Raw genomic sequence first — 57,498 nt, 5'->3', positions numbered from 1 at the left:
GGCCGACCGCGCTGACCGCCTCATGGGCATCCATGACCTCCTGGGGGCTCCAAGAGGCGGATGGCACGGCTCCGGCATCGGCAGAGGCGATGTCGAGGATCTCCTCGATGTCGTGGCTGGAGACACCGGAGACGCAGTGGAGCATGACGCGTTCGCAGGCGATGACGCCCAGACGCCCTCCGGGACCCGAGGCGATCTCTCGGACCCGCTCGAGCGGATCCTCGCCGACGATGGCGCAGTGGCAGGCGGGAGTCCGCGAGGAGGACAGGACGAGGGCACGGTCCTCGCCATTGACCCAGGTCAGGTTGCCCAGCAGGTGGGCCGTGGCCGCCGTGATACGAACACCGGGCTCGGCGGCGTCAAGAGTGACGTCGAGCCGGACATCGACGGCGACGTCGTCGGGAGCGATGGCCAGCGGAGTACCTTCCGACGGGCAGGCCGCCACGAGGATCCGGCCGTCGGCCCGCATAGCGTGAGCGACGAAGGCGGCGGGCGCGGAGGGGTCGATGCGGTAGGCCGTCACCGCGGCGCTTCCGCTGCCGGTCAGGAGACGCCTGGCCATGCGCCTGGCGCGCTGCATGATGTCGGGAACCTGAACAGACGTCACACGATTACCTTCCTGCAATGCTGCTGCACGTGGGAGCGGGGTGCCCCCCGACAACATCTGAAGGTGAGGCTACCCTCAGACTCCCCGAGGAGCCAGTTCCTCGGGGAAACCCACACGTGGAGCGCGTCTCAGCGAGCCAGCCCGGGAAAGAGATGCTGGATCCCGACGACGATCATCTGAACCGCGATCGAGGCCAGGATCATCCCCATGAGACGGGTCATGATGGTGCGCATCGTCATGGACAGACGTGCGCCGATGCTGGCGGAGAAGTAGAGAACGATCCCGAGCGTCACGAGGACGGCTGCCAGCGCAGCCGCAACAGCCGCATGCCCGCCCAGCCCCCGAGCCTGGGACTGGATGACGATGATGGTCGCGATCGTTCCCGGCCCCACGAGGATGGGAAAGGTCATGGGGTAGAAGGCGACGTCGTTCCCGTTACCGGCAACGGCGTCGTGCTGCTCCTTCTCCTGCGTACTTCCCTCGTGGGCGCTGGATCCACTGCCGTTGAGCATGGACAGGGAGATAATGAGCAGGACGATTCCGCCTGCGATCCGGAAGTCGTCGACGCCGATGTCGAAGAATCTCAGGATTGTCGCACCGAGGAGCAGGACAACGGCACACATGACGGTGGAGGAGATCGTTGTGCGAACTGCCGTGCGCCGCTGGGTCGCGGCATCCTGATCCTGGGTGAGACTCAGGAACAGGGGCAGGTTGACGAAGGGGTTCATGATCGCGAAGAAGGCCCCTAGGGCCTTGACCAGCACAGCGATAGCCATATCCGCATTGTGCCGCACACGCCGGCAGCGAGCAGAGAAACAAAACGGCCCTCGCCTAACGGCAGGGCCTGTTGCTGAAGAATTGTGGAGCTAGGGGGATTCGAACCCCCGACCTCTTCCATGCCATGGAAGCGCGCTACCAACTGCGCCATAGCCCCGGTGTGGGTGCCCCACTCGGAGAAGAATCCGAGCGGTTCGTGGAGCTAGGGGGATTCGAACCCCCGACCTCTTCCATGCCATGGAAGCGCGCTACCAACTGCGCCATAGCCCCGGTCGGACGTCGCTCGCGTGCGGCGACGCGGACAACTGTATGGATACCGGCACCGCCAGGGCAAATCCGTGGCGCGTGTACTACCTCACCCGATTACCCGAGAATCTTGCCCAATGGGCTCGGGTCCACCGGGGGACCGGCATTCCAAGACACCACGGACCAGCCCGGAGGCCGTCTGTTGGTGCGCATGAGCGCATAGCAGCAGTTGCTCATGCCGCGCAGGCCGAACCACTGTTGAGGGTCCATGCCCAGCAGATAGGTCGCCCCCAAATTGGTGGCTGCTCCGTGGGAGACTGCTACGACGACGTCATCCTCGCCGGCCCCTGCGACGAGGGCCTTGAGTGCCTCGCCCACTCGCTCGGCGGTCTCGCGACGCCCCTCGATCCGGAACTGGGGAAGATCGCCACCGGCGCGCCAGGTGGCGTAGTGCTCAGGCCACTGCGCCTTGATGTCGTCCGCTTTGAGTCCCTCCCAGTCGCCGAAGGACTTCTCCGCCAAGGCAGAATCGACCTCAACACTCTGCCCGATCAGCGACGCCAGCGTCTCGGCGGTGGCCCGTGCCCGCACCAGTGGCGAGGAGACGATCCGCGTGGGCTTAAGCACCGCGATGCTGTCGGCTGCGCGCCGGGCCTGCTCACGGCCGGTGCCGTTGAGGGGGATATCGACCCGCCCCTGGATGCGTCCTTGAAGGTTGTAGTCGGTCTGACCGTGTCGCCACAGGATGAGGTCGGTCATAAGACGGTGCCCTTCTCGCTGCCTTCCTCGTCGTCGACCCGACGATCCGGTGCTGTCAGGTCCTCCGGCAGCTCGATGACGGGGCAGTCCTTCCACAGGCGCTCCAGCGAGTAGAACTCCCGGTCCTCGTTCTGCAGAATATGGACGACGACATCACCGTAGTCCACGAGTACCCAGTGGGCGTCGGCGAAACCCTCCCGAGTCCGACGCTTGGCCCCGGCGCGTTGCATGGCCTCGTCGACCGCGTCGACGATGGCGTGGACGTGACGGTCGTTCGAGCCGGAGGCCAGCAGGAAGACATCGGTCAGGCCGAGTCGCTCGGAGACGTCGATGGCCGTGAGGTGCGCAGCCTTCTTATCGGCCGCAGCGCGAGCAGCGGCTAGAGTCAGGTCGGCGGCGTGTTCGGTAGCGGGCACGGATCTCCTTCGGGGCGGTCAGTCAAGCATCATGCGGCAGCGGAGACTGTACCTCGCGCGCCGCCCTCATACGAGCTGCCGAATCCACTCCCCCGCCCCGATGGCGGCGCTCATGGCACTGGAACTGGCGCCGAGCCTGCCGCTGACGAACAGCCAGACGATGACCAGGATGATGAGCAGCACGACAACGACGATGAGCGCGGCCATGAGTATCTTGCCGGTGCGGGAGGAGGAGCCGGGCCGCTCCACCGGCAGGACGTGGTCCGGGGTAGGCACCCGACCGGTCACCTCGTTGACGGGAGCAAGGTACGGCTCCTCGGGACCCTCGGCAACAGGCGCCGCCACCGAGTCCCACTCCGAGCCACCGATCGGGCCGTTGCTGTTCTCGGCCTCGTCGGAGTAGAAGGCATAGGGGCTGACCGCTTCCGAAGACGCGACATCGGAGGTTGCAGCCACCCCGGTCACGATCGTCTCCTGGAAGCTGTCCGCCTGAGAGGACTGGTGCAGCGACTTCCACTGCGGAGTACCGACCGTACCGAACTCGGCATCCTGCTGCGGCTGCGCTGGGGGCATCGTGGTCTGCGCATCGACGTCGACCGCGACGCTCTCCTGCGCCATCGGCTCCTCGATGGGCGCGATGCCGTAGGTCTCCTGAGCATCCGCCGCGTCCTGGGCGGACGAGGAACTGTCCACGGGCTGGATCGAGCTGAGCTCGCCCGTGGAGACGTTGACGGTACGCACTCCTTGCGCAGCAGCGGGAATGCGCACAATCGGACGTCGCACTGAGCCGGTCGAGGAAGCCGACCCTGCGCTCAGGCCGCTGCGGGCAGACTCGGTGGACTGCGTGCCTCCGGCCTGTCCGAAGGCAGCGAAGTCGGCGGCGCCGGAAGCCGAGGTGGAGACGGCAGGGACGGCCTCCGCCGACTGCGAGGAGGGCTGGGAGGAAGCCGCCCCATCGTCCTGAGTCGTCGGAGCGAAGCCCTCCCGGTAGTCGTAGGGGCCGGTCGCGAGCTCCTCGGCGTCGGCCTCTTCGACGGGGGCCTGGGGCTCAAGGGCCTCCTGTTGGCCGGTCTCAGAGACGGGACCGCCCTCAAGGCGCTCCTTGAGCGAGAAGCGAGTGGGTACCGGCGCCGGCTCGGAGTCGGCGTCCGCGGCCCATTGGGCGTCGTAGTCCAGGGTCGCTACCGGCAGATCGACCGCCTCCATGAGACCCGTCTCGATCTCGGAGATCGCCACGGCCTCCGCCGCAGATAGCGAGCGCCAGCTCGGAGCGGACGCGGACGGGCCCTCGGGAACGGACAGGTTGAGAGGCGGGTTCTGCCCTCCCTGGTCGAGGTAGGCGGCCCCGTCATCGTCCACGGCGGGGAACTCGGCCGACTCTTCCAGCCCGGTCTCGGCGTCGGCACCCGACTGGGCGGAGGAACGGGGGGCGACCGATGCAGGATCGGCAAGAGGATCCTGGAGAGCCTGGGCCTGCTCTGGGGTGATCTCGCCGGCCTCGACTGCCGCCCTGAGGGCCTTGGCCTCCTCGCGCAGGCGTCTCATCTCGCGTCGGGTCAGGAGCGGCTGCTGCCCGGTCAGAATGGCCTCCCGCTCGGCGGCGCGCTCCGCCTGCCGGATCGCACGACGACTGCCGCGCGGAGCGTGCTCATCCTGCGTCGGCTCCTCGGACGTGGGGGCATTGACGCCGGTCTGCTCAGTGCTCACCGTCGTTCTCCTTCCTCAGGGACTGCTCGCGGGCCACTCTCGCCGTCATCGACGTCGCCGACGCCGACCGCAAGGCCATACGATAAAGCCCGTACTTGCGTATGTACTGCACGACACCATCGGGAACGAGGTACCACACCGGAGCTCCTTGCCCGACTCGCTGGCGGCAATCCGTCGATGAAATCGCCATGGCCGGCACCTCCACCAGTGAGATCCGGTCACGGGGCACCCCCGAGTCATTCAGAACGTGTCCGGGGCGCGTGACCCCTACCAGATGAGCTAGGTCGAAGATCTCCTCACTGTCCTTCCATGTGAGGATCTGCGCCAAGGCGTCCGCACCGGTGATGAAGTACAGCTCCGCGCCCGGATACTCGGCCGCGATGTCATGAAGGGTGTCGATCGTGTACGTCGTACCTCCCCGGTCGATGTCGACCCGGGAGACCGTGAACCTCGGATTGGAGGCCGTTGCGATAACCGTCATGAGGTAACGATGCTCTGCCGGAGAGACCCTGCGCTCCTTCTTGAAGGGTTGCGCCCAAGTGGGCACGAAGATGACCTCGTCGAGGGCGAAGACGTCCTGAACTTCACTGGCCGCAACGAGGTGCCCGTGGTGAATCGGATCAAAGGTCCCACCCATGATGCCGATGCGAAGCGGACGAGCAGACTGGGTCACGCGCTGCGCCTCGCTTCTCTCCTGGGGGACACGCTGGTTCTCCTCAACCGGTACGGACGACTGCAGTTGGCGAACATACTGCCACGGCCTGCACCCATTGTGGGTCTCCGCAACGCCATAAGCGAGTTGTCAGCCAACGGCGCAGAGACTCAAGGTAACACCCAGAATATTATCAGGTTACTGCCAGTCCTCCAGAGCTCGCCCGGAAGCGCCCAATGCCGAGCCCGTCTTTCCAAGCCGAGCCGATAGAAGACTCGGCGCCGGCAGGCCGGCCATGAGGTCGGCCACCCGCCCGCGCAATGGCTCCAGGAAGACGGCCTCCCCCGCCCGAGTCAGTTCTGAGCTGACGACGACGTCGAGCGGACCGAGCAGACCGGCACCACGGGCGATGAGATCGGCCAAGGCGTCCAGGCCCGTATCCCAGACGCGGCGCGCCTCCCGGTCCCCGGACCGCATCGCGCTGAGAAGCGACTCGAGCCCCGAGGCGGAGAAGCCTGCGCCCCCGGTAGAGAATCCATCGGAGCTGTTCAAAGAGGCCGCAGAGTCATCGACGATGCCCGCCGTGTAACGCCCCACCATCGCGTCAACCGAGGCGACATCCTCCAATCGGGCCCTCTCGCCGCTCCAGTCGGGATCGGAGACCAGGACCTGACCAACCTGGCCGGCCCGGTCCCCACCCGGCGCCGGGACGCCGTCGAGCAGAACGGCGGAGGCGATGCTCTTTCCGATGGACAGGTAAAGGCAGCTCGCTCCGCCTGCCCCCCACCGGCTCTCGGCCCAGGCACCGCAACGAGCATCCTGATAGAGCAACACCTCGGCGGACTCAGCCGGCACCGGCAGGAACCGACTGACATGGCTCGCCAGTGGGACGTCCTGCAGCCCCAGGACGGCACTGCGGCAAATCTGTCCCCTGTCCTCATCGACGACACCCGGCACGCAGACCCCGACGATCAACACGGGCGCCTGCGCGGTCCGGTCCTTCCCCTCGTCCGCGAGCTCGTCAACGGCACTGGCGCATAAGGAGGCGACGGCCCCGCCGATCTCCTCGGCCAGCCGGCGACCGTCCGAGCGGCAGTCCTCCGGTACAGGTCGTTCCAGGGAGCGGACGACGCGCCCCCGGCCATCGGATACGACAGCGGTCATGCCATCGGCACCGACGTCGACCCCCAGCGCAACGGCTCGCCCCTTGGGGCGGGAGCACTCGGATAAGTCAGCGGGATGTCCCATGTGTTCTCTGTTCTCAGGGGAGGAGCGGCAGTGCACGGACCGTGACGCCTGCGGTGACCGGACGAGGGACCACCGCAATGCCGCCACGGGGCCACCGCCCCACACGTTGGCGTGATTGATATCGACGACAGTAGCAAGGTTCGCATCGCCATGTGTCGCTCTCAGCGAGCGACTAAGACCATTCCTGATCTATGCTGGCTCCAGCACACCGAGCTACCTGCCGCACGGTCACCAGGATAAGGCAAGTAGTTGATCCACAAATCACGTGTCGTGCTCCAGCGCCGCCCGGCCCACTCCCCGGCCCCGGACCGCCCCTCGAGCTCCAGGAGGATCGAGATGTCTCGGCATGATCGCCATTCGGCCATCCTCGATATCGTCATGGACGAGGGCAGTGTCCATATCGACGACATCATCGCGCGTCTGGGCGTCTCGGCGGCAACCGCACGACGCGATCTCGACCACCTGGCGGACCAGCAGCTGGTCACCCGCACCCGCGGCGGCGCGATCGCCAACCCCACATCCACCGAACCGCCGCTGCGCTACCGCACCTCGAGGATGGCCGATGAGAAGACCCGGATCGCCAGGGCAGCGGCCGCCATGGTGCAGCCGGGCGATTCCATCGGCCTCAACGGCGGAACCACGACCACCGAAGTGGCCCGTGAGGTCGTGCTCCTGCCGGACCTGACCGATCCGGACATTCCGGTCACTCTGGTCACCAACGCCGTCAACATCGCCAGCGAGATGACCGTGCGCCAGTGCGTGCGCGTCGTCGTCACCGGCGGGATCGCACGGCCCCGGTCCTTCGAGCTCACCGGCCCGCTGGCCGAACTCATCCTGCCCTCGATCAGCGTGGGCACGCTCTTCCTGGGTGTCGAGGGCATCGATGAGCGGGGGGCCTACGCTCAGCACGACGGCGAGGCCGCCGTCAATGCCGCCCTGGTCGACGCGGCCCATCGCGTCGTCGTCGTGTGCGACAGCTCCAAGCTCGGTACCACCGCCTTCGCACTCATCTGCCCCATCTCCAAGATCGACCTGGTCATCACCGATGACGGTGCCTCCGCCGACCAGGCCGCAGCCCTGCGGCAGGCGGGCACCGAGGTACAGCTGGTCTAATCTCCGAGAAACCTGAGAGCTTTCTCATCCGCCCCTAATCGTCGTCTTCTCCTGGCCGGTCAGGATCGTCTCAGAACGACCCTGAACTGACACCAAGGGAAGAGACGATCCATGACAACCGTTCCCCTACGGGTGGCGCTCTACAGTCACGACGCCAAGGGGCTGGGGCACCTTCGCCGCAACCTTGCTCTGGCCCATCACCTGGCCCGGGCATTGCCGGGGCTCACCGGCTGCGACGTCACCGGCCTGGTCATCACCGGGCTGGCTCCGGGACAGGAACACCGGCTTCCCGACGGCTTCGACTGGCTGGTGCTGCCGGGAGTCAAGAAGGCCGAGGACACCTACCTGCCCCAGCGCCTGCGTATCACCCGTGAGGACCTGAGCCTGGTCCGCAGCGCCCTGCTGTCCGGTGTCCTAACGACCTTCATCCCGGACCTGCTCATCATCGACCGTCACCCCTACGGGGTGCACCAGGAGCTGCGCGAGCCCCTGGCACGTCTGCGCCAGGCGAACCCCGGCGCGCGCGTGGTGCTCGGCCTGCGCGAGGTCCTGGACACGCCTGCGACCGTTCAGCGCGAGTGGGAGGAGCTCGGCCAGGCCGACACACTGCGCCGACTCATCGACGAGGTCTGGGTCTACGGGGACTCCTCGGTCCATGACCTGAACGCTACTGGCGAGGCTCCGACGGCACTTCAGGAGCGGATGCGCTACACCGGCTACCTCGCCCATGGCCGCGATGCCGCGGAAACCACTCACGGCTCCGAGGCGTCAGAAGCCCTGGCCGGTAACGCCGAGGCTGCCGGCGCCTTCATCCTGACCACCGCCGGTGGCGGCTCCGACGGCGTCCACCTGCTGCGCGCCGCAGCCGCAGCACGTGTCCCCGACGGGTACCGGCACGTCGTGGTCACCGGCCCCCAGCTCGATGCCGCCCAGTTCCACCAGGTCGCTCAGGCGGCCGGCCCCCACACCATCGTGCGCCGGTCCTGGCCGGGGATGAGCCACCACATCCGGCAGGCCGCAGCGGTCATCTCGATGGGCGGCTACAACACGGTCAGCGAGATCCTCGCTTCCGAAACCCCGGCTCTCCTCGTCCCCCGTGAGACGCCTCGCCTCGAGCAGTTCATCCGGGCCACCGCTCTGAAGGATGCGGGCGCCATCGACCTCCTAAGAGTCGCGAACCTGAGTGCCGCAGCACTCGAGGACTGGCTCACCGAGCTGCTGAGTGACCAAGACGCCGGCGCTCGCAGTCAGCTGGCGGGGCGACGTCGTCTGCGCCTGGACGGTCTGGAAACCGTCCCCCTGCTCGCCGCCGAGCTCGTCGGCGACCGGGGCGACATCCTCGACACCCGCCTCAGCCATCTCAACAGCCGCACCACCAGCCTCACCAGGATGGAGATCCCCGCATGAATCCCGCAGTCGACAACCACCAGGACATTCATCAGAACGGCGCCCGCATCGGATACGTCCTCAAGGTCTACCCGCGCTTCTCGGAGACCTTCATCGTCACCGAGATCCTGGCCCGCGAGGCCCAGGGCGAGGACCTGAGTATCTACGCGCTGCGCCCCACCACGGACTCGCGCTTCCACCCCGAGATCGCCCGGGTGGCCGCCCGGGTCAACTGGGTGGGCCGGCCGGTACGGGCCATCGACCTGTGGAGCCGGCTCACCGACGGTCTGACCCGCCAGGACGACCGCGAGCGCTTCGCCGCCATCATGCCGGTGCTGGCCGACCTTCCCGGTGACGAGGTGGCCCAAGGCGTGGAGCTGGCACGTCAGGCGCGCAGGGACTCCATTACGCATCTGCACGCGCATTTCGCATCTCTGGCGGGCCGGGTGGCATGGATCGCCTCGGCCCTGACCGGTATCCCCTACACCGTGACCACCCACGCCAAGGACATCTTCCACGAGTCCGTGGATCCCGTGTGGCTGCGCCGGATCTGCGCCGACGCGCAGCGGGTTATCGCCATCAGCCGGTACAACAAGGAGCACCTGAGGACGGTACTGGCGGGCACGGGGGCCACGGTGTCGCTGCGCTACAACGCCATCGAGCTCGACCGCTTCTCCTATCGCGCTCCGCTGCCCGTGCCGGCCGGGAACTCACGGCCACTACGGGTGTGCGCCGTCGGGCGCCTGGTTCCCAAGAAAGGCTTCGCGGACCTGATCGAGGCGGTGCGGATCCTGGTGAGCTCCGGTGTCGACGTCGAGGTCGAGCTGGCCGGTGACGGTGAGGAGCGCGAGCGCCTGGCCGCGCAGATCGACCGCCTGGGCCTGGCGGACCGGATCCGCCTCCTGGGTCCGCTCACGCAGGCGGAGGTGCGTGATCTGTTGGCGCGCTCGGACGTCTTCGCAGCGCCCTGCATCGAGGCGGCCGATGGCAATATCGACGGTCTTCCCACGGTGATCCTGGAGGCGATGGCCTGCGGGACGCCGGTGGTGGCCACGGCGGTCTCGGGGCTGCCGGAGGTGGTTCGCGACGGTATCACCGGGCTCCTGCTGCCGCCGGGAGACCCAACCGAACTGGCAGTTGCCCTGCGCAGGATCGCGCTGGGCGAGGTCGACACCGTCTCCCTGTCCCGTGGGGCGCGGTCACTGATCGAGGAGCACTTCGACTCCCGCGCCCAGGCCGAGGTCCTGGCCGCTTGGCAGACGAGTCCCCGTCCCGCTCCCACCGCTCCCACCGTGTACCTGGCCGATCGGGAAGGAGCCGCCTGATGCGGATCGCCTACATCTGCTGCGACCCGGGTATCCCGGTGTTCGGGACCAAGGGCGCCTCGGTGCACATCCAGGAGGTGGTCCGCGAACTGCGGTCCATCGGCCATGAGGTGGCCCTGTACGCCGTGCGCTCCGGCAAGCACATTCCCGACGACCTCACCGACCTCGAGCTGCACCTGGAGGCCGTCGCCGACGTCGAGCCCGCTGAGCGGGAGCAGGCGCAGGCGCACGCCGCGGAGCGGATCGTCTCCCGGGTGATCGCCGACGGCGTCGACCTGGTCTACGAGCGCTACTCCCTGTTCTCCACGGCGCTTACCGACATCACGGCCGCCACCGGGGTTCCCGGAATCCTGGAGGTCAATGCTCCGCTGATCGATGAGCAGCGTCGTCACCGCTCGCTGGTGGACGCCTCCGGTGCGGCGCAGGTGCTGCGCCGCCAGGTGGCGGCCGCCCGGGCCACGGTGTGCGTCTCGGATCCGGTGGCCGACTGGGTGCGTCGTCGCACCGCCGACCTGTCCGATACCGGTGCGGGCGATGTCGCAGGCAGGATCCATACGGTTCCCAACGGCGTGAGCGTGCGCCGTATTCAGCCCCAGCCGGAGGACCCAGAACGGGTGGTCGTCACCTTCGTGGGGACCCTCAAGCCCTGGCACGGGGTGGCCGACCTCATCACGGCGGCGGCCCTGGCGCGTCAGAGCTGGAGCCTGCGGATCATCGGGGACGGCCCCGAGATGGACTCGCTGCGCGCTCAGGCCGGGCGCCTCGGGGTGGAGGCGGACTTCCGCGGGGCGGTCGCTCCGCAGGACATTCCCATCCACCTGGCGGGCTCGGCGATCGGAGTGGCCCCTTACCCGGACCTGGGTGGGGGTGAGCAGCAGTACTTCTCCCCCATGAAGGTTCTGGAGTACCTGGCCGCGGGGCTCGCGGTCGTGGCCTCCGACGTCGGGCAGATTCCCCAGCTGCTTGAGGACGGCTCTGGCCGGCACGGTGTGCTCGTGGCCCCCTCGGACCCCACGGCTCTGGCCGCGGCCCTGGATGATCTGGCGGCATGCCCGAATCGGCGCGCCCGCATGGGCCGCAGCGGGCGCCTTCTGGCCGAGGAGCGCCACTCCTGGCATCGGACCGTCGCCCGGATCCTGGAGCTGGCAGGCCTCGCTCAGGGTGGTGAGCGGTGATGGGTGCGCCTGTGCTTCGGCGCGCACCCCGGGAGCACCGCTCCCCCATGCGCCAGACCCTGCGTCTGGTAGGGCCCGATGCTGCTCCGCAGTGGCGCCTCATGGCCGGGGGCACGGTGGTGCTTCTGGCAGAGGTGGCCTTCCGGGTGATGGAGCCCTGGCCCCTGAAGGTCGTCATCGACTCGTTGGTGGCCTCGATGGGCAGGCACACGGGCAGCGCACCCGCCACGACCTCCTCCTTGGTGGGGCTGGGCGTGGCCCTTCTGGTGATCGTGGCCGGTCGGGCGGGGTGCAACTACCTGGCCACCGTGGCCTTCGCACTGGTGGGCTCACGTACGGCAGCCTCCCTGCGCAGCCGGGCCTTCCACCACGTCCAGGGGCTCTCCCAACAGTTCCACGCCCGCAACCGCAGCGCGGATACGGTTCAGCGCCTCATCGCCGACGTCAACCGCATGCAGGAGGTGGCCGTCACCGCCGGCCTGCCAATGGCCGCCAACACCTTGACCCTGCTGGTCATGGTCGTGGTCATGGTGTTCCTGGACCCGCTGCTGGCCACGATCGTGGTCATGGCAGTGGCGGCTTTCGCAATCGCTTCCTCCGGCAACTCTCGGCGGATCTCCGCGGCCTCCCTGCGCAGCCGCAAGTCGGAGGGGAACCTGGCCAACACGGCCCAGGAGGCGCTCGGCGCCATCAAGGTGGTCCAGGCCTACGGTCTGGAGCCCCTGCTGCACGAGCGCTTCACGGGTGCCAACACGGTCTCCCTGAGCGAGGGAGTGCGTTCACGCCGCATCGCCGCGCGCCTGGAGCGTTCCACGGACGTCATCGTCGGCGTGGCCACGGCCGTGGTCATGGTCGGTGGAGGCATCCGGGTCCTGAACGGCGCCATGTCTCCGGGAGACCTCGTGCTCTTCACGACCTACCTGCGCACCACCATGAAGCCGCTTCGGGACATGGCCAAGTACACCGGCCGCATCGCCCGGGCGGCGGCATCGGGCGAGCGGGTGGCCGACCTCATGGCGGTCGAGCCCGAGATCGTCTCGCCTCGCGACGCCACCGTGCTGGACCCGGTTCGCGGCATGGTCCACTTCGACCACGTCCGCGCCGCCTACGAGGGCCGGCAGGTGCTTCACGGTGTGAGCCTGACGGTGGTTCCCGGTGAGCACGTGGCGCTCGTGGGGCCGTCGGGCTCAGGCAAGTCCACTCTGGTGTCCCTGGTGGTGCGGGCCCTGGATCCGACGTCGGGCACGGTCAGTCTCGACGGGCACAGCCTGGACGAGCTGGACCTGAAGTTCCTGCGCTCGCAGGTCTCGGTCCTGCACCAGGAGGCGGTGCTGCTGACCGGCACGATCCGCGAGAACATCCGCCTGGGGCGGCCCGACGCCTCCGACGGTGAGGTAGAGGCGGCCGCGCGCGCGGCCCACGCCCACGATTTCATCACCCAGATGCCCGACGGCTACGACACGGCCGTGGGCGAGCGGGGCGGCACCCTCTCCGGGGGCCAGCGTCAGCGCATCGCCATCGCCCGGGCACTGCTGCGCGACTCGCCGATCGTCATCCTGGACGAGGCGACCACCGGGTTGGACCCGGCCTCGACGTTGGCGGTGCTCGAGGCGATCGACGGGCTGGTGGCCGGACGCACGACCCTGACCGTCACCCACGATCCGCAAGCTGCTATGCGCGTCGACCGGGTGGTGTGGATCCAGGACGGGCGGATCCGGCTGGAGGGGAGTCCTCAGCACCTCATGGACACCTCGGACGAGTTCCGCCGGTGGGCGAACAGCCACCTGTCGGACTTCTTCGCCCTGGAGGGGAGCGGATCGTGAACCCACCCGCGATCTCCGCAGCGACCACAACAGTGACTACAGCCGACGCCGTCTGCGCGGTTCTCGATGCCGACCGGCTCAGTGAGCTCCTCGGCCAACCAGTGCGGGCAGGCCGGCTGCGTATCAAGCCGAACGTCTCGGTCCTGATGTCCTTGACGGAGCGCTCCACCGGGCTCACGTCCGGGTGGGCGCGGCTGCTCTGGCCGGTCTCGCACTCCAAGGCCGCCCAGGCCGAGCGCCTGGCCACCTCTCTGGGGCTCGACCAGGCTCCGATCACCCGGGCCGCAGGCGGCGACCTGCTGCTGCAGAGCGGTCCGGTTCACACCGACCCCAAGCTGGCCGGGCCGATGGCGGACGCCGCCCGCCAGGGGGTGCTGAGATCTTGGGAGGCCGGGGACGTCCTACGCTACAACCCCTCACGGCGTCTCGTGCTGCGGGACGGCTCCACGGTGCTGCGGATGCGTGCTCAGGCCGGCAACCCGGCCGACGACGTCCATCGCGCCCTGTCCGAGTTCCTCCCGGTCCCGCGTCTGCTCGACTCCGAGGCCGTGGCCCGGTGCGAGGGGCATGTCAGTCTCCAGCAGTGGTGCGGCGATACGAACGTGGCCGAGCTCTCCGAGGAGAGTGCCGCTGAACACGCCATATCCGAGGTCGCAACCGAATCCGCAGCCGATGCCACGCGGCGCGTGGGGGCGCTGCTGGCCGAGCTGCACTCCTGCGCAGAAGCGCTGAAGCCGGACCTCGTCAACCGGCTGCCCCATCGGCATCCCGATCCTCAGGACCTGGCCGAGGTTCACGCCCGTCAGTTCGATGTCCTGGACCCCGAGCTGGCCCGCCGCGTGCGGGCGGTGGGCGACATACTGCCCAGTCAGCTGTCGGGCGAGCCGACCCTCACCCATGGCGACGCCTCCCCCGACCAGGTGCTGTACGAGCGCTCCTCCGGGCGGATCTGGCTGACCGACTTCGACCGGGTGCGCCTAGCGCCGGCAGTCACCGATCTGGGCTCCTACCTCGCGGTGGCTCCGGCCTCCCAGGGGCGCGCCCTGTTGGAGGGCTACGCCGAGCACCGACCGGCACCCGGCGCCGAGCAGCTGGGGGTGGCGATCGCCTACTCGCGCCTGGCACGGCTGGCCGATCCTCTGCGCCGGGCCGATCCGTCCTGGCGTGAACGCATCGGGGTGGAACTGGCCGCCATTGAGAGCATCGCCCGGTCACCTGAGAAGAAGACCGCCGGGGCATGACAGAAGTCTCGACTACGACACAGATGACTGAGATGACACAGAAACCAGAGATGAACGGCGTGCTGAGCACGCTGCACGCGATTCCAGGGCTGCGCCGCGCCTGGCCCGAGCACCGGGACTCGGGCTCCACGAGCGTGAGCATCGAGTGCGTCGACGGCGAGGGCCGTCTGCGCGCCGGGCACGTCACCGCCGGAGCGGCTCCCGACCTACTGCCCTATGCCACTGACCCGGCCCTGCCGGCCCTATCCGCGCGCCTGACCGGAACGCTCGTCGTCCACCGCGCTGGCCGCCGTGCCGTGGTGATGGAGGAGACGCGGGTCCGCAAAATCGTGCGGCCGCACCGGGCCGCAGCCCTGGTGCGAGCGCACGCGACGGCCGCCTCGGTCCTGAGGGTCACCGGCCTGCGCACCCCCCGGATCCTGAATAGCGGCAACAGCATTGACGACGTCGTCGATTTCGAGCTGCTGCCCGGCCGCAGCCTGGGCGCGCTCGGCGACGCCGGTCTGCCCGCGTGGAGGCACTTGGCGGGCTCCTGGGCCCACCTGGCCCACGGCGAGGCGGACCTGCCCGTCCACGGGCCGCGTCAGGAGGCCGAGGTGCTGCGCCGATGGTTCGCTTCCGCCCAACGCTACGGCGTCATCGACCAACCGACTCTCCTGCACGAGCAGGTGGTGGACACCTGCCTGAGCCTGCGGGAGGAGGACGGGGTGCACGTCATCGCCCACCGCGACCTCCACGACGGCCAGCTCCTGTGGGACGGAATCAGCCTGTCCCTGCTGGACCTGGACACCGCGGCCATGGCCGAGGCGGCCCTCGACCTGGGCAATCTCTGGGCCCACGCGGACCTCATGGCACTTCGGAGCCGGCTCGGTCCCGAGGCCCACGCACAGGTCCGCGGGCTGCTCGACAACATGGCCCGCACGCTGCCCACGACGGCGGAGCGTCTGGAGACCTACTACCGCTCTTCGGCGCTGCGACTCGTCTTCGTCCACGCCTTCCGACCCGCTGCCCACCAGTGGCTGCCCGCCTGGGTACGTCACTGCCTGGGGCACGCCTCGCCTTTCGCCCCCCTCAACCTCAGCGACGATTGGAACAACTCATGACCCCGCTCAAGCTCACTGTCATCGGCTGCGGATATCTCGGCGCCGTCCACGCCGCCGCCATGGCCCACCTGGGACACCACGTCCTGGGAATCGACACCCGGACCGAGCAGGTCGAGGCCCTCTCCCAGGGCCGCGCCCCCTTCTACGAACCGGGCCTGCCCGAGCTGCTGGTCACCGGCGCCCAGCAGGGCGACCTGCGCTTCACCTCTGCGCCGACGGCGGCGGAGCTGGCCGAGGCCGATGTCCACTTCATCGCTGTGGGCACCCCGCAGTCCGCCACCGGCAGTGAGGCGGATCTGAGCCAGTTGTGGAGCGTGGTCGACATGCTCCATGACGCCCTGCCCAAGGGCGGGCGCAGCCTCGTGGTGGGCAAGTCGACCGTCCCGGTCGGCACCGCCCAGCAGGTGTCCGAGCGCCTGGCCGACCGCGCCCTAGTGCTGTGGAACCCCGAGTTCCTGCGCGAGGGCTTCGCCGTAGCCGATACCCTCCACCCCGACCGCATCGTCTACGGGATGCCCGCCGACTCCCGCGACGCCCAGGAGGCCCAGGCCGCTCTCGACGCCGTCTACCAGCCCTTACTGGAGGAGGGGATCCCTCTAATCGTCACCGACTACCCCACCGCCGAACTGGTCAAGACCGCAGCGAACTCCTTCCTGGCCACCAAAATCAGTTTCATCAACGCCATGGCCCACCTATGCGACACGGCCGGCGCCGACGTGACCGTCCTGGCCGATGCCATCGGTCACGACCCGCGCATCGGCAGGCGCTTCCTCCAGGCCGGAGTCGGGTTCGGCGGAGGCTGCCTGCCCAAGGACATCCGGGCGCTGCGCGCCAGCGCCGACCTGCACGGGGCCGCGCACCTGGCGGATCTGCTGGGACGGGTCGACTCCATCAACCGCGAGCAGCGCGACCGGATTGTCGAGCAGGCCCGCGCCCACGTGGGGGACGACCTTTCCGGCAAGGCGATCACCGTCCTCGGAGCCGCCTTCAAGCCCCTGAGCGACGACGTGCGCGACTCCCCCGCCCTGGACGTCGCTTCGCGCCTGGCCGGCCTCGGGGCGGAGGTCACCGTCTGCGACCCGCAGGCCCTGCCCGTCGTCACCCGGTCCCACCCCCATCTCACAGTGGAGGAGGACCCCCGTGCCGCGCTCAAGGGAGCCGAGCTCGTACTGCTGCTGACAGAGTGGAACCAGTTCGTGACTCTCGACCCCGCCGACGCCGCCACCGGGGTCGCCGACTGCGTCATCATCGACGGACGCAACGCCCTGGACCCGGCGGCCTGGCGCCAGGCCGGGTGGACCTACGCAGGAGTGGGACGCTGAGCACTACCGCTGGTGGCTCCGCCCGAGCCCGGACTCGCCGGACGGAGACCGGTGAGTCCGGGCACAATGACGGCGTGACCTCTCTCATGCCCACCCGTACCATCACCATCGGTACCCGCGTCATGTGGGCGATCGTGCTGGTGGCGAGTATCGCGCTCATCACCTGCGGAGCGATTGTGTGGGCGCTGGGGCACACCAGCGTGTCGGCCGACGCCACGAATCGACTCGAGCACAGTCGAGACCGGATCCGCGAGCTGGCTGCGGACGGAACGGATCCCTCCAGCGGCCAACCCTTGGAGGACGTCTCGGCGGTGCTCCGCGTCCACATCCAGCGCACCGCGGAGGGGCCCGGTGAGGCCGAGCTCGGATTCGTAGGGACCAGCTCCGACACGGAGCTGACCTGGGTCTCCTCCGACAACGTCTCCTTCCGCCCGGAGGAGGACACCGACCTGCTCAAGCGGGTAACCTCCCAGGCCGCCGCCTCGGAGTCGGTCATCGAGACGGTACGCACCCCCTCATCGAACTACCGGGTTCTCATCGTCCCGGTCCAGGGCGGCCCCCAACACGGAGCGCTCGTGCATGTCATCGACCTCAAGGTCGCCGAGTCCCAGCTTCAGCGCACTATGGCCTTCTACACCGCGGCGGCCGTCTTCACCGTCGCCCTGGTGACCGGCCTGGCCTGGTTCGGCGTCGAGCGGCTCCTGCGTCCCATCGAGCAGCTGCGGCGCGCCACCGAATCCATCGGCGAGGAGGACCTGACCACCCGGGTTCCGGTCAAGGGCCGAGACGACCTGACCGCCCTGGCCGCAGCCGTCAACCGGATGCTGGACCGGGTCCAGACCGCGGTGGAAGCTCAGCGCAACCTGCTCGACGACGTCGGCCACGAGCTGCGTACGCCCATCGCCGTGGTCCGCGGGCACCTTGAGCTCACCGACCCCGCCGATCCCGGAGACGTGCGCCAGACCCAGCTGCTGGCCATTGACGAGCTCGACCGGATGGGAGTGCTCATCGATGATCTGATCCTGCTGGCCAAGAGCTCCCAGACCGACTTCATCGCCCCGGTGGACACCGACGTCGCCGAGCTCACCGAGCTGGTCTTCGACAAGTCCCTCGCCCTGGGCGAGCGCCGCTGGCAGCTGGAATCGGTGGCCTTTACCCGGGCCATGATCGACCCCACCCGAATCACCCAGGCCTGGCTCCAGCTGGTGGCCAATGCCGTGAAGTACTCCGAGCACTGCAGTACCGTCCGCCTGGGCTCGGCAGTGCGGGACGGACACCTGCGGATGTGGGCGGGCGACGAGGGCATCGGGATCGCCGCCGAGGAGATCGAAGTGGTGCGCCAACGGTTCAAACGCACCACCAACGCCCAGGAGATGGCCTCGGGAACAGGACTGGGACTGAGTATCGTGGAGACGATCGTCGCAGCGCACGGAGGACGATTGGACATACGCTCCCAGGTGGGCCAGGGATCGGTGTTCACCATGGCGATCCCTCTGGAGGCCTCCCCTGCACCGTCCTCTTCCGAGACATCGGCCTCGGAGAACGCCGGTGCCTCATCCCCTGAACAATCCCCGACAGCGTCCAAGGAGTGACTCACCATGAGTAGTATCCTCATCGTTGAGGACGAGCCCCGGATCGTCGCATTCCTCACCAAGGGCCTCAAAGCGGCCGGTTTCGCCCCGCACACCACCTCCACCGGCCTGGAGGCCGTGGAGCTCGCGCTCCAGACGAACTTCGACCTCATCATCCTGGACGTGGGCCTACCCGACATCGACGGTTTCGAGGTGCTCCAGCGGCTGCGCGGTCAGGGGGTGACGGCACCGGTCATTATGCTCACAGCCCGGTCCTCGGTGGCCGACCGCGTCGCCGGACTCGAGGGTGGCGCCGACGACTACATGCCCAAGCCCTTCTCCTTCGAGGAACTCCTGGCCCGTATCCGGGTGCGGCTGCGTCCGGAAGCTGCCGGGGCCGACCAGATGCGTTTGACCCACCGCGACATGGTCCTGGACTTGCGCACCCGCGCCCTGACGCTGGAGGGCCGGACGGTGGAGCTCTCGGCGCGGGAGTTCGCCCTCGCCGAGACCTTCATGCGCCACCCCGGCCAGGTCCTCAGCCGCGAGCAGCTCCTGAGCGCCGTGTGGGGACTGGACTTTGATCCCGGCTCCAACGTGGTGGAGGTCTACGTCTCTTACCTGCGCAACAAGCTGGGCAGGGACAGGGTGGAGACGGTACGCGGTATGGGTTACCGGCTCACCTGACGTGCAGCAGACCTTCCGGCCAGGCGCACCGACCCAGTACCGGTGACGTCGGTCGTCTATTCAGTCGTCAATGTCGCGATCGTCGTCGTCACGCTCCGTCGCCCCGATCTTTGCGGGACTCTTGTCGTCATCATCATCGATCTCGGTGCGAGAGTCATCGGACTTTCCGGCCGCGGCCGGTGCGCTAGGAGCGGCGGGCGCCGACTGCCGACTGCCGTGGTCGACGGCGACAGGCGGATCGGGCTCAACCGCCTGGGGCGAGTGGCCCTGCGTCGATGGGATCGAAGAGCCTGCCTCAGCGCCGCCCTGATCATGTGAGACGTTGCTGGCGCTGTCGGAGATCTGGTCCGGTGCCGATGTGGAGGACTGCGGTGAGGTGGCCGGGGTTCCGGTCATAACAATGCCCGGCTCGCTCACGGATTCGGCGGGGTGGAAGAACACCATACGGGTGACCCCGAGCAGAAGGCCCGATGTCACCACCACGACCACGGTGGCGACAACGCGGCCGCGACCGAAACGATGCAGCAGGTTTCCCATCCAGAGTCCCCTTCCCTAGGTTTTCCGGTCTCCGGCCCCGGAGCCACAACACGGCCACCAGGACAATAAGACCTTTGTCGACCGTAACACGAACGACAGGTCAGTACATTGGTGCAGAGCACAAGAAGCACCCGAAAACGCCTCAGAATCCACAGGAGAGCGGACAAGCCGGCGCTCGCGGGTCAGGGCCGGGTGTGCCCGTCGCCCTCAACGATCCAGGTCGTCGTCGTCAGCTCGGTCAGGCCCATGGGGCCGCGGGCGTGGAGCTTCTGGGTGGAGATGCCCAGCTCAGCCCCCAGCCCCAGTTGGCCGCCGTCAGTGAAACGGGTCGAGGCGTTGACCATGATGGCCGCCGAATCCATACCCGCGATGAAGTCCTTGATGACGCCCACGTCCTGGGCCAGGACGGCCTCGGTGTGCCCGGTGGTGTGGGCCCGGATGTGGTCGACAGCCTCTTCCAGGTCCTCCACGACGCGCACGGCCAGGTCCAGCGACCCGTACTCGGTGTCCCAATCGTCCTCGGTGGCCTCGACCAGGAGCTCCAGGCGCTCACCACCGGCGACCTCGGTCAGGATCCGGTGGGCGGCGGGATCGGCGTGCAGGACCGTGTCCTTATCCCACAGGGCGGCGGCTGCCTCCGGCAGGTAGTCGGCGGCGACGTCGATGTGAACCAGGAGCGTCTCGGCGGCGTTGCACACGCCGACGCGCTGGGTCTTGGCATTGACGATGATGTCGACCGCGGCCTGGAGGTCGGCGCTGGCGTCGACGTAGACGTGGCAGTTCCCCGAGCCGGTCTCGATGACCGGAACGGTGGACTGCTCGACGACGGCGCGAATGAGACCGGCCCCGCCGCGCGGCACCAGGGCGTCGACCAGGCCGTGGGCCCGCATGAGGGCGCGGGCCCCGTCCCGGCCGGCGGCGTCTACGCTGGTGACGAGGTCTGCGGGCAGTCCCTGGGCGTCCAGGGCGCTGCGCAGGGCCGCCACGATGGCGGCGTTGGAGTCCTGGGCTGCGCTGCCGCCGCGCAGGATGATGGCGTTGCCGGACTTGACGGCCAGGGCGGCGGTATCGACCGTAACATTGGGGCGGGCCTCGTAGATCATGCCGACGACACCCAGGGGCACCCGCACCCGGCGCACCCGCAGCCCGTTTGGCATGACCGAGCCGTCAATGATCTCGCCGACGGGGTCGGGCAGAGCGGCGACCTCCCGCAGGGCTCCGGCGATGTCGGACAGACGACCGGCGTCCAGGGCGAGGCGGTCCAGGAGCCCGGACTTCATCCCGGACTCGCGTCCACGCTCTAGGTCGGCGGCATTGGCGGCGAGGATCGCCTCGGTATGCTCGGTGAGGCTGTGGGCCATGGCCTCCAGGGCGGCGTCCTTGACGGCGCGCGGGGCTCTGGCCAGGCTTCGTTGTGCGGTGCGGGCCGCGCGGGCGGCTGCGGTGACGAGCTCGTGGGCGTCGACGTCGTTCATGGGGCCACCATAGAAGACGAGGCCGATGGTGTCCTCAGACTCCGGCAGTGCGAGGCAGCTCGGCGAGGTCGTCGCGGTGGACGACGGGAGCCACATGGTCGGGTGCCGGCGCGCCTGCGGCCCGGGCGGCTAGGACCTCGCGCAGCTCGGCGGCCGCGTAGCGGCAGATCCCGCGGGCCAGGGTGCGCTCGGGGCCGACGACGTCGACCACGGTCCCGGACTCGAAGTCGCCGTCGACGCCCGTGAGACCGGGCAGCAGGAGCGACTTCTTGCCCACGGTCAGGGCCCGGGCCGCGCCGGAATCGATGAGGAGGCGTCCCTCGGGCTGGGAGGCGTGGGCCATCCACAACCGGCGACTGGAGCGGTGTGGTCCGGTGGGATCGAACCAGCTGCCCAGGTCGGCCGGGACCCGGACCTCGCCCAGAAGGCGGGCGGCGTCGTCGGCCCGGGCGATGAGGGTGGTGGTGCCCGAGGCGCAGGCGATGGTGGCGGCTTGGAGCTTGGTGGTCATGCCGCCGGTGCCCACGAAGGAACCGCGCCCGGAGACGCTGACGCCCTCGAGGTCGCCGGATGAGCGCACGTGGCGGATGGGCTGGGCGCCGGGGGTTCCGGGCCGTGCGGTCCACAGCCCGTCGACGTCGGTGAGTAGCACGAGGACGTCGGCGGTCACCAGGTGGGCGACGAGGGCGGCCAGGCGGTCGTTGTCGCCGAGGCTGAACTCGCTGGTGGCCACCGCGTCGTTCTCGTTGATGATGGGCACGGCTCCCAGAGAGAGCAGGGAGTCGAAGGTGGCCCGCACCGTGCGGTAGTGACTGCGGATGGCGACGTCGTGAGCAGTTAGGAGAACCTGGGCGGTCACCAGGCCGTAGGCGCTCATAGCGGTCTCCCAGCGGGCGGCGAGCCGGCCCTGTCCGACCGAGGCGGCCGCCTGCAGGAGGCGCAGCTCGTCGGGGCGCCGGTCCAACCCCAGTGGCGCGAGGCCCGAGGCGACGGCCCCGGAGGAGACCAGGACGACGTCGTGACCGCGCCGCCGCATTCCGGCGATGAGGCCGGCAAGGATGTCGATGCGGTTGAGGTCGAGCCCGCCGTCGGTGCGCGTCAGCGAGGAGGAGCCGACCTTGACCACGACGCGGGCGCCCTCGGGCAGGCGATCAGGCCGCCCGCCCGAGTGGAAGCCGTCGCGATGGGCGTTGTCGCCATCAGCCGCTGGTGGTTTCATGCTGTCCCCGCCCGTCAATCCTCGTCGCCCTCGTGCCAGGTGGCGGCATCGGTCCACAGGCCCTCGGCGGCCTCCTCGCGCAGCTGCTGGCGCGCGGCCTCCTTGGCGTCCATCATCTCGTGGTATTGACTGCGCCGCTCGACGTTGGTCCGACGCCGGCTGCCCTCCAGGCGTAGGTCGGTGCCGCGGGCTCCCAAGAGCTCGGGGCCGGTGGTCATCGAGGGTTCCCAGGTGAACAGCACTCCCCCGTCTACCTCGCCGATGAGGACGGTGTCGCCTGCGTGGGCTCCGGCTTTGACGAGCTCGTCCTCAACGCCTGCCGCGGCCAGACGGTCGGCGAGGTAGCCGACGGCCTCGTCGTTGGAGAAGTCGGTCTGGCGCACCCAGCGCTCGGGGCGCTGGCCGCGGACCTGGTAGACCTGTCCCTCGCTGGGGTGGACCAGCAGGCGCACCTGGGCGACGCTCTCCTTCTCGCGGCGCCCGACCGCTTCGGGGCGGATGACCGGACGAGTTCCGTCGGCCTCGCCATCACGCCGAACGTCCCGCGGGGCCATCTCGCGGGCCCGCTCAACCTCGCCGGCCAAGGCGAAGGACAGGGGCCGCAGCCCTGTGTGGGCGACCGCCGAGACGATGTGCACAGGCAGGCCCCGGGCTTCGATATCGGCGCGCACGAACTCGGCGAGCTCGGCGGCGTCGGGGACGTCGACCTTGTTGAGCACCACGATGCGGGGCCGCTCCATGAGCGGGATCCGGCCGGTGAGGAGGGGATCGTCCTCCTGGTCCCCGAGGCGCTCGGAGTAGGCGGCGAGCTCGGCCTCGATGGTGTCCAGGTCGGACAGGGGGTCACGGCCCGGCTCGAGGGTGGCGCAGTCCAGGACATGGACGATGACGGCGCAGCGCTCGATGTGCCGCAGGAAGTCCAGGCCCAGCCCCTTGCCCTGGGAGGCGCCGGGGATGAGGCCGGGGACGTCTGCGATCGTGTAGCGCACGTCGCCGGCCTCGACGACTCCGAGGTTGGGCACGAGGGTCGTGAAGGGGTAGTCGGCGATCTTGGGGCGGGCGGCGCTCATGGCGGCGATGAGGGAGGATTTGCCGGCGCTGGGGTAGCCCACGAGGGCAACGTCGGCGATGGTCTTGAGCTCTAAGGTGACGTCCCCGGCCTGGCCGGGTTCGCCCAGGAGGTGAAAGCCGGGGGCCTTGCGCTTGGAGGAGGCCAGGGAGAAGTTGCCGCGCCCGCCGGTGCCGCCCTCGGCGACCACGATGCTGGCACCCTCGCCCACGAGGTCGGCGATGATCTGGCCGTCGGCATCCTTGACGACGGTGCCCTCGGGCACGGGCAGGAGGAGATCCTTGCCATCGGTGCCACGACGCCAGTCGCCCATGCCGGGGGTGCCGTTGCCGGCCCGCTGGTGCGGGGAGCGGTGGTAGCTCAGCAGAGTCGTCACCCGGGGATCGACGACCAGGACGACGTCGCCGCCGTGACCGCCGTCGCCGCCGTCGGGGCCGGCCAGGGGCTTGAACTTCTCACGGTGCACGGACGTGCAGCCGTTGCCGCCGTCGCCGCCGGCCACGTGGAGAACCACTCGATCGATGAAGCTGGGCATGGGGTCTCCTGTGAGTCCGGAGATAGGGCGAGGGCGGACGGCAGGTGCCGTCCGCCCTCGCGATGACGTGGGGTGTGCCCGGGGCTCAGGCCTCGGGGAGCACGACGTTGACGACCCGGCGGCCGCGGAAAGTGCCGAACTCAACGTTACCGGCGGCGGTGGCGAACAGGGTGTCGTCGTTGCCGCGGCCGACATTGCGGCCCGGGTGGAAGTGGGTGCCGCGCTGGCGGACGAGGATTTCGCCGGCCTTGACGAGCTGGCCGCCGAAGCGCTTGACGCCGAGGCGCTGCGCGTTGGAGTCGCGGCCGTTACGGGAGGAACCAAGACCCTTCTTGTGTGCCATGGTTGAGGCTTCTTTCTTCTCGAGCGTGTGCGTTCAGGATGTCCGTGTACTGGCTGACGCCGGGGCGGTCACTTGATGGCGGTGACCTTGACGGCCGTCAGCTGAGCGCGGTGGCCCTGGCGCTTGCGGAAGCCGGTCTTGTTCTTGAACTTGAGGATGTTGATCTTGGGGCCCTTCTCGTCGCCGATGATCTCAGCGGTGACGGAGGACTTGGCCAGGTCGGCGGCAGAGGTGGTCACCTTGTCGCCATCCACCAGCATGACGGGAGCGAGGGAGACCTCGTCGCCGATCTCACCAGCAAGCTTGTCGACAACCACGACGTCGCCGACGGAGACCTTCTCCTGACGGCCGCCGGCTTTGACGATCGCGTAGACCACTTGAATGCTCATCTCTGTAGATTCTTCGAAAGGCTCTCACGCGCGGTACGGCTTCGATCAGCCTCACCGGGAGGGCCCTGTCCTGGGCAATGGCGCAAGACGCACCGGCAGATAACTCTAGGCGATCATGTCGCCGGCACCAACCTCCGGCCCGTGCTACTCCCTGTGTTCTTGGGCACGAAGGCCGTGAGAGTGCTAGGCAGAGGTCGTCGGGCCATCTGAAGAACTCTCCGGCGACGGCGAGGAGCTCTTCACGACGGCCCTTCTCCTCGTTCTCCTCACAGGCTCGCCGTCGGCGGGTTCTTCAGCCGCCCCGCCCGCCGGATCCTCGGGCGTCTCCTCGGTTTTCTTAGCAGTCTTCTGCGCCGACTTCTTGGCAGACTTCTTGGCAGACTTTTTGACAGATTTCTTCGCCGACTTCTTATCGGCCTTGTCCGCCGACCTCTTGGCAGCAGACTTCTTTCCTCCGGTTCTGGTCTCCTTGTCCTCGGTCCGGGAGGTCCGAGCGACGTTCTGCCCGTCGACGTCATCGCCGAGGTCGGCTGCGTTCTCGGCCCGTTCCTCGCCGATCCCCTGCGAACCGTCGGCCCCCTGAGCCTCGTGAGGCGTCTGATTGTCCTGCTTGACATCCTTATGGGCCTGCTCTGCGGCGGCCGCGATCTGGGCCAGTGCACCGCGGACCGCGGCGCGGGCCTCGTCGTCGGCTCCGGACTCGGGCGAGCCGAGGACGTCGCGCCTTCCAGATCCCTTGGAGCCCCCCTTGGCGGCTTTGGGCCCCCGGGTCTCCTGAGCATCCTTCTTAGCGCCCTTCTTACCGCCACCTACGGCCGTCTGCTCCTCGCGGTTCTTACGACCGCGCGAGCGCCCTGCGCCGCGGGAGGCCGAGGCCGACATGTCCACCTGCTGGTTCTCGACGGGCTCGTCGTGGACGATGAAACCGCGGCCCTTGCAGTGCTCGCAGGTGGTGGAGAAGGCCTCGACCAGGCCCTGCCCCACCCGCTTGCGGGTCATCTGAACCAGGCCGAGCGAGGTGACCTCAGTGACCTGATGACGGGTCCGGTCTCGTCCCAGGCACTCCACGAGCCGGCGCAGGACGAGGTCCCGGTTGGACTCCAGGACCATGTCGACGAAGTCGATGACGACCATGCCGCCGATGTCGCGCAGACGCAGCTGACGCACGATCTCCTCGGCGGCCTCGAGGTTGTTGCGGGTGACGGTCTCCTCCAGTGTGCCGCCCGCACCGGTGAAGCGGCCGGTGTTGACATCGATGACGGTCATCGCCTCGGTGCGGTCGATGACCAGGGTGCCGCCGCTGGGCAGCCACACCTTGCGATCAAAGCCCTTGGCGAGTTGCTCGTCCACACGGTGGGCGGCGAAGACGTCATCGGGACTGACCCAGTGCTCGAGACGCTCGGCCAAATCCGGGCTGACCTCGTCGATGTACTGCGAGATCGTCGACCAGGCCTTGTCGCCGGAGATGATGAGCTTGCGGAAGTCCTCGTTGAAGACGTCGCGGATGACTCTCACGGCGAGCTCCGGTTCGCCCTTGAGGAGGACGGGGGCCCTGCCGCTGCCCTTCATGACGGAAGAGGCCTTCTTCTCGATGGTCTCCCACTGGGCCACGAGCCGCTCGACATCGGTGGTCAGCTGCTCCTGAGTGGCCCCCTCGGCGGCGGTGCGCACGATAACTCCGGCGGAGTCGGGCACGATCCGCTTGAGAATCTTCTTCAGACGACTGCGCTCGGTGTCGGGCAACTTGCGCGAGATCCCCGTCATGGTGCCCCCGGGGACAAGGACCAGGTAACGGCCCGCCAAAGTGATCTGGCTGGTGAGACGGGCGCCCTTGTGACCGATGGGGTCCTTGGTGACCTGCACCAGGACGGTGTCGCCACTGGAGAGAGCATCTTCGATCCGGCGGGGACGGCCCTCCATACCGGCGGCGTCCCAGTTGACCTCGCCGGCGTAGAGCACGGCGTTGCGCCCCTTGCCCAGGTCCACGAAGGCGGCCTCCATGGAGGGCAGGACGTTCTGGATCCGGCCGACGTAGACGTTGCCGACCATGGAGGTCTGGGTGTGCCGGGAGACGTAGTGCTCCACGAGGAGCCCATCCTCCAGGACGGCGATCTGGTTGAGGCCGTCTGACTCGCGCACGATCATCTGACGCTCCACGGACTCACGGCGGGCCAGGAACTCAGCCTCGGTCACGATCGGCCGACGGCGCCCGGCCGCCCGTCCCTCACGACGGCGCTGCCGCTTGGCCTCCAAGCGGGTGGAACCCTTGAGCGCCATGACCTCGTCACGCAGGTCTCCGCCCTCGGAGCGGGTACGGGACCGGCGCCGGCGCCGGCGCGATCCAGAGACGACTCCCATGGCGGTATCCGCTGCGATCTCGCGCACCGAAGAGACCTCACCGCCGACATCCTCCCGGTCTGAACTCAACGAGCCCCCGGTGTCCTGGCCGTCGGACTCACCGCGCTCGGAAGCCTCTGCGCGCGAACGCGAGCGCCGACCGCGCCCACCGCGGCGGCGCCTGCGACGACCCCCGCTCTCACGGACGCCAGCCGATGAGCCGGCCCGGGACTCGTCAGCGTCATCAACCCCGTCGGACTCGGGCGACTCGAGGGACTCAGACGACTCGGTGTCATCGTCGCCGGGTTCCTCGGCCGGAGTGCCCCCGCGTCCCTCCTGCGGCGCTCCTGCACCGGCGGCCGCCCGTCGACGACGACTGCGCCCGCCACGACCGCCTCGGGACGAGCCGGTTTCCGCCTCGTCCTCGCCGCCCGTCTCCCGGTTATCGGTTTTGATTCGAGAGCCTGTCCGGGGATCGTCGTCCGCTTCGCTCCAGCCGCTCGCACCCTGGTGGCGCGAGGCGGTCGGTGCATGCTGAGGAGCCGCTGTCGCGGCGGTGACCCGCCGACGACGACGGGCCCGACTGGGATCGGGAGCCTGGAACAGAAGAGAGGCGGCCGGCAGACGAGGCGTCTGGGCTACTTCCTCTTCCTGATCTCCCCGGGGGGCATCGATGTGCAGCTCCTCTGCACCGGAAGTCTGCCCATCAGTCTCGTCGTCTTCCTCAACATGCGCCTTCGCTCCATCCTGCGCAGAGCTTGACTCCGTCCCCTCCGGCTGCGACTCATCGGGTTCTGCGGTTCCGGCAATGGCAAGACGGGACTCAGCGGCCGGCGCCGCCTCAGGGGCGGCGGAGGCGGCGGTGACCTTACGGCGGCGACGAGCGGGCACCGACGGAGCGATCGGCGAGTCAGACGACTCGGAGCCTTCGCCGTCGGACTCGTCAGAACCCGACGTTGTCACGGCGCCGACGGCGCTCATCGGACTCATCGAGCCCGGCTGCTCGGCAGCGGGAGCCTGGGCGGGGGCGGCGGAGGCGGCGGTGACCTTGCGGCGGCGGCGCGGAGCCGGGGCGCTCACGGCGTCGGCGGCAGCCTGGTCCTGCTCGTGCGATTCTGTTGATTCTGATGTGGTGCGATGTGCCATGGGGCTTGCACTCTCCGGGGCCGACGCCGTCGTCGTACCCTCGACGCGTCAGCGCGGTTGTGCTCCCGAGCGGGAGCAGCGAAAAAGTCTGCGAGTGCGCCCGACAGGGCGCATGCCTTGCCTGACGTCCACACAGACCGGGCTCGCAGCGGCGCGTCTCAGGCGGCGCAAGGTCCTCGGACAGGGTCGGTCGGAAGGCGCGACCCCGGGTACCGGTACGGAGCACCCGAAGCCGGATCGAAGTATCCCACACATACGGCGATAAGCGCTTGCGCGACTCGTCATGACCATGGTGGCCGATGTCTCGCCCACACCTCATCTCACTATATAGTCAGCAAACTCTTAGACTACAATCAGCTTTCGACCTTCTTCGAAATTTTACTTACGGGCCTTCAGTCCCACCCTCAAGGTCGACGGTTGTCAATGACGACACCCGAAAGACCCTCCGCCAGCTTCACCGAAAAGCAGTCAAGACAAGGAAAACAGAGGAACTCTAAGCACAGGATCAAGGCATCGAAACCCGATATGTTTCACGACACTACGTCAGAGTTGCTCTATAATATGGTTATTGACCTGTAGGATGTTCTACAGAACACCTTATTGATCTCATCGTCGTCTTCGAAAGGTGGCATTGATGGCCATCTCTCCTATGGCGCTGGACTCTCTGGATCTGGCGCGCTGGCAGTTCGGTATCACCACCGTCTACCACTTCATCCTGGTTCCGCTGACCATCGGGCTCTCCCCGCTGGTGGCTCTCATGGAGACGCTGTGGCGCCGGACCGGCAACAAGCAGTGGCTGGTGGCCACCAAGTTCTTCGCCAAGATCCTGCTGATCAACTTCGCACTGGGCGTGGCCACCGGTATCGTCCAGGAGTTCCAGTTCGGCATGAACTGGTCGGAGTACTCGAGGTTCGTCGGCAACATCTTCGGCGCCCCCCTCGCCTTCGAGGCCCTGCTGGCCTTCTTCATGGAGTCCGTCTTCCTAGGCCTGTGGATCTTCGGATGGGACCGTCTGAGCCCCAGGCTGCACAACCTGTGCATGTGGGCCGTGGCCGCGGGCACGAACTTCTCCGCCTTCTTCATCCTCACCGCCAACTCCTGGATGCAGCACCCGGTGGGCGCCGTCGTCAACCCCAAGACGGGGCGCGCCGAGCTCGACGGCGTGAGCGGTTTCCTCAAACTCCTGTCCAACGAGCTGGTGTGGGCCACCGTCCTGCACGTCATCTCTTCGGCGCTGCTGGTCGCCGGCGCCGTCATCCTGGGCGTCTCCGTGTGGTGGATGACCAAGGCCGCCCGCGCCGAGCAGGACTTCGAAGCCCGTGAGCTGTGGCGCCGCGTGACCCGCTTCGGAGCCATCGCCATGGTGGCCGCGGGGCTGGTCACCGCCGGTACCGGCCACATGCAGGGTCAGCTGATCGCCGAGTACCAGCCGGCCAAGATGGCTGCCGCCGAGGGCCTGTGCCACTCCGAAGCCGGCGCCCCCTTCACCGTGGCCGCCTTCGGGGACTGCAAGAATGAGGACGGCATGGTCCGGTTCATCTCGATTCCCGGCGTCTACTCCTTCATGGCCACCAATGACTTCAATGCCGAGATCACCGGGCTCCGGGAGGCCGGTGACACCTACGCGCAGCAATACGGGACCACCGATGCCCGCGGCAACGCCGTCGACTACAGCCCCAACGTCATGGTCAACTTCTGGTCCTTCCGACTCATGATCGGCCTGGGCATGGCCTCGATGGGACTGGGAGCATTGGCCCTGTGGCTGACCCGCTCCGGCAGACTCATCTCCCGCCCACTCCTGGGCAAGGCGGCGCTGGCCACCATGTGGCTGCCCTTCATCGCCTGCTCCTTCGGATGGATCTTCCGCGAGATGGGGCGCCAGCCCTGGGTCATCGTTCCCAACCTGTCCGACCCGGTCTCCCAGGTCTACATGCTCACCGCCGATGGAGTCTCCTCCGTGGTCTCCTCGACCACGGTGCTGGCCTCGATGGTCATCTTCACCCTGCTGTACGCCGCGCTCGGCGTGGTCTGGTTCGTGCTGCTGCGCCGTTACATCCGCGAGGGCGTGCGCACCCCGGTGCCGGACGAGGTCGATAAACCTGCCAGGGCCGGCGAGGCAGCGGGAGCCGGCAGCACTGACGCGGACAGCTCCGACGGCGAGTCCGGCGACTCGCCCACGAGCGTCCCCGCTCTGTCCTTCGCCTACTGAGCCGAGGAAGGAAGACACCCATGACACTGAGCATCCTCTGGTTCATTCTCATCGCCGTCCTGTGGATCGGCTACCTCACCCTGGAGGGCTTCGACTTCGGCGTCGGAATGCTGCTGAAGATCCTGGGGCGCGATGAGCGGGAGCGGCGCGCGACACTGGCCACTATCGGCCCTCACTGGGACGGCAACGAGGTCTGGCTGCTCACCGCAGGCGGGGCCACCTTCGCGGCCTTCCCGGAGTGGTACTCCACCCTGTTCTCCGGGGCGTACATCGTCCTGTTCATCATCCTGCTGTGCCTCATCGTGCGCGTGTGCGCCATCGAGTGGCGGCCCAAGGTCAACTCCCAGACCTGGCGCGACCGCTGGGACTGGGTCCACACGATCAGCGCTTGGATTCCCTCCATCCTATGGGGCGTGGCCTTCGCGAACCTGGTTCAGGGAATGCATATCGAGGTCGTCCAGATCTCCAACGGCGCCGTTGTGCCGGCCGAGCAGGTTCCGGCGGACTCGCTCGTAGCCGGCGCCGCCCACCAGATCACCGGGGGACTGCCGACCATGGTGACTCCCTTCACTTTGCTGGGGGGCGTCGTCACCTGCCTGCTCTTCCTCAACCACGGCGCGCTCTTCGTAGCCCTCAAGACCACCGACGAGCTCTCGCAGCGGGCGCTGGGTCTGTCCCGCAGGCTAGCTCCAGTGGCCACCGCCGTCACCGCCGCATGGGCGCTGTGGGCGCAGTTGGCCTACTCCGGCAGTGCCCTGTCCTGGATCCCGCTGGCCATCGCCGCAGCCGGGCTCATCGGCTCGCTGCTGGCCGGTCGCACCGCCAGTGAGGGACGGGCCTTCGCCCTGCACTTCGTGGGGATCGCCTTCGCCGCCGTCTTTATCTTCGCGGCGATGGTCCCCAATGTCATGCGCTCCTCGGTGGACCCGGCCTACTCGCTGACGATCCAGCAGGCCGCGAGCGCCGACACGACGCTGCTCATCATGACCGTCGCCGCGGCCGTGTTCGTCCCCGGGGTCCTGGCCTACACGATCTGGAGCTACAAGGTGTTCGCCTCCCGCATCAGCGTGGAGAGCATCAACCCCGACCAGGGCGGACTGCACCCCACACTGGTGCGCGACTCCGCCCAGCCAGAGGCGCATTTCGGGTACTGAACAGTCGCTCACATCGGCCAGGGGTTCCGGGCCTTTGGACCTACTCCCCTATCCTTGGGCGGGTGAAGCCCCTCGACCCCCGGCTGATGCGCTACGCACGCTCGGCCCGCCGATACATAGCCGCCACGGCCGTGACCGGCATGGTGACCGCCGTGCTGGTGGTGGCGCAGGCATTCCTCATCTCGGGCGCGGTCTCCCGAGTCACTTCCGAGGGAGCTAGTCCCACATCGGCCAGGGGGCTGGTGATGGCTCTGGGCGCAGTTGTGGTGGCCCGGGCGCTGGTGGTCCTCCTTCAGGAGGCTCACGCCCACCGCTCCGCCACGGGGACGATCGTCGAGCTGCGCCGCCTGGTCCTGGAGCACGCCGCCCGATTGGGACCCCGGTGGCAGGCGCTGCACGGCGCCGAAACCGCCACCCTGGTGACCCGTGGACTGGACGACCTGGAGCCCTACTTCACCCGGTACCTGCCCCAACTGGTACTGGCGGCCACGGTCACACCTGCCACGGTGCTGGTTCTCATCACCCAGGACTGGCCGGCCGCGGTGGCCGTGGTGTGCACTCTGCCTCTTATCCCGATCTTCATGATCCTCATCGGTCGGATGACCCAATCGGTGTCCCAGGAACGGCTGGAGACCATGCGGGTCCTGGGAGACCAGGTGCTCGACCTCATCTCTGGGCTACCCACCCTCAAGGCGCTGGGGCGCGAGCGGGGGCCGGCCGAGCGGGTGCGCTCCCTGGGGGGCGCCTATCGGCGCACCACCATGTCGACCTTGCGGATCGCCTTCCTGTCGGGGGCGGTCCTGGAGTTCATCACGACGCTGTCGGTGGCGATCATCGCCGTCGAGATCGGGTTCCGGCTGGTGGCCGGACGCCTGGACCTGTTCACCGGCCTGCTCGTACTCATGGTGGCGCCGGAGGTGTACCAGCCACTGCGGCAGGTGGGCTTCCAGTTCCACGCCTCGGCCAACGGGGTGGCCGCCGCCGAGTCCGTCTTCGAGGTTCTTGAGACGCCCGTCCCTGAGCGCGGCACCCTGCCGGCCCCCGACCTGCGCACGGCCGGGATCGAGCTCGATGCCATATCCGTGGCCGCCCGTGGCACGTGGGCCCCTGCGGGTCTGAGCGCCACGATCCGGCCCGGCGGCCTCGTGGCCCTGATAGGGCAATCGGGTGCGGGCAAAACGACGGCAACGCAGATCCTTCTCGGCCTGATGCCCGCCGACCGTGGTCACGTTCGGATCGTGCCGGACTCCGGCCATGCCCCGCAGGGCGGCCCCGTCAACCTCAGCGAGATCGATCCGGCCACCTGGTGGGAGCAGATCGCCTGGGTCCCCCAGCGTCCCACGATTACCCCGGGCACGGTCCTGGACAACGTGGCACCTGGCGCCTCCGTTTGCGACGGCGTACCCAATGAGCTTGCGGAAGCGGCCCGGGCCACCGGTTTCGATGAGGTGGTGGCAACACTTCCACAGGGATGGGAGACCACTGTCGGCAGTGGCGGTGCGGGGTTGTCGGTCGGGCAGCGCCAGCGGCTGGCACTGACGAGGGCCCTGTACTCGACGGCGCCGCTGGTAGTGATGGATGAGCCGACTGCGCACCTCGACGCCGCCAGCGAGACGCATGTTCTCACCGCAGTGCGCGCGCTACACGCCTCGGGGCGAACAGTGGTGGTCATTGCTCACCGTCCGGCGCTCATCGCCCTGGCCGAGCAGGCCGTTGTGGTGGAAAGCAGGCCGATGCAGCCAGAGCAGGCAGAGCCGGCGGAGCCAGTAGAGCCAGCCGCATTGCGGGAGGAGATCCGGTGAGCCCTGTGGCCAGAGTCCTCTCCCCCGTTCTATCCCCCCGCGAGCGCCGGGCGCTGCGCCGGGCCGTGGGCCTGCTGAATGTGGACAGCTCGCGCTTCGTGCTGGCCGTGCTCGCCGGAACCGCGGGGATGGCCTCGGCCGTGGCCCTGTCCGGGGTGGCGGCCTGGCTCATCGCCCGGGCCTCTCAGATGCCCGACGTCGTCGCACTGGGGGTGGCTCCGGTGGCGGTGCGTCTCTTCGGCGTCTCGCGCTCGGTTCTGCGCTACTGCGAACGGCTCGTCTCCCACGACACCGCCCTGAGAGGCATGGGCGCTCTGCGCACCCGCCTCTACGAGGCACTGGCAGCGGCCCGCACGGACACTGTTGCGGGGCTGCGCCGCGGCGACGTCCTGGCGCGGGTGGGGAGCGACATTGACGCGGTCGGGGATCTCGTGGTGCGCGCCTACCTGCCCGCGACGGTCGCGGCGGTCCTAGGCGCGGTCACCAGTGTCGGGGTCGGACTGGTGTACTGGCCGGCCGGCCTCATCCTGGCGACCTGTCTGCTGCTGTCCGGGCTGGGGGCGCCGCTGGCCACGATCCGCTCCGCGCGGATGGCCGAGCAGGCCCGTCAGCGGCAGGCCACCGAGCTGTCCGCCGAGGTACTCGCGGTGCTGGAGGGAGCACCGGAGTTGATGGTCTGCGGGCGTCTGGCGGACTCCATGCACCAGGTCGCCTCCCGGGAGGAGAACCTGGTCCATCTGCGCGATCGGGCCGCAGTCCCCGCGGCGATCGCCGCGGCACTGGACGTGGCAGCCATGGGGATGGCGGTCGTGGGCAATCTGGTGATAGGGGTGGGCGCCGTGGCCGCCGGGCGGCTGGCTCCGGTGTGGTTGGCGGTGATCGTCCTGGTGCCGCTGGCCGCCTTCGAAGCCACCTCCGCACTCGGACCGGCCAGCGTACAGCTGGTGCGATCAGCCGGCGCCGCCTGCCGGATCGTGGAACTCATCGAGACTGCCGAGACGAGTGCCAGTGCCGGCGCCGCAGTCTGTCCCGACGCCCGGAAGCTGCCAACGCCGTCGGCGCACGGTCCGCGCCTGCGGGCGAGGAACCTGTCGGTGGGCTGGCCGGGCGGGCCGGTGGTGGCCGAGGGTATCGACCTGGACCTGAGGGTCGGCAGCCGGGTGGCGATCGTGGGGCCGTCGGGAATCGGGAAGTCGACCCTGCTGGCCACACTGGCGGGGCTGCTGGAGCCCCGGGGCGGCACGCTCACGCTCGACGGAGTCCCGCCGTGGCAGGTCGCCCGTTCACAGGCGGCGGCCCGGGTCTGCCTAACCGCCGAGGACGCGCACGTCTTCCACACGAACGTTCTGGAGAACCTGCGCGTGGCGCGCGGGGACGTCACTCCCGCCGAGGCGAGGCAGCTGCTGGATCAAGCCGGGCTCGGGGACTGGCTCGAGGCGCTGCCCGACGGCGTGGAGACCGTCGTCGGCACGGACGCCGCAACGCTGTCAGGCGGCGAGCGGCGTCGACTGCTCCTGGCGCGGGCGCTGGCTGCCCCCGCCCCGCTGATGCTCCTGGACGAGCCCGGCGAGCACCTCGACGCCACCACCGCGGACCGGCTCGTGGCCGACCTGCTGACGGTGGGGACCCGCCAGGGCCGCGGCACGCTCCTGGTCACCCATCGCCTCAGCTCGCTGGCCCACGCCGACGAGGTCCTGGTCATGGGACGTCCACCGCAGACAAACGCGGAGCAAGCGCCGGCGACTATCCTGCACAGGGGCAGTCACCGCGACCTCCAGGACGTCTCCGAGGCCTACCGGTGGTCGCTCTCCCAAGAGGATCAGGACAGGCAACATGCGAGCCGGACGAGCTGAGCACGATGACCACACACCACCCGCAGCACCCAGTAGGCGCTCTCCCGCAGGACTCCCGGTTTCCCGGTGTACCCGGGGACGACCTCGAGGAGTCCCCCGAGCCCGCCCGGGAGGCCGATGAGACGGCGGCACCGTCCTCCGAGGCCGCCCCGGCGGGACGCCTGGCCTACGCCGTCCACGCCGACCAGCTCCTCTCCACCCGAGGTCGGCAGGCCTCCGTCCTCCAGCCGAGTCTGGGCGAGACCACCGTCGCCCTCATCCAGGCGGCCCTGAAGCTGACCGGCTCCCTGCGCGTTCCCGACGCACTGCGCCGCCTGGTGGAGTCGGCCTGCTCCATTACGGGCGCATCCTGGGGCACCATCGCCGTTCTCAGCCACGCTGACATGGACATCGATGCCATCGATACCATCGACGCCGGAGCCTCCCCCGAGGGCTCGGGCACCGGGCTGTGCAGCGGGGTGCCCACGGCGACCCTCGATGAACTCGCCCAAATGGCAAGCGCCCCTGCCGGCGCCGCCGCTTCCAGCACTTGCGAGAACGCCCTGCTCGATGGGCTCGAGGGCACCGGTCTGGTCATCGACAACGACCTGGGACGGGCCTCGGCCTTCACCGGCGCCATCGAGGACGAGGAGACCGGCAGTCTGCTCTCAGCCCCGTTGCGTCTGCACGGCCAGGTCTACGGGCATCTCTACCTGTGCGACAAGCCCGGGGGCTTCACACGTTCCGACGCCGACGCCGTCCTGACTCTGGCGCAGGCCGCCGCGGTGGCCGTGGAGAACGCCCGCCTGTACCGCGAGGCCCGCGATCGCGAGCAGTGGATGGCCGTCTCCCAGGAGTTGACGACGCTGCTGCTCTCCGGCGCCGAGGAGGACGACGCCCTGACACTCATCGCCCACCGGGTCCGCCAGGTCGCCCACGCCGACACCGCCGCCCTCATCCTGCCCAGCATCGGAGAGCGCTGGATCTGCGAGATCGCCGACGGCGAGCACGCCGGGGAGCTGGTCGGCACCTTCTTCCCACCCGAAGGGCGGGCACTGACCGCGCTGGCCCGCCAGACGGGTCTCGTCGTGGCCTCCCTGGAGAAGGCCTGGCACGACGACGATCTCCTGGTGCCCCAACTGGCCCGCTTCGGACCGGCCCTCTACGCCCCAATGATCCACCGGGGGCGGGGCGTGGGTGTCATGCTGCTGCTGCGCTCCCCCGGAGCCGCCCCGTTCACTGCCCAGGACCTGGAGATCGCCGAGCTCGTGGCGGGCCAGGCCACCATGGCCTTCGAGCTGGCCGACGCCCAGCACGCCGAGGAGATGGCCACGCTCCTGGACGAGCGGGCCCGGATCGGTCGGGACCTGCATGACCTGGCCATCCAGCAGCTCTTCGCCACCGGCATGCAGCTCTCGGCTGCCCGGGAGCGGCTGGCCGCCGCCCGGGACGGCGATGAGCAGGCCTGCGCCGATGCGGATCTGGACACGGTGTGCTCCGTCCTGAGCACTGCGCTGGAGGCGGTCGATGACTCCGTGGGGCAGATCCGCTCCATCGTGCGCTCCCTGCGCGACCGCGACGAGGAGGTCGGAGTCGTCGAGCGACTGCGGCGAGAGGCCTCCCTGGCCCGTAACGCCCTGGGCTACGCCCCCTCGCTCCTGTTGAGCGTCGACGGCCGGGGCCTGGCCCAAGTGGATCGCGACGAGGAGGACCGGCTCATCACCTCGGTCGACGCCGTCGTGGGCCCGGACATCGCTGACGACATGGTGGCCGTCGTGCGCGAGGGTCTGAGCAACGTGGCCCGCCACGCCCACGCCTCTTCGGTGACGGTGGACGTCAAGATCGAAGGGGTGCTGCCCGGCTCCGAGCGCTGCTGCGGACCGGGGGACGACGAGGGCCACGCCTCGGGCGACGCCGAGCCCTTCCGGGGAAGCCCGGTGGTGGAGATCGTCTGCCGCGACGACGGCGTCGGGGTGAACCCGTCCGTGACGCGCCGCTCGGGAACGGCCAATATGGCCGAGCGGGCCCGCCGTCACGGCGGGAGCTTCGTCATCGGTCCGCGGGCCCGCTCCGACGGCGAGCGCCGCGGCACCTGCTTCACCTGGCGGGTGCCGTTGGGCAAGGGCGGCCGGCTGCACTGAGCCTGCTGCGGAGCCGCAGGAGGATGAGCCGGTCAGCCGTTGCGCCAGCCCGAGGCGCGCTGGCCGGCGACCCAGGCGGCAACCTGGGTGCGCCGCTGCAGGCCCATCTTGGCCAGCAGGGAGGTGATGTGGTTCTTGACCGTCTTCTCGGCGACCCCGAGGCGCTCACCGATCTCCCGGTTGGACAGGCCGTCGCCGATGAGGTCGAGCACCTTGCGCTCGGCGTTGGTCAGGTCGGCGGTGGGATCGTCGTGGTCAGCCCGGCGGCGCGTGACAGTGCGCTCATCGAGCAGGACGCGCCCGGAAGCGACGGCCCGTACGACGTCGCTGATCTCAGCGCCGTGAACGGTCTTGAGCAGATAGGCGCGGGCACCGGCGGCCAGGGCCTCGGCCAGCGCCTCGTCGTCGTCGAACGAGGTCAGTACGACCGGCAGGGCCTGAGGCACCGATTCGCGCAGCTCCTGCATGAGCTCGATGCCAGTCCCGTCGGGCAGCTGGAGGTCCACGAGGATGACGTCGGGGCGAACCAGCTCGGCCCGGCGCACCGCCTCCGCCCGGGAGCCCGCCTCAGCGACGACGTCGAGCCCGTCGGCCCGGTCAATGATCTCGGCGATGCCGCGGCGGACGATCTCGTGGTCGTCCACGATCATGACGCGGACGATCTCCGAGGAGGAGGTGTGTGACATGTTCATGACATTACCAGGGTGCGGGGACCTACGTCACACGGACTGCCGCCTCATGGCGCCGTTCTCGTGGGGTCCGCAGCACACGGCCGGTGTGCGCCGGGCATTTCCTCGGCGCGGCGGCCGCGGCCGGCTCTGACAGCGGGGGCAGTAGGTGTGGGAGCGCCCTCCCAGGGTCTCGCGGAGCATGGTGGTCCCACAGCGCCGACAGTCCCGTCCCTGGCGCCCGTAGGCCCTCAGCTCGCGGGCGAAGAATCCTGAGGCCCCCTCGACGTCGACGTAGAGGGCGTCGAAGCTCGTGCCACCGACGTCCAGTGCCCGAGTCATGACCTCCGCGGTGGACTGGAGGATCCGGGCCACGACCCGGGGGCCGAGGGCCGCCCCAGAGCGCAGCCCGTGCACCCCGGCCTCCCACAGGCCTTCGTCGGCGTAGATGTTGCCGATGCCGGAGACGATCCCCTGGTCGAGCAGGAGGGTCTTGATGGCGCGCTTGGAGGCCCGTATCCGGTTCACCACCCCGGTGGGGCCGGTGCGCTCCAGAGCGGGGTCGAGCAGGTCGCGGGCGATGTGGGCAGCGTCGGCCGGCAGCAGTGGCTCAGAACTGCCCATGCCGCCAGGGGCGCCGTCGACGGTGGGGACGAGGTCGACGACGCGAAGGCCGCCCAGCATGCGCTGGTCGACCAGGTCGAGGACCGTCTCCTCATGCGAGCTCCGCTCCGTGTCGGCACCGCCGACGTCGGCGCTCGGGCAGGCGCTCAGATGGAGCCGTACGCGCAGGTGGCGCGGGGATGCCGAGAGGTCCCGCACGTAGCGGGGCTGCTCGGTGGCGCTCAGGTCCACCGGGCGTCCGCCGGTCTGCGCGTCCGGGGCGGCCAGGAAGGCTGCGGCCCTCGACTCCGAGCCGGACACGGGGCTGGCTCCCCCGGAGGCGCCGCCGCGCACGAGGAGCTGACCGCTCATGCCCAGGTGGGCGGACAGGGCTCGTCCATCGTCCAGGGGCAGCCACAGGAACTTGCCGCGCCTCACGGCCGCGGTCATGGTGCGTCCGGTGAGCTGGTCGGCGAAGGCCTGCGCTCCCCCGTCCTGACGGCGCAGGGGTCGCGAGTCGAGAACCTCGACGCGGGTGACGGTGCGCCCGGCTACGTGCCGGGCGAGCCCGGCGCGCACCACCTCGACCTCGGGCAGCTCGGGCATCAGCTCTGTTGGGTGCGCAGGTCGGCGCGCAGGGCCTCGTTGACGCCGGGCAGGTCGAGTCCGCCGTCGCCCCGGGCGGCCAGGATGGCGGCGTAGGCGGCCTCGGCGGCGTCGTGCTCGGCGATCTTCTTCGAGCTGCCCGTGCCCTGTCCCATGACCTCTCCGTCGACGATGGCACTGGCTGTGAAGACCCGCTGATGGTCGGGGCCGGTGCCGGTGACCTCGTATGCGGGGTTGCCGAGCTGGTGGGCGGCGGTGAGCTCCTGGAGGCTCGTCTTCCAGTCCAGTCCCGCGCCGCGGGTACGGGCCGAATCCAGGAAGCGGGAGACGAGACGGGTGACGACCGTGCGGGTCTGCTCCAGGCCGTGGGTGAGGTAGGTGGCGCCGATGAGGGCCTCGACCGTATCGGACAGGATGGAGTCCTTGTCGCGTCCGCCCGAGAGCGCCTCCCCCTTGCCGAGCTTGATGAACTCCCCCAGCCCCAGATCTCGGGCGACGGCGGCCAGTGCCGGCTCGGAGACCGTGGCCGCACGCATCTTGGCGAGCTGGCCCTCGGGGACATCCGGGTGGGTGCGGTAGAGATGCTCGGTGACGATGATCCCCAGGACGGAGTCACCCAGGAACTCCAGGCGCTCGTTGGTGGGCAGGCCACCGTTCTCGTGGGCGTAGGAGCGGTGGGTCAGGGCCAGGTCGAGGAGCTCGGCGTCGATACTGGGACCCCAGCGGTAGACGAGCGCCTCGGTGTCGGTGCGCGCGGGCGGGGCGCTGCGGCGTTTGGCCATCAGGACCGGTCCTCCTGACTACCGTCCTGTAGGTCTTTCTCACCGTCTTCGCCGCTGTCCTCTAGGTCGGTCCCGGTGCTCAGCAGGCCGGCCAGAGCGGACCAGCGCGGGTCGAGGACCTCGTGGTGGTGGTCGGCGGGCACGTCCTCGAGGCGCTGGCCGCACTCGGAGCACAGCCCGGGGCAGTCGGGGCGGCACAGGGGTTGGAACGGAAGCGCGGGGACCACGGCGTCGCGCAGGGCGGGCTCGAGGTCGAGCGTGGTCTCCCCGACGGACAGGAGGTCGTCCGCCTCCTCATCGCCCTCGGCCCGCTGGGCCTCGATGGCCTCGGGGAAGAGGTAGAGCTCGTCGATCCTTACGGTGCGGTCCTCGTCGAGATCGCGCAGGCAGCGTACGCACTCGCCGTGGATGTGAAGATCGGCGTCTGCGTGGGCCAGGACTCCGTCGTCCATGGAGGTCAGGGTGACGTCGAGGGCGAGCTCGCTGCCCTCGGGCACGCCGATGACCTCGGTGCCCAGGTCGGCGGGGGCGGGGGTGCGGATCTGCAGGTTCTTGACCGAGCCGGTGGCGCGGGGCAGGTCGACGATGTCGACGACGAGTCCTGACATGGGTTCCTCCACAGAGTGTTGACCCCGCCCTCTCCAAGGGCGGCCGCCGTGGACCGTGTGTCCACGGCGGTAAGCCAGTGGCAGGCCGGTGGTGGGCGGGATGATGGTTGAGGTGCCTGGCGCGAGCGTACCCCGAGGCCACCGCACTGCAGGTTCAGCGGGCCGAGGGATCCACGGACCAGCCGGAGCGGCGTCGAACGGGCTCCTGGACCTCCACCGACTGGTCGGCGCCGCCGCCCAGACGGTCGGCCAGTACCTCGCGGCCGGCGCGGATCTGCTCAGCGATCTTGGCGATCTCGGTCTCCAGGGAGGCCAGTGCCCGGTCGGAGTACTCGTCGGCCCCGTGACGCAGGGAGGCGGCCTTGTCCTCGGCTGCGGCCACGATGCTGTCAGCCCGGTCATTGGCCATGCGCACGATGTTCTCGCCCGCCACCAGGCGCTCGGACTCCTCCTGGGCGTACTGGACGAGCCTCTCGGACTCGGCGCGCCCCTCGGCCAGAACGGCGTCGGCGTCGGCGACGATCTTCTCGGCGCGGTGGACGGCGCTCGGAACCGCGTGGCGGGCGCGCTCGATGAGGTGCTGAGCGGCCTCCCGGTTCACGATCACGGACGCGCTCATCGGCATGGAGCGGGCGTTGGCGATGAGCTCATCGAGCTCATCGAGGATGTGCAGCAGGTCGTCTCCGGCATCGCGGCTGGTCGTCACGGTAGGTCCTCTCGTGTGTGGTCGGCGCCGACGAAGCGGCCTGGCTGGGTTCCGGGTAAGACGGGGCCTGGGGCGCCGCTGCGCCGGTCGTACTGCCGCTCCGGCTGCCGGGCGTCCCCGCGGTCGGGCCGGAGCGCTTCGGCGGCGAGGCGCTCCTCCAGGGCGCGGTGGACGGCGGGCGGAACGAGGGCGGAGATATCGCGGCCGTAGCCGGCGACGTCCTTGACGAGGGAGGAGGAGATGTGGGCGTGGATGGGCGACGCGGTCAGGAACACCGTCTCAGGCGCACCCAGGTCCCGGTTGAGCAGCGCCATGGGCGCCTCGGCGTCCAGATCGCCGCCGTTGCGCAGCCCCTTGATGATGGCGTTCGCACCGCGCCCACGGCAGTAGTCGGCCAGGAGCCCGGGGACGATGTCCGCCTCCACTCCGGGCAGGTGGGAGGTGGAGGCCCTGGCCAGGGCCAGGCGCTCCTCGGCGTCGAGCAGGTAGTGCCCCGCCTTGGCCGCGTTGTGGGCGATCCCGATGACGACGACGTCGAAGAGCGTGGTCGCGCGGGCGACGATGTCGACGTGCCCCAGGGTAAGGGGGTCGAAGCTTCCGGGGTAGACGGCCAGGCTCATGCGGTCACGCTACTGGCTGGGCGTGTCGCCGTGCGGGACGCGCGCCGCGTCGGTCTCCTTCAGGACCGGCGCAGGAGCTGGAGTGGGTCTGCGAGCTCTACCTGCGCACGCTCGCCGTCTCCAGCCCCAAGATCCTCTCCGACGAGCAGATCGCGGCGGTCGCACGCAAGATCCGGGATACCGGTTACGGCCAGCACGCCCCGGCCGAGGAGGGCTGAGCGCCCCGTTGGAACAGAGGCGGGGGCAGGCCAGGTAGGGTCTGCCTCATGACGAGGATCGTGGCCGGAACCGTGGGTGGGCGCAGGATCGAGGTGCCCCGGTCCGGGACGCGCCCCACCTCCGAGCGGGTGCGCGAGGCCCTCTTCGCCCGGCTGGAGCACTACGGGGTGCTCGACGGCGCCCGGGTGCTGGACCTGTGCGCGGGCTCAGGAGCCCTGGGCCTGGAGGCGGCGAGCCGGGGGGCCGGCGACGTCACGCTCGTGGACTCCTCGCGCGCGGCCTCCGAGATCTGCCGACGCAATATCCGGGCGCTGGGTCTGCACGGACTGCGGGTGGTGACCGCGAAGGCGGCCGCCTTCCTGACCGGCGCGGCGGGGGCGCCGGTGGACCTGGTGCTGATCGATCCGCCCTACGAGCTGGCCGAGGAGGGGCTCACCGCGATCCTCAGTCCCCTGACCCGCAGCGAGGACCCGTGGCTGGCCCCTCGCGCCGTCGTTGTCGTCGAGCGCTCGACGCGCTCACCGGAGCCCGCGTGGCCGCAGGGACTGGGGCGATTCGCGGACAAGCGCTACGGCGAGACAACGCTCTGGTTCGCCGAGCCTCTCTGACTCCGGCCCGTCACGCTCTTTCGAGGAAGGCCCGGGACTCCTCGTCGAGGCGTTCGGCGATCGCCGCGGCCAGGGCCCGGTGCTCGCGCAGCTGCGGGTCGGCCGCCACGATCCGCTCCGCCTGGCTCCGGGCGGTGGCGATGAGCCGGGCATCGCGGGTAACGCGCAGCAGATCCAGCCCGGAGGTTCGCCCCGACTGCGAGGCTCCCAGGACGTCGCCCTCACTGCGCAGGTCAAGGTCGGCCTCGGCCAGGGCGAACCCGTCCATGGTGGAGGCGAAGGCCTTGAGGCGGTGAAAGGCGGTGGAGCCGACCTCCACGCCGGTGACCGCCACGCAGATCGACTCCCGGCCGCCGCGTCCGACCCGTCCGCGCAGCTGGTGGAGTTGTGACAGGCCGAAGCGGTCAGCGTCCAGGACGACCATCATGGATGCCTCGGGCACATCCACCCCGACCTCGATGACGGTGGTGGCTAGCAGGACGGGGGTGGCGCCGGAGGCGAAGTCCGCCATGGCGGCTGCCTTGTCCTCGCCGCTCATGCGCCCGGTGAGCACCCCGACGTCGATGCCCTCCAGGGCCGGCTCGGCCCCCAGGCGTAGTCTCCACTCCTCGACGGCGGCCGGCGAGCGGTCGGGTCGCGGACCGGTCTCCTCGAGCTCGAGCGAGCCCGAGTTCTGGTCGGTATCGGCGGCGGTGACGGCGTCGGAGACCATTGCAGCCTCTTGCCCGGGCTCGTCGTCGCCCGCCTCGATCCGCGGGCAGACGACGTAGACGCGCCCACCTCCGGCGACCTCCTTGGCAGCGCGCCGCCAGATGCCCTCCACCCAGGAGGTGCGCAACCACGGGACAAGATGGGTGGGGACGGGGACGCGCCCGGCGGGCAGCTCGTCCAGGACGGAGGTGGCCAGGTCGCCGAAGACCGTCATCGCGATGGTGCGCGGGATCGGGGTGGCGGTCATGACCAGCAGGTGGGGGGTGTAGCGCTGGCCGGTGGCCGGGTCGGTGACGCCCCCGCGCTCGCGCAGGGCGTCGCGTTGGGCGACGCCGAAGCGGTGCTGCTCGTCGACGACGACCAGCCCGAGGAAGGGGATCTGCACCGTATCCGACAGCAGGGCGTGGGTCCCCACGACAATGGCCGGCTCGCCGGCGGCCAGGTCGGCCAGGATCCGGCGGCGTTGAGCGACCGGAGTGGAGCCGGTCAGCAGATGGACCCGGGTGGCGCGCTCGGCGCCGTCGAGCATCCCGTAGCGGGCCAGAGGGCCGAGCAGCGTCTCCAGGGAGGAGTGGTGCTGGGCGGCGAGCACCTCGGTGGGGGCCAGCAGGGCCGCCTGTCCTCCACCGCCGACCACCTGGAGCATGGCCCGCAGGGCCACGAGGGTCTTGCCGCTGCCCACGTCGCCCTGAAGGAGCCGCTGCATGGGGACGGCTCGGGCCAAGTCGGCGGCGATCTCCCGGCCTACCCGCACCTGTCCGACGGTGAGCTCGTAGGGCAGGGCGGCGTCGAGGTCGGCTCTCAGGGAGCCGGTCGCCTCCGGCTCGGGCCAAGCCACCGCGGTGCGGGTGGCCTCATGGAGGGCACGGCGCTGAGCCAGGGCCACCTGAAGGATGAGGGCCTCCTCGTGACGCAGGCGCTTCCGGGCGGCCTTCCACTGGTCGGCGTCCTCCGGCCGGTGCACCCACCGGTAGGCGGTGTAGGCGTCGACAAGTCCGCACGAGCGCCGCAGCTGATCGGGTAGCGGGTCGGGCACGTCGTCCGGCCCCACCTGGTCCAGCACGGTTCTGACCGCCTTGGCCACCGACCAGGAGGGGAGGGCCTCGGTGCCCGGGTAGATGGGCATGGGCCGGGCCAGCAGAGCATCGCGCTCTGCCTCGTCGAGCTCGTCGAGGACGTACAGGCGCGGGTTGGACAGCTGCCTGCGTCCACGGTGGAGACCGACCTTGCCGCTCATGAGGACGGTGGTTCCGGGGGCCAGCCGGGTGGCGCGGGCGCGCATCTGGCCCACCGCGCCGAACTGGACGACGTCCATGGTCGAGACGCCGTCGGTGACGGTGGCCTCCATGATGGCCGGAGCCCGGCCAGAGCGGGTGCGGCGGGAGGAGGCCCGCACGATCTGCGCCTGGATGGTTGCCTGCTCGCCCTTGGCGAGCGTGCGCATATCGGTCAGCTCCCCCCAGGTGTCGTAGCGGCGAGGCAGGAGGCGCAGCAGGTCGGCGCCGGTCTCCACTCCCTGCTTGGCGAGCTGAGCGGCGGTGCGCTTGCCCAGCAGCCGGGTGACGGGTCGCTCGAGGACACCGGCACTGCCGGGTCGAGGCGCGCGGGTCGAACGATCAGGCGAGCTGGGCACGACGCCCACCCTATGCCGAAGGCCGCTCGGATCCGTTCACGACCCGAGCCGGTTCGCACACGGGCCAAAGCGGCTCCGCGGCCGGGCAGCGGCGTTGAGCTAGTTACTCAATGGCTATTCGATGGCAATCAGGACATCGGGGCGTTCCTGGCCGCCGGCGTGGACGGCGACCTCCACGTCCTCACCGACCATCTGCCCGCGAGCGCCCACCGCAGCGCTGGCGGCCAGGGCCCCGACGTCGCGCCCGGCGTTGCGCCCCGTAATGACGGTGAGGAGCTCATCGGAGGGACGCAGCGCCGCCGCCACGGCGTGGGCCACTGCGTCGGCGTCGGCCTGGGCGCCGTTGAGGGCGATGGTGCGCAGGCCCGCAGCGGCGCTCCAGGCCCGACGGGCAAGGTCGGCCAGCTCCGCGCCCTCGCTCCTACCCGCCAGGGAGACGGTAGCGGCCAGGACCCGGGCCTCGTCGTCGGTGTCGCACACGAGGAGCTGAATGCCCTCAGCCGCGTATCGCTCCGGCTGACTACCCGACTGCAGCCCGGCGCGGGCGGCCTCTCGAGCGGCGCCCGCGTTCCGTGAGGTCCCTGCCGGAGCACGGACGGTGGAGACGGCGGAGCGGGCCGCCAGGAAGCGGGCGGCGTCATGGGCCGCCTCGGTGCACGCGGCATCACAGGGCAGCACGATGACCTGGGAGGAGCCCAGGTCCGCAGCGGCACGGGCGATCCCCTCCCGGTCGGGATTGAGGACAACGGCGGCGTCGGAGCGGGCAAGCTGCTCGATGAGGCCGGGTGCCCGTGTACAGGCGATGACGCCGACGCCGGCCTGCCGTGAGCGCGCGGCGATGCGCGGCGTCTCCGCCGGGGCGGGTCGGGCGACCGCCGCCTGAGAGGGGTGCATGCGCACCGACTTGGCCTTGCGCTCGGCTCTGCGGGCGGCCAGGCGCTCGAAGGAGACGACGTGGCCCGTGGGGTCGGATACGAGCGGCCCCCACGGGGACGGGGGCTCGTCGGTGGAGGTCACCAGGGCCGTGGGGTGGAGGTGGTGGATGCAGATCTGACGGGCTCGGCCCACGTGCGGCAGCGCGGCGCGCGGCGTATCGGTGTGGACATGGACCTGGTAGAGCCCCACGTCCAGGGCATCCGGAGTGCCGACGACGCCCACCGAGTCGCCGATGCGCTCCAGGTCCCGGCGCAGCTGCCCGGCCTGGACCGAGGTCGCCTCCAGCAGGTACATGACCTCGAATTCACCGGTGGACATGCCCATCGGCTCGGAACCGAGGCTGTGCGGGGCCCCGCCCTCAGCCAGATCGGTGAGCATCTGGCGGGCGACGGCGGTGTAGGGAGCGTGCTCGTCGGCGTCCTCGTGGCCCTGGCGCAGCTCTAGCGCATTATCCGCCCCGCCGCCGGCGTCCGGGACCGAGTCGATGGTGTCTAACAGGCAGGTGAGAAGCAGCATGAAGGCCGCACCCCCGGCATCCACCGGGCCGTGCCCGAGGCCGGCCGTCTCGACGACGGACTCCTGGGAGCCGAAGGCGGCGGCAGCGGCAATGACGCTCAGGGTCGCGGGCGAGCTCGCGGTCGCCTCCTCCAGGGCGGCGCGGGCGGACGTGGCGGCGTCCCTGGCCACGGACAGCAGGGTGCCCGTCACTGGGCGGGAGACCGCGGCCCAGGTGGTGTCCGCCATGGCCTCATAGGCGTGCACGAGCTCGACGGGGCGCAGACCCTTAGGGTCGGGGGCGTCGGCGCAGACATCGGCGAAGGCGGCCAAGGCCTGGGAGACCAGGAGGCCGGAGTTCCCACGCGCGCCCCGCACGGCGCCGTCGGCTGCCGCCCGGGCCACCTGGGCCGCGTCCGCGGCCCGTCCTAGGCGATGGAGGGCGTCTGAGGCCGAGCGCAGGGTCAGCAGGACATTGGTTCCCGTATCCGCATCCGGCACAGGGAAAACATTGAGGACGTCGACGAGGTCCCGGGTCTGATCGGCGACAATCTCCGCCAGCCCAATCCAGCGCCGTACCGCCGCCCCCTGCAGCACGTAGGTCTCCGGGACAGAGGTAGCGGGGCGGTGTCCTTGCGACTGCGCCATCTTCGCCTCCCCTGCGTCCTGGCTGCGACCACCGCACCACATGCGTCTCACGCTGCGAACACCTTCTGTTCCACTGCATGATCTGCATATGTGCTGGCGTTCAGCGAGCCTGGTTCGCGGCTGGGCCGAGCCTCCGTGTTGATATGTAGTTTCAGAGTACCCGCACAACCACATTCCTCCCACCGGAGCGAACACCGTGCGGAAGGTCCCGTTCTGGGCGATAGAGCGCCAGTTGGAGACTCGAACCACCAACACGCTGGTCAAACCGCCTACCACCGCACCCCGTTCGGGCAAACGTTCGTCATATGGTGAGATACGGCACGTTCACAACCCGCAGGTCGTACGTCGGCGGCCCTCCGATCGCCCCGGCGTGTGCCCGAACCCACGCCTCCGTGGCTTGGGAGCCGGCCAACAGTTCCGCTATTGTGTTCGGGTTGCCCAGAGCCCTGCGCCTGGGCGGTAAGACCTGGCGCCAGGCACGGGCCTGAGCGTTGAAGCATTGAAGATCAGGAGTGAGACCGTGGCTGCTGTGTGCGACGTTTGCGGCAAGGGCCCCATCTTCGGCAAGAGCGTCTCGCACTCCCACGTGCGGACCAACCGCCGGTGGAACCCCAATATCCAGCGTGTGCGTGCTCTCGTCAACGGCGCCCCCAAGCGCCTCAACGTGTGCACGTCCTGCCTCAAGGCCGGCAAGGTGACGCGCAACATCTGAGCGCACCGCCTCGAGTCCTTCGAGCGCGAGGCCGCCGCTGCATCTGCAGTCGGCGGCCTTTGTCGTGCTCGGGTTCCACTTGGGGAGCGGTGACTCAGGCTCCGGCGAAATGGTCCCACCCGGCGTGCTCGCGAGCCGGTTGTCCGCCCACGAGCACACCCGGTCGATGGCCGAGTCCGTCGGCCATCGGGCTCTGGGGGGCCAGCACCCGGCCGATCACCACGGCGTCTGCCGGCAGACGCTCTGCGGCCTCTGGCGGGACGGTGGCGAGCATTCCGTGGTCCTCTCCCCCGGTGAGCAGCCAGCCTCGGGCCAGGGCGTGTGCTGCCGGTCCACGGCCGCCCGCCACGAGCGCGGCGACCGGCTCGAGGAAGGACATATCAGGCAGGTTCCCCGGATCGTCGAGGTCGATGACGACGCCGCTGGCTCGGGCGATCCGTCCGGCGTCGCGCAGCAATCCATCCGAGACGTCCATCATGGAGGTGGCTCCGGCATCGGCCAGGGCGGGTCCTGCCACCAGGGCCGGAGTCGGTGCCCGGAAGGCGGCCAGGCAGTCCCGGACCTGAGACAGGTCCCGATACTGCTCCGCCGCAGTCTGCTTCCCGGCGCTGAGCAGGGCGAGTCCGGCCGCACTGCGCCCCAGGGTACCGGCGTAGACGACGAGGTCGCCGGGATGGGCACCGCTTCGCAGGACCGGCGCCCTACCCTCGAGATCGCCCAGGACCGTGACGGCCACGATCAGCGACTCCCCTCCGCTGAGGTCGCCGCCGACGACGCCGGCCCCGCAGGGCTCGCAGCCCCGGGCCAGGCCCTCGGCGAAGTCCCGCACCCATGCCACCGGCGTGGTCGGGGGCATGACGAGACCGACGACGAGGGCGACAGGCCGCGCCCCCATGGCGGCGGCGTCGGCGAGGTTCTGGGCCGCGGCCCTTTCGCCGACGTCGCGCCCCGTGGACCACTCGGTGCGGAAGTGGTGCCCCTCGACCAGGACGTCGGTGCTCACCGCCGTGCGCGCGTCGGGGAAGAACAGGACCGCGCAGTCGTCCCCGCTGCCCACCGGGGTCTGCGCGGCGCGCGGCAGAAGGGGTGTGATGAGGGCGAGGAGCTCCTCCTCGCTGAGGTCGCCGACTCTCGCGGCATCAGCGGCATCAGCGGCATCACCGCCGGGAAGAACCGGCTCAGCGGTTGACATCACTGGAGCGCGACAGGGCCAACTCGATGAGCTCGGAGACCAGGTCGGTGTACTCCAGCCCTGAGACCTGCCACATGTAGGGGAACATGGAGAAGGGGGTGAAGCCGGGCATCGTGTTGATCTCGTTGACGACCGCCTCGCCGGTGTCGGTGAGGAAGAAGTCGACGCGGGCGAGTCCCTCGCAGCCGACTGCCTCGAAGGCCCGGGCGGCGGTGTCCATGATGAGGGCCCTATCCTTGGGACCGATGCGGGCCGGGCAGACCATGGCGACGGCGTCGTGGGCCAGGTACTTGGTCTCGAAGTCGTAGAACTCGCCGGCGCCCTGTGTAACGTCCATGGCGATCTCGCCGGGCTCGGCCACCCGGGGAGCGTCGTCGCCGCGGCCCTGCAGGACGGCGACCTCGATCTCACGCCCGACGATACCGCTCTCCACGAGGACTTTCGGGTCGACGGCCCGGGCAGCCTCGATGGCCCCGGGCAGGTCCTCGGGGCGGTCGACCTTGCTGATACCCAGGGAGGAGCCGGCGCGGGCGGGCTTGACGAACAGGGGGTAGGTCAGGGACCGGCAGGCCTCCAGGATCGTCTCGGGATCACGCTTCCAGGCGTGGGGGCCAACGACGACATGCGGAGCCGTGGCGATGCCGGCCGCTCCGAGGAGCACCTTGGTGACCTGTTTGTCCATGCCCGCGGCACTGGCCAGCACTCCGCAGCCGACGTAGGGAACGCCCATCATCTCCAGCATTCCCTGAATGGTTCCGTCCTCGCCGTAGGGCCCGTGCAGCAGCGGCAGGACGACGTCGACCCGGCCGAGCGCTCGGGGACCAGTGGGACCGAGCACGGTCAGCTCGCCGCCTCCCAGCGGGGCGGTGAGGGTTCCCCGACCCAGCGCGTCGGCGGTGATCGTCACTGGCGGTCGGCCGTCGCTCAATTCGAGAGCGGCCGGGTCGTCCTCGACGAGCACCCACTGGCCCTCGGGGGTGATGCCCACAGGAAGGACCTCGTAGCGGTCGCGGTCGATGGCCGACAGGACTCCGGCAGCGGTGGCGCAGGAGATCGTGTGCTCCCCGCTGCGCCCGCCGAAGACGACGGCGACTCGCACCTTGGACTTGTCAGAACTGGGAACGGAGGGGCCGGTTTCCTGGAGGTCTGTCATAGGCCACACGCTACCGCGCGGAGCCCCGTATGCTGATAATGCGCAAAGATCCCGGATCAAAGCGGGCGCCCCGTACGCCCCTGGAAGGAGGCAACGATGCCCCACCGCAGCCCCGTCGCACCGCTCGCCCTGTTGGCCTGCGCGACCCTGGTGCTGAGCTCCTGCTCACTGAGCACGTCGTTCCCCTCGGGCACCCCCACCACCAGCGATGTCGGCACCGGGGGAACACCGGGGACGGCTCCGGCTTCGGGAAGTGCAGCGCCATCCAGTCACCCCCGGCACAACAGCTCGGACGCCCCGGACTGGGGAACCGGCTCCCAGGGGCAGCAGGCGGCAGAGGGCAGCACCCTCACGGTCGCCGACGTCAGAATCGGGAACCACCCGGAGGAGGGCTACAGCCGGCTCGTGGTGGAGTTCGATGGTCAGGGGACTCCGGGATGGAGCCCGCCCCAGTGGGATGCTCCGGCCTCCACCATGGGCAAGGGCGACCCGATCGAGGTTCAAGGAGGGCACACGATGGTCATCCGGGGCAGCGGCGTAGCCGACGTCCCCCCGGACGGGCAAAGGGTCAGCGGCCATAGGCAGATCGAGCTTGACGACTCCGCGAACGACGACAGGAGCATCGACTCGGCCTACATCGATCCCGGCTTCGAGGGCGAGTTCCAGGTCGTGATAGGCACCGACTCCCAGACCTATCGCATCTTCAGACTGTCCAGTCCCACGCGCCTGGTCATCGACATCGCCCACGACTGAGGACCGGCCCAGCGCCGTGCCGCGGCGAGAGTTCCGGGCATCCGCAGTCGTGCGAGACGCGACCGGGCTACGTCTGAGACGCGGCGGCGTGCACGCCCTCGGCCTTGCGAGGACGAGCCAGCAGAGCATCCGTCACCTGGGCGACGCTGGCGGCGCCCTCGACGACGGTGACGACCCCGGCGGTGATCGGCATATCCACCCCGTGGGCCTGGGCCAGGTCGAGGACGGCGCGGGCGGACTTTGCCCCCTCGGCCACGCCTCGGGAGGCCGCGGCGGCCTCGGCCACGCTCATCCCCTCGCCGAGGTGACGGCCGAAGGTCTGATTGCGACTCAGGGGCGAGGAGCAGGTGGCCACCAGGTCGCCCATTCCGGCCAACCCGGAGAAGGTCTCGGGGTGGGCGCCGAGCTCCAGGCCCAGGCGGGTGATCTCCACCAGGCCCCGGGTAATGATCGTGGCCTTGGAGTTGTCCCCCATGCCCCGGCCCGCGGCGGCGCCGACGGCCAGGGCGATGACGTTCTTGACCGCCCCGCACAGCTCGACGCCCAGGACATCGGTGTTCGTGTAGGGGCGGAAGGTGCCGGTGGCGCACATGGCGGCGATCCGGGCGGCGACCCGCTCGTCATCGGCCGCCACCACGGTGGCGGTGGGCTGGCCCGCGGCGATCTCGTCGGCGAGGTTGGGCCCGGAGATGACGACGACGCGGGATCGGTCGATCCCCAGGACCTCGGCCAGCACCTCGCTCATTCGCAGCCCGGTGCCCAGCTCGACCCCCTTCATGAGGGAGACGGCCACGGCGTCGTCGGCCAGGGCGCCGTGGACGGGTTCCAAAACCCCCCGGGCCTCCTGGGAGGGCACGGCTACGACGACGACGCCCGCTCCCTTGACGGCCCCGGCCAGGTCGGTGGTGGCCGTCACGCCCGGCGGCAGGCGGTGGCCAGGGACGTATCGCTCGTTGGTGCCGGTGTTGATCTCGTCGGCGATCTCCTGGCGCCGGGCCCAGATCGTCGTCGGGGCACCGGCCTGAGCCAGGAGGCTCGCGAAGGTGGTTCCCCAGGCGCCCGAGCCGATGACGGCCGCCCGCCGCACCGGCGCCATGCTCGTTGCGTTTCCGGCTCCGCTCACTGACCGTCCTCCCTGCTGTCCGCCTCGGGCAACGGGTCGGGGCGGCGCACGCCGATCCTGCCCTTGCCGGGGTCCCCGTCGTAGCGCAGGTCGAAGGGCCGGGGGGCCTTCTCGCCTCGAAGCTCCTCCACCAGAACGGTGATGGCCCGCATGATCTCGGCCGTGCAGGCGCGCACGGCCTCGCGGTCCTGGGTGTCCTGCCCGAAGCGGGACAGATCCATGAGCCCTCCGATGGTCACGCGCACGTCCTTGCGCGGGAAGGGGTGGAAGGAGCGCCCGTAGGTGTCCAGGATCTCGTGAGCCCCCCACTGCCCCATGGGCAGGACGGGTGCCCCGCTGGTCATCGCCAGCCTGGCCGCGCCCGTCTTGGCGACCATCGGCCACTTGAGGGGGTCCCGGGAGAGGGTACCCTCGGGGAAGATCATGATGGCTCCGCCGTCGGCCAGGACATCGCCGGCGGCCTTGAGGGCCGTGGCTGCGTTCTGGGTTCCCCGCTGGACCGGGATCTGTCCGCCGGCCCTCAGGATCGAGCCGAGCACCGGCACCTTGAACAGGGTGGACTTGGCCAGAGAGTAGACGGGCACGTCGGCGTCGACCAGTGCGCGCATGGCCGTGAGCGAGTCGAGATCCGTCAGGTGGTTGGCCACGGCGATGAAGCCGCCCTCGCGGGGTATGTTCTCCAGGCCGGTCACCTTCTGCCTGGAGACCATCTTGAGGAACGGAATGATCGCCCCGCACGCGGCGAAGCGGTAGAACGGGGTCATGGGGCGCGTTGCAGGCACGGGTGAACTCTATCCGCTCAGGGGGCCGAGCGAGATCCCCCGGGCCCCGGCTCCGCCATACCGATGACCGGCCGGTGCGGCCGTGCGCGATCAGGCCAGTCGGGTGACGGCGGCGTTGAGGGACTCCAGCTTGGACATGAAGTGCTCGTAGCCGCGATCGATGAGGTTGACTCCCTCGACTCGGCTGGTGCCCTCGGCGGTCAGGGCGGCAATGAGGTGGGAGAAGCCGCCGCGCAGGTCGGGTACGACAATGTCGGCACCGCTCAGGGGGGTGGGGCCGGAGACCACCGCGGAGTGGTAGAAGTTGCGCTGGCCGAAGCGGCACTCGGTTCCACCCAGGCACTCCCGGTAGACCTGGATGGTGGCGCCCATCTTGCGAAGCGCACCGGTGAATCCGAAGCGGTTCTCATAGACGGTCTCGTGGACGATGGACAGACCCTGGGCCTGGGTGAGGGCCACGACGAGGGGCTGCTGCCAGTCGGTCATGAAGCCAGGGTGGACGTTGGTCTCCACCACGATCGAACGCAGGTCCCCCCCGGGGTGGTAGAAGCGAATGCCCTCGTCGGTGACGTCGAAGGCGCCCCCCACCTTGCGGAAGGTGTTGAGGAAGGTGGTCATGTGGCTCTGGTGGGCGCCGCGCACGAACACGTCGCCGCGCGTGGCCAGGGCGGCCGAGGCCCAGGAGGCTGCCTCGATGCGGTCAGGCAGGGCGGAGTGGGTGTAGCCGCACAGCTCGTCGACGCCCTCGACGTGGATGGTGCGGTCGGTGTCCACCGAGATGATGGCGCCCATCTTCTGCAGGACGTCGACCAGGTCCATGATCTCGGGCTCGACGGCGGCCCCCCGCAGCTCGGTCAGCCCACAGGCGCGCACGGCGGTGAGCAGGGTCTGCTCGGTAGCGCCGACCGAGGGGTAAGGCAGCTCGATGACGGTGCCATTGAGGCCGTCGGGCGCGGTGAGCCGGATGCCCTGCTCCTGCTTGTCGACGGAGGCGCCGAACTGGCGCAGGATCTCCAGGTGGAAGTCGATGGGCCGGTCGCCGATGCGGCACCCGCCCAGGTCCGGGATGAAGGCCTCCCCCAAGCGGTGCAGGAGCGGGCCGCAGAAGAGGATCGGGATCCTGGAGGAGCCGGCGTGCGCGTCGATATCGGCCATGTGCGCGGACTCGACCTTGGAGGAGTCCAGCTGGAGGACGCCCTCGCGCTGGTCGTAGTCGATGCTCACACCGTGCAGGCTCAGCAGTCCCGAGACCACGTCGACGTCGCGAATGAGCGGGACGTTGCGCAGCACCGAGGGGGAAGATCCCAGCAGGGCCGCCACCATCGCCTTGGGGACCAGATTCTTGGCCCCGCGGACGGTGATCTCACCAGTCAGCGGGCGACCGCCCTCGACCTGGAGCAGACCGTCGACCATGCGCACCTCCATGACGTCATCTGGGCGTGCCGTGCGCGGCCGGGCACCCACCCTCGCGCGGGCGCGCGAGGCCGTCCCAGCATAAGCGCACCTGAGGGACTCCCAGGACCGTTTTCAGCCCCGTATCAGGTGGCCTTCGACTCACAGAAGTTCCCGATCAATATGCGATAGCACCGTGGAAAATCCGATGAGATTCGACGAGGCGACCGCGACCTGGGCAAACCCGGGCATGCCCCCGGTCATTCTCAGGGCCGGGGCATGTCCGCGGCCCTGGCTGGGACGACCTCCTGGGCGGGCAGGTGCTTGGCCGGAAGGGTGCGCGGTTTGAAGGCGGGGCGGGCCTCCTCGTGGGCGCGGATGGCGTCCTCCTGGGTGAGGGTCAGGGAGATGTCGTCGAGCCCCTCCATGAGGATCCAACGCACGTAGTCGTCGATGGAGAACATGCAGCGGAAGGACCCAGCCTCCACCGTGCGGTTCTCCAGATCCACCGTCACCTCGGTGCCCGGCTCGGTCTCGAGGATCTTCCACAGCTGCTCGCAGTCCTCCTGGGACACGACCCCGGCCACGAGCCCCTGCTTGCCGGCGTTTCCGCGGAAGATATCGGCGAAACGGGGGGCGAGCACCGCCTTGAACCCGTAGTCCTTGAGCGCCCATACGGCGTGCTCGCGCGAGGAGCCCGTGCCGAAGTCGGGGCCCGCCACGAGGACGGAGGCCCGCTTGTAGGCCTCCTGGTTGAGGATGAAGTCGGGCTCACCGGCCCGCCAGGAGGCGAACAGGGCGTCGTCGAAGCCCGTGCGCGTGATGCGCTTGAGATACACCGCCGGGATGATCTGGTCGGTGTCGACGGCGCTGCGCCGCAGCGGAGCGCCGATTCCCGTGTGCCGGATGAACTTGTCCACAGCCTCTTTCAGCTCCTTGCCTTCTATCTCTTCGTCTCTTCCGCGGCGCCCGGATGCTACAGGACGGTTACCGGGAGCACGGTGGAGGCCGGCTGCGCCTCCGACGGGACCGCTGCGACCACCGGGATGTCGCCCGGACTCAGCGGCCGGCAATCGGCGCCCTCTAAGTCGGCGGGGTGCGGGGGCAGGTCTCCCGGTGCGGACAGGGTCCCGCGCACGGCGGTGGCGGCGGCCACGACGGGCGAGACGAGGTGGGTGCGCCCGCCCTTGCCCTGACGCCCCTCGAAGTTGCGGTTGGAGGTGGAGGCGGCGCGCTCCCCGGCGGAGAGCTTGTCCGGATTCATGGCCAGACACATGGAGCAGCCGGCGTTGCGCCACTCGGCCCCGAAGCTCTTGAAGATCTGATCCAGGCCCTCGGCCTCGGCCTGCAGGCGCACCCGGGCGGAGGCGGGCACCACGAGCATGCGCAGTCCCTCGGCCTTCCTGCGCCCGCGCACCACCTCGGCGGCGGCCCGCAAGTCCTCGATGCGGCCGTTGGTGCACGAGCCGATGAAGACGGTATCGACCTTGATGTCGCGCAGGGGCGTTCCCGGGACGAGATCCATGTACTCCAGGGCGCGCTCGGCGGCGAGCCGCTCGGTGGCGTCGGCGATGTCCTCGGGATCGGGGACCGCGGCGGACAGCGGCAGGCCCTGGCCGGGGTTGGTGCCCCAGGTGACGAAGGGTTCGATGTCCTTGGCCTCGAGGACCACCTCGGTGTCGAAGACGGCGTCGGAGTCGGTGCGCAGACTGGACCAGTACTCGACGGCCGCGTCCCAATCCTCGCCGACGGGCGCATGGGGACGGTCCTTGAGGTAGTCGAAGGTGGTCTGGTCCGGGGCGATCATGCCGGCCCGGGCCCCGCCCTCGATACTCATGTTGCAGATCGTCATGCGGGCCTCCATCGAGAGCTGCTCGATGGCGCGGCCGCGGTACTCGATGACGTGGCCCTGGGCCCCATTGGTCCCGATCTTGGCGATGATGGCCAGGATGATGTCCTTGGCACCGCTGCCCGAGGGCAGATCGCCATCGATGGTCACGCTCATCGTCTTGAAGGGGGCGATCGGCAGAGTCTGGGTGGCCAGGACATGCTCGACCTGGGAGGTGCCGATCCCGAAGGCGAGCGCCCCGAAGGCACCGTGAGTGGAGGTGTGGGAGTCACCGCACACCACGGTCATGCCGGGCTGGGTCAGGCCCAGCTGGGGGCCGACGGCGTGGACGATCCCCTGGTCGGCGTCCCCCAAGGAGTGCAGACGCACCCCGAACTCGGCGCAGTTGGCGCGCAGCGTCTCGATCTGCGCCCGGCTGGTGACATCGGCGATCGGCAGATCGATATCCAGGGTGGGGGTGTTGTGGTCCTCGGTGGCGATGGTCAGGTCGGTGCGCCGGACTCTGCGCCCCGCCAGGCGCAGCCCCTCGAAGGCCTGGGGGCTGGTGACCTCGTGAACCAGATGAAGGTCGATGTACAGCAGGTCGGGGGCGCCGTCGCCGCCCTTGGACACCACATGATCGCGCCAGACCTTCTCGGCGAGAGTCATTCCCATCGACTTCATCCTCTCAGAAACAGCTGTTCGCGGTCGCGAAGGGCGCGGGAAGCAACCAGAGACTCCACCGAGACTCCGCGCAGACCACGAGAGGCGGCCGCGCCGCGCCCGGAGTCGCAGTCTCCCACCCGGACCCCAAGATGCTGACACAGTGCCGCTTTCCGGAGACGACCCTAACTTGAAATCTCACACCTTGAAATGCCAGTATCAGATTATGGACAGTTCCTTTGAGAACGACAGCAGCGGCGTCGGTGTCATTGACAAGGCGGCCATGGTGATGAGTGCGCTGGAGTCGGGCCCGGCGACTCTGGCCCAGCTCGTGTCCGCCACTCATCTGGCCCGCCCCACGGCACACCGCATTGCGGTCGCCCTGGAGTTCCACCGCCTGGTCACCCGTGACTCCCAGGGCCGCTTCATCCTGGGCCCCAGGCTCACCGAGCTGGCCAGTGCCGCGGGCGAGGACCATCTCCTGGCCGCGGCCGGGCCGGTGCTGGCGGCCTTACGCGATAAGACCCACGAGTCCGCCCAGCTCTACCGCCGTCAGGGCGACGTGCGCATCTGCGTGGCCAACGCCGAGCGCCCCATCGGGCTGCGCGACTCCATCCCCGTGGGCGCGACCATGTCCATGCAGGGCGGCTCCGCGGCTCAGGTGCTGCTCGCATGGGAGGAGCCCGACCGCCTGCACCGTGGCCTGGTGGG

At 69.5% G+C, this 57,498-nt stretch carries 48 protein-coding genes, 2 tRNA genes and 1 pseudogene (2 of these 51 running past the window's edge); 20 read left to right on the top strand and 31 right to left on the bottom strand.

Annotated features, from left to right (window positions below; genetic code table 11):
• From FK256_RS05275 to FK256_RS05235, 9 genes are all read right to left on the bottom strand, one after another.
• On the bottom strand, window positions 1–607 hold the 5' portion of the coding sequence (locus FK256_RS05275; protein WP_021607479.1) for a hypothetical protein. 281 nt of this gene lie to the left of the window's left edge; 607 of the gene's 888 nt are visible here — the first part of the coding sequence; its start codon is at window positions 605–607; its stop codon lies off the left edge, out of view.
• Between the two features lie 128 nt (window positions 608–735).
• The gene (locus FK256_RS05270) at window positions 736–1,383 is read right to left on the bottom strand and encodes a MarC family protein (protein WP_009233580.1); all 648 of its coding nucleotides are present in this window, start codon (window positions 1,381–1,383) and stop codon (window positions 736–738) included.
• An 85-nt stretch (window positions 1,384–1,468) separates the two neighbouring features.
• Window positions 1,469–1,541 (bottom strand) — tRNA-Ala (locus FK256_RS05265).
• A 40-nt stretch (window positions 1,542–1,581) separates the two neighbouring features.
• Window positions 1,582–1,654 (bottom strand) — tRNA-Ala (locus FK256_RS05260).
• 93 nt (window positions 1,655–1,747) lie between these two features.
• Complete coding sequence (locus FK256_RS05255) at window positions 1,748–2,389, bottom strand: histidine phosphatase family protein (RefSeq protein ID WP_021607478.1); 642 nt, start codon at window positions 2,387–2,389, stop codon at window positions 1,748–1,750.
• Window positions 2,386–2,805 (bottom strand): ribosome silencing factor, encoded by a 420-nt coding sequence (rsfS, locus tag FK256_RS05250; protein WP_141423971.1) that lies wholly within the window; start codon window positions 2,803–2,805, stop codon window positions 2,386–2,388. Before rsfS ends, FK256_RS05255 begins: the two co-directional genes overlap by 4 nt.
• 66 nt (window positions 2,806–2,871) lie before the next feature.
• Window positions 2,872–4,512, bottom strand: a complete 1,641-nt coding sequence (locus FK256_RS05245; RefSeq protein WP_141423970.1) for a hypothetical protein — start codon at window positions 4,510–4,512, stop codon at window positions 2,872–2,874.
• On the bottom strand, window positions 4,502–5,185 hold the full coding sequence (gene nadD, locus FK256_RS05240; protein WP_039894828.1) for a nicotinate-nucleotide adenylyltransferase: 684 nt from the start codon (window positions 5,183–5,185) through the stop codon (window positions 4,502–4,504). The genes FK256_RS05245 and nadD overlap by 11 nt, the downstream gene beginning before the upstream one ends.
• 177 nt (window positions 5,186–5,362) lie before the next feature.
• Window positions 5,363–6,412: an ROK family protein gene (locus FK256_RS05235; RefSeq protein WP_141423969.1), complete on the bottom strand. Its 1,050-nt coding sequence runs from the start codon at window positions 6,410–6,412 to the stop codon at window positions 5,363–5,365.
• 336 nt (window positions 6,413–6,748) lie between these two features.
• Between FK256_RS05235 and FK256_RS05230 the strand changes: the two genes are divergently transcribed.
• The 10 genes from FK256_RS05230 (at window position 6,749) to FK256_RS05185 (ending at window position 19,158) form a co-directional block, all read left to right on the top strand.
• Complete coding sequence (locus FK256_RS05230; protein WP_141423968.1) at window positions 6,749–7,525, top strand: DeoR/GlpR family DNA-binding transcription regulator; 777 nt, start codon at window positions 6,749–6,751, stop codon at window positions 7,523–7,525.
• Between the two features lie 111 nt (window positions 7,526–7,636).
• Window positions 7,637–8,932, top strand: coding sequence for a glycosyltransferase family protein (locus FK256_RS05225; protein WP_141423967.1), 1,296 nt, complete (start codon window positions 7,637–7,639; stop codon window positions 8,930–8,932).
• A complete protein-coding gene (locus FK256_RS05220) occupies window positions 8,929–10,236 on the top strand; it encodes a glycosyltransferase (protein WP_141423966.1) in 1,308 nt (435 codons plus the stop codon). The genes FK256_RS05225 and FK256_RS05220 overlap by 4 nt, the downstream gene beginning before the upstream one ends.
• On the top strand, window positions 10,236–11,411 hold the full coding sequence (locus FK256_RS05215) for a glycosyltransferase family 4 protein (protein WP_141423965.1): 1,176 nt from the start codon (window positions 10,236–10,238) through the stop codon (window positions 11,409–11,411). The genes FK256_RS05220 and FK256_RS05215 overlap by 1 nt, the downstream gene beginning before the upstream one ends.
• A gap of 47 nt (window positions 11,412–11,458) precedes the next feature.
• Window positions 11,459–13,234, top strand: a complete 1,776-nt coding sequence (locus tag FK256_RS05210) for an ABC transporter ATP-binding protein (protein ID WP_141423964.1) — start codon at window positions 11,459–11,461, stop codon at window positions 13,232–13,234.
• Window positions 13,231–14,475: a phosphotransferase gene (locus tag FK256_RS05205; RefSeq protein WP_141423963.1), complete on the top strand. Its 1,245-nt coding sequence runs from the start codon at window positions 13,231–13,233 to the stop codon at window positions 14,473–14,475. The genes FK256_RS05210 and FK256_RS05205 overlap by 4 nt, the downstream gene beginning before the upstream one ends.
• 32 nt (window positions 14,476–14,507) lie before the next feature.
• Complete coding sequence (locus FK256_RS05200) at window positions 14,508–15,578, top strand: phosphotransferase (RefSeq protein WP_244936159.1); 1,071 nt, start codon at window positions 14,508–14,510, stop codon at window positions 15,576–15,578.
• Entirely contained in the window at window positions 15,575–16,900 is a 1,326-nt protein-coding gene (locus FK256_RS05195) for a UDP-glucose dehydrogenase family protein (protein WP_141423961.1), read from the top strand. Before FK256_RS05200 ends, FK256_RS05195 begins: the two co-directional genes overlap by 4 nt.
• Before the next feature lie 86 nt (window positions 16,901–16,986).
• The gene (locus FK256_RS05190; RefSeq protein WP_211343536.1) at window positions 16,987–18,492 is read left to right on the top strand and encodes a sensor histidine kinase; all 1,506 of its coding nucleotides are present in this window, start codon (window positions 16,987–16,989) and stop codon (window positions 18,490–18,492) included.
• 6 nt (window positions 18,493–18,498) lie between these two features.
• On the top strand, window positions 18,499–19,158 hold the full coding sequence (locus tag FK256_RS05185) for a response regulator transcription factor (protein WP_021607464.1): 660 nt from the start codon (window positions 18,499–18,501) through the stop codon (window positions 19,156–19,158).
• 60 nt (window positions 19,159–19,218) lie between these two features.
• Here FK256_RS05185 and FK256_RS05180 read toward each other — a convergent pair whose 3' ends face one another.
• The 7 genes from FK256_RS05180 to FK256_RS05150 form a co-directional block, all read right to left on the bottom strand.
• A complete protein-coding gene (locus FK256_RS05180) occupies window positions 19,219–19,695 on the bottom strand; it encodes a ubiquitin carboxyl-hydrolase (protein ID WP_141423959.1) in 477 nt (158 codons plus the stop codon).
• A 182-nt stretch (window positions 19,696–19,877) separates the two neighbouring features.
• Complete coding sequence (locus tag FK256_RS05175) at window positions 19,878–21,170, bottom strand: glutamate-5-semialdehyde dehydrogenase (RefSeq protein WP_141423958.1); 1,293 nt, start codon at window positions 21,168–21,170, stop codon at window positions 19,878–19,880.
• 34 nt (window positions 21,171–21,204) lie between these two features.
• The gene (gene proB / locus FK256_RS05170; RefSeq protein WP_009233599.1) at window positions 21,205–22,389 is read right to left on the bottom strand and encodes a glutamate 5-kinase; all 1,185 of its coding nucleotides are present in this window, start codon (window positions 22,387–22,389) and stop codon (window positions 21,205–21,207) included.
• 14 nt (window positions 22,390–22,403) lie between these two features.
• Window positions 22,404–23,993, bottom strand: a complete 1,590-nt coding sequence (gene obgE / locus FK256_RS05165) for a GTPase ObgE (protein WP_141423957.1) — start codon at window positions 23,991–23,993, stop codon at window positions 22,404–22,406.
• An 85-nt stretch (window positions 23,994–24,078) separates the two neighbouring features.
• On the bottom strand, window positions 24,079–24,336 hold the full coding sequence (gene rpmA / locus FK256_RS05160) for a 50S ribosomal protein L27 (RefSeq protein WP_009233601.1): 258 nt from the start codon (window positions 24,334–24,336) through the stop codon (window positions 24,079–24,081).
• 68 nt (window positions 24,337–24,404) lie between these two features.
• Window positions 24,405–24,725, bottom strand: coding sequence for a 50S ribosomal protein L21 (gene rplU, locus FK256_RS05155; RefSeq protein ID WP_009233602.1), 321 nt, complete (start codon window positions 24,723–24,725; stop codon window positions 24,405–24,407).
• A gap of 183 nt (window positions 24,726–24,908) precedes the next feature.
• Complete coding sequence (locus FK256_RS05150) at window positions 24,909–28,208, bottom strand: Rne/Rng family ribonuclease (RefSeq protein ID WP_141423956.1); 3,300 nt, start codon at window positions 28,206–28,208, stop codon at window positions 24,909–24,911.
• Between the two features lie 634 nt (window positions 28,209–28,842).
• Here FK256_RS05150 and FK256_RS05145 point away from each other — a divergent pair.
• From FK256_RS05145 to FK256_RS05125, 5 genes are all read left to right on the top strand, one after another.
• Window positions 28,843–30,417, top strand: coding sequence for a cytochrome ubiquinol oxidase subunit I (locus tag FK256_RS05145; protein WP_141423955.1), 1,575 nt, complete (start codon window positions 28,843–28,845; stop codon window positions 30,415–30,417).
• Window positions 30,418–30,437: 20 nt separating this feature from the next.
• The gene (gene cydB, locus FK256_RS05140) at window positions 30,438–31,571 is read left to right on the top strand and encodes a cytochrome d ubiquinol oxidase subunit II (RefSeq protein WP_141423954.1); all 1,134 of its coding nucleotides are present in this window, start codon (window positions 30,438–30,440) and stop codon (window positions 31,569–31,571) included.
• A 62-nt stretch (window positions 31,572–31,633) separates the two neighbouring features.
• On the top strand, window positions 31,634–33,373 hold the full coding sequence (gene cydD, locus FK256_RS05135; protein WP_211343525.1) for a thiol reductant ABC exporter subunit CydD: 1,740 nt from the start codon (window positions 31,634–31,636) through the stop codon (window positions 33,371–33,373).
• Complete coding sequence (gene cydC / locus FK256_RS05130; RefSeq protein WP_141423953.1) at window positions 33,370–35,226, top strand: thiol reductant ABC exporter subunit CydC; 1,857 nt, start codon at window positions 33,370–33,372, stop codon at window positions 35,224–35,226. Before cydD ends, cydC begins: the two co-directional genes overlap by 4 nt.
• A 5-nt stretch (window positions 35,227–35,231) precedes the next feature.
• Window positions 35,232–37,346, top strand: coding sequence for a GAF domain-containing sensor histidine kinase (locus FK256_RS05125; RefSeq protein ID WP_141423952.1), 2,115 nt, complete (start codon window positions 35,232–35,234; stop codon window positions 37,344–37,346).
• 32 nt (window positions 37,347–37,378) lie between these two features.
• Here FK256_RS05125 and FK256_RS05120 read toward each other — a convergent pair whose 3' ends face one another.
• From FK256_RS05120 to coaD, 6 genes are all read right to left on the bottom strand, one after another.
• Entirely contained in the window at window positions 37,379–38,032 is a 654-nt protein-coding gene (locus FK256_RS05120) for a response regulator (protein WP_197274137.1), read from the bottom strand.
• A gap of 33 nt (window positions 38,033–38,065) precedes the next feature.
• Window positions 38,066–39,223: a bifunctional DNA-formamidopyrimidine glycosylase/DNA-(apurinic or apyrimidinic site) lyase gene (gene mutM / locus FK256_RS05115; RefSeq protein WP_141423951.1), complete on the bottom strand. Its 1,158-nt coding sequence runs from the start codon at window positions 39,221–39,223 to the stop codon at window positions 38,066–38,068.
• Window positions 39,223–40,005, bottom strand: a complete 783-nt coding sequence (gene rnc / locus FK256_RS05110) for a ribonuclease III (protein ID WP_021607448.1) — start codon at window positions 40,003–40,005, stop codon at window positions 39,223–39,225. Before rnc ends, mutM begins: the two co-directional genes overlap by 1 nt.
• Entirely contained in the window at window positions 40,005–40,613 is a 609-nt protein-coding gene (locus FK256_RS05105; RefSeq protein ID WP_141423950.1) for a YceD family protein, read from the bottom strand. The genes rnc and FK256_RS05105 overlap by 1 nt, the downstream gene beginning before the upstream one ends.
• A gap of 154 nt (window positions 40,614–40,767) precedes the next feature.
• Window positions 40,768–41,319: a hypothetical protein gene (locus FK256_RS05100; protein WP_009233613.1), complete on the bottom strand. Its 552-nt coding sequence runs from the start codon at window positions 41,317–41,319 to the stop codon at window positions 40,768–40,770.
• On the bottom strand, window positions 41,316–41,939 hold the full coding sequence (coaD, locus tag FK256_RS05095; protein ID WP_141423949.1) for a pantetheine-phosphate adenylyltransferase: 624 nt from the start codon (window positions 41,937–41,939) through the stop codon (window positions 41,316–41,318). Before coaD ends, FK256_RS05100 begins: the two co-directional genes overlap by 4 nt.
• 68 nt (window positions 41,940–42,007) lie before the next feature.
• On the opposite strand from coaD, the pseudogene FK256_RS14815 reads away from it, so the two are divergent.
• Together FK256_RS14815 and rsmD are read left to right on the top strand one after the other, a co-directional pair.
• A pseudogene (locus FK256_RS14815) lies at window positions 42,008–42,157 on the top strand (class II aldolase/adducin family protein); the annotation flags it as partial.
• Window positions 42,158–42,205: 48 nt separating this feature from the next.
• Window positions 42,206–42,766, top strand: coding sequence for a 16S rRNA (guanine(966)-N(2))-methyltransferase RsmD (gene rsmD, locus FK256_RS05085; protein WP_141423948.1), 561 nt, complete (start codon window positions 42,206–42,208; stop codon window positions 42,764–42,766).
• Window positions 42,767–42,776: 10 nt separating this feature from the next.
• On the opposite strand, the gene FK256_RS05080 is transcribed toward rsmD, so the two are convergent.
• Window positions 42,777–45,032 (bottom strand): ATP-dependent DNA helicase RecG, encoded by a 2,256-nt coding sequence (locus FK256_RS05080; protein ID WP_244936208.1) that lies wholly within the window; start codon window positions 45,030–45,032, stop codon window positions 42,777–42,779.
• Window positions 45,033–45,224: 192 nt separating this feature from the next.
• Window positions 45,225–47,189, bottom strand: coding sequence for a DAK2 domain-containing protein (locus FK256_RS05075; protein ID WP_141423946.1), 1,965 nt, complete (start codon window positions 47,187–47,189; stop codon window positions 45,225–45,227).
• A 520-nt stretch (window positions 47,190–47,709) separates the two neighbouring features.
• Between FK256_RS05075 and rpmB the strand changes: the two genes are divergently transcribed.
• Entirely contained in the window at window positions 47,710–47,901 is a 192-nt protein-coding gene (rpmB, locus tag FK256_RS05070; protein ID WP_003785965.1) for a 50S ribosomal protein L28, read from the top strand.
• A gap of 94 nt (window positions 47,902–47,995) precedes the next feature.
• Here rpmB and FK256_RS05065 read toward each other — a convergent pair whose 3' ends face one another.
• Both FK256_RS05065 and FK256_RS05060 read right to left on the bottom strand, forming a co-directional pair.
• Complete coding sequence (locus tag FK256_RS05065; protein ID WP_141423945.1) at window positions 47,996–49,093, bottom strand: thiamine-phosphate kinase; 1,098 nt, start codon at window positions 49,091–49,093, stop codon at window positions 47,996–47,998.
• A complete protein-coding gene (locus tag FK256_RS05060) occupies window positions 49,080–50,246 on the bottom strand; it encodes a D-alanine--D-alanine ligase family protein (protein WP_141423944.1) in 1,167 nt (388 codons plus the stop codon). The genes FK256_RS05065 and FK256_RS05060 overlap by 14 nt, the downstream gene beginning before the upstream one ends.
• 96 nt (window positions 50,247–50,342) lie before the next feature.
• On the opposite strand from FK256_RS05060, the gene FK256_RS05055 reads away from it, so the two are divergent.
• Entirely contained in the window at window positions 50,343–50,999 is a 657-nt protein-coding gene (locus FK256_RS05055; protein WP_009233628.1) for an AMIN-like domain-containing (lipo)protein, read from the top strand.
• Window positions 51,000–51,066: 67 nt separating this feature from the next.
• On the opposite strand, the gene FK256_RS05050 is transcribed toward FK256_RS05055, so the two are convergent.
• The 5 genes from FK256_RS05050 to leuC form a co-directional block, all read right to left on the bottom strand.
• A complete protein-coding gene (locus FK256_RS05050; protein ID WP_211343524.1) occupies window positions 51,067–52,122 on the bottom strand; it encodes an NAD(P)H-dependent glycerol-3-phosphate dehydrogenase in 1,056 nt (351 codons plus the stop codon).
• Window positions 52,119–52,886 (bottom strand): lysophospholipid acyltransferase family protein, encoded by a 768-nt coding sequence (locus FK256_RS05045; RefSeq protein WP_141424131.1) that lies wholly within the window; start codon window positions 52,884–52,886, stop codon window positions 52,119–52,121. The genes FK256_RS05050 and FK256_RS05045 overlap by 4 nt, the downstream gene beginning before the upstream one ends.
• Window positions 52,887–52,994: 108 nt before the next feature.
• Window positions 52,995–54,317, bottom strand: a complete 1,323-nt coding sequence (gene murA, locus FK256_RS05040) for a UDP-N-acetylglucosamine 1-carboxyvinyltransferase (protein ID WP_009233631.1) — start codon at window positions 54,315–54,317, stop codon at window positions 52,995–52,997.
• A 245-nt stretch (window positions 54,318–54,562) separates the two neighbouring features.
• Entirely contained in the window at window positions 54,563–55,216 is a 654-nt protein-coding gene (leuD, locus tag FK256_RS05035; protein ID WP_009233632.1) for a 3-isopropylmalate dehydratase small subunit, read from the bottom strand.
• Between the two features lie 56 nt (window positions 55,217–55,272).
• Window positions 55,273–56,799 (bottom strand): 3-isopropylmalate dehydratase large subunit, encoded by a 1,527-nt coding sequence (gene leuC, locus FK256_RS05030; RefSeq protein WP_039893954.1) that lies wholly within the window; start codon window positions 56,797–56,799, stop codon window positions 55,273–55,275.
• A gap of 214 nt (window positions 56,800–57,013) precedes the next feature.
• Here leuC and FK256_RS05025 point away from each other — a divergent pair, with 214 nt between their 5' ends.
• On the top strand, window positions 57,014–57,498 hold the 5' portion of the coding sequence (locus tag FK256_RS05025) for an IclR family transcriptional regulator (protein ID WP_009233634.1). 253 nt of this gene lie beyond the right edge of the window; only the first 485 of its 738 coding nucleotides appear in the window; its start codon is at window positions 57,014–57,016; its stop codon lies off the right edge, out of view.

The organism is Actinomyces johnsonii, from assembly GCF_006546835.1.
GTDB lineage: Bacteria > Actinomycetota > Actinomycetes > Actinomycetales > Actinomycetaceae > Actinomyces > Actinomyces johnsonii.
This window is presented reverse-complemented; position numbering and strand designations above follow the sequence as displayed.

What these genes read in the sequence shown, in the direction of transcription:
- FK256_RS05215 (WP_141423965.1), top strand. Translation starts at nt 10,236, where the DNA reads ATGCGGATCGCCTACATCTGCTGCGACCCGGGTATCCCGGTGTTCGGG.
- FK256_RS05120 (WP_197274137.1), bottom strand. Translation starts at nt 38,032, where the DNA reads ATGTCACACACCTCCTCCTCGGAGATCGTCCGCGTCATGATCGTGGAC.
- FK256_RS05045 (WP_141424131.1), bottom strand. Translation starts at nt 52,886, where the DNA reads ATGACCCCGTTCTACCGCTTCGCCGCGTGCGGGGCGATCATTCCGTTC.
- FK256_RS05225 (WP_141423967.1), top strand. Translation starts at nt 7,637, where the DNA reads ATGACAACCGTTCCCCTACGGGTGGCGCTCTACAGTCACGACGCCAAG.
- FK256_RS05060 (WP_141423944.1), bottom strand. Translation starts at nt 50,246, where the DNA reads ATGACAGACCTCCAGGAAACCGGCCCCTCCGTTCCCAGTTCTGACAAG.
- murA (WP_009233631.1), bottom strand. Translation starts at nt 54,317, where the DNA reads ATGGTCGACGGTCTGCTCCAGGTCGAGGGCGGTCGCCCGCTGACTGGT.
- proB (WP_009233599.1), bottom strand. Translation starts at nt 22,389, where the DNA reads ATGAAACCACCAGCGGCTGATGGCGACAACGCCCATCGCGACGGCTTC.
- FK256_RS05185 (WP_021607464.1), top strand. Translation starts at nt 18,499, where the DNA reads ATGAGTAGTATCCTCATCGTTGAGGACGAGCCCCGGATCGTCGCATTC.
- FK256_RS05145 (WP_141423955.1), top strand. Translation starts at nt 28,843, where the DNA reads ATGGCCATCTCTCCTATGGCGCTGGACTCTCTGGATCTGGCGCGCTGG.
- rpmA (WP_009233601.1), bottom strand. Translation starts at nt 24,336, where the DNA reads ATGGCACACAAGAAGGGTCTTGGTTCCTCCCGTAACGGCCGCGACTCC.
- FK256_RS05230 (WP_141423968.1), top strand. Translation starts at nt 6,749, where the DNA reads ATGTCTCGGCATGATCGCCATTCGGCCATCCTCGATATCGTCATGGAC.
- FK256_RS05255 (WP_021607478.1), bottom strand. Translation starts at nt 2,389, where the DNA reads ATGACCGACCTCATCCTGTGGCGACACGGTCAGACCGACTACAACCTT.
- FK256_RS05210 (WP_141423964.1), top strand. Translation starts at nt 11,459, where the DNA reads ATGCGCCAGACCCTGCGTCTGGTAGGGCCCGATGCTGCTCCGCAGTGG.
- rnc (WP_021607448.1), bottom strand. Translation starts at nt 40,005, where the DNA reads ATGGCCAAACGCCGCAGCGCCCCGCCCGCGCGCACCGACACCGAGGCG.
- FK256_RS05055 (WP_009233628.1), top strand. Translation starts at nt 50,343, where the DNA reads ATGCCCCACCGCAGCCCCGTCGCACCGCTCGCCCTGTTGGCCTGCGCG.
- FK256_RS05175 (WP_141423958.1), bottom strand. Translation starts at nt 21,170, where the DNA reads ATGAACGACGTCGACGCCCACGAGCTCGTCACCGCAGCCGCCCGCGCG.
- rplU (WP_009233602.1), bottom strand. Translation starts at nt 24,725, where the DNA reads ATGAGCATTCAAGTGGTCTACGCGATCGTCAAAGCCGGCGGCCGTCAG.
- FK256_RS05220 (WP_141423966.1), top strand. Translation starts at nt 8,929, where the DNA reads ATGAATCCCGCAGTCGACAACCACCAGGACATTCATCAGAACGGCGCC.
- FK256_RS05180 (WP_141423959.1), bottom strand. Translation starts at nt 19,695, where the DNA reads ATGGGAAACCTGCTGCATCGTTTCGGTCGCGGCCGCGTTGTCGCCACC.
- FK256_RS05235 (WP_141423969.1), bottom strand. Translation starts at nt 6,412, where the DNA reads ATGGGACATCCCGCTGACTTATCCGAGTGCTCCCGCCCCAAGGGGCGA.
- FK256_RS05075 (WP_141423946.1), bottom strand. Translation starts at nt 47,189, where the DNA reads ATGGCGCAGTCGCAAGGACACCGCCCCGCTACCTCTGTCCCGGAGACC.
- FK256_RS05125 (WP_141423952.1), top strand. Translation starts at nt 35,232, where the DNA reads ATGACCACACACCACCCGCAGCACCCAGTAGGCGCTCTCCCGCAGGAC.
- FK256_RS05065 (WP_141423945.1), bottom strand. Translation starts at nt 49,093, where the DNA reads ATGTCAACCGCTGAGCCGGTTCTTCCCGGCGGTGATGCCGCTGATGCC.
- FK256_RS05150 (WP_141423956.1), bottom strand. Translation starts at nt 28,208, where the DNA reads ATGGCACATCGCACCACATCAGAATCAACAGAATCGCACGAGCAGGAC.
- FK256_RS05200 (WP_244936159.1), top strand. Translation starts at nt 14,508, where the DNA reads ATGACACAGAAACCAGAGATGAACGGCGTGCTGAGCACGCTGCACGCG.
- mutM (WP_141423951.1), bottom strand. Translation starts at nt 39,223, where the DNA reads ATGCCCGAGCTGCCCGAGGTCGAGGTGGTGCGCGCCGGGCTCGCCCGG.
- FK256_RS05105 (WP_141423950.1), bottom strand. Translation starts at nt 40,613, where the DNA reads ATGTCAGGACTCGTCGTCGACATCGTCGACCTGCCCCGCGCCACCGGC.
- FK256_RS05270 (WP_009233580.1), bottom strand. Translation starts at nt 1,383, where the DNA reads ATGGCTATCGCTGTGCTGGTCAAGGCCCTAGGGGCCTTCTTCGCGATC.
- rsmD (WP_141423948.1), top strand. Translation starts at nt 42,206, where the DNA reads ATGACGAGGATCGTGGCCGGAACCGTGGGTGGGCGCAGGATCGAGGTG.
- leuC (WP_039893954.1), bottom strand. Translation starts at nt 56,799, where the DNA reads ATGGGAATGACTCTCGCCGAGAAGGTCTGGCGCGATCATGTGGTGTCC.
- obgE (WP_141423957.1), bottom strand. Translation starts at nt 23,993, where the DNA reads ATGCCCAGCTTCATCGATCGAGTGGTTCTCCACGTGGCCGGCGGCGAC.
- cydB (WP_141423954.1), top strand. Translation starts at nt 30,438, where the DNA reads ATGACACTGAGCATCCTCTGGTTCATTCTCATCGCCGTCCTGTGGATC.
- FK256_RS05195 (WP_141423961.1), top strand. Translation starts at nt 15,575, where the DNA reads ATGACCCCGCTCAAGCTCACTGTCATCGGCTGCGGATATCTCGGCGCC.
- coaD (WP_141423949.1), bottom strand. Translation starts at nt 41,939, where the DNA reads ATGAGCCTGGCCGTCTACCCCGGAAGCTTCGACCCCCTTACCCTGGGG.
- FK256_RS05190 (WP_211343536.1), top strand. Translation starts at nt 16,987, where the DNA reads ATGCCCACCCGTACCATCACCATCGGTACCCGCGTCATGTGGGCGATC.